General features: G+C 54.5%; 50 protein-coding genes and 2 tRNA genes (1 of these 52 only partly in view). 24 read left to right on the plus strand and 28 right to left on the minus strand.

The features are described from left to right. The 3 genes from G9Q73_RS13435 to G9Q73_RS13450 form a co-directional block, all read left to right on the plus strand. The coding region (locus tag G9Q73_RS13435) for a PKD domain-containing protein (RefSeq protein WP_218649962.1) at positions 1–425 on the plus strand (425 nt) is incomplete at its 5' end. A 275-nt stretch (positions 426–700) separates the two neighbouring features. Next, a complete protein-coding gene (locus tag G9Q73_RS13445; RefSeq protein ID WP_177420228.1) occupies positions 701–1,114 on the plus strand; it encodes a hypothetical protein in 414 nt (137 codons plus the stop codon). Between the two features lie 125 nt (positions 1,115–1,239). Next, positions 1,240–1,830: a hypothetical protein gene (locus G9Q73_RS13450; protein ID WP_177420229.1), complete on the plus strand. Its 591-nt coding sequence runs from the start codon at positions 1,240–1,242 to the stop codon at positions 1,828–1,830. A 73-nt stretch (positions 1,831–1,903) separates the two neighbouring features. Here G9Q73_RS13450 and G9Q73_RS13455 read toward each other — a convergent pair whose 3' ends face one another. Beyond that, entirely contained in the window at positions 1,904–2,524 is a 621-nt protein-coding gene (locus G9Q73_RS13455; RefSeq protein ID WP_177420230.1) for a VTT domain-containing protein, read from the minus strand. Between the two features lie 98 nt (positions 2,525–2,622). On the opposite strand from G9Q73_RS13455, the gene G9Q73_RS13460 reads away from it, so the two are divergent. The 6 genes from G9Q73_RS13460 (at position 2,623) to G9Q73_RS13485 (ending at position 8,083) form a co-directional block, all read left to right on the plus strand. Continuing rightward, the gene (locus G9Q73_RS13460; RefSeq protein WP_177420231.1) at positions 2,623–3,642 is read left to right on the plus strand and encodes a methyltransferase; all 1,020 of its coding nucleotides are present in this window, start codon (positions 2,623–2,625) and stop codon (positions 3,640–3,642) included. An 11-nt stretch (positions 3,643–3,653) separates the two neighbouring features. After that, positions 3,654–4,424 (plus strand): YdjY domain-containing protein, encoded by a 771-nt coding sequence (locus G9Q73_RS13465; protein ID WP_177420232.1) that lies wholly within the window; start codon positions 3,654–3,656, stop codon positions 4,422–4,424. 51 nt (positions 4,425–4,475) lie between these two features. Next, positions 4,476–4,859 (plus strand): DUF6394 family protein, encoded by a 384-nt coding sequence (locus G9Q73_RS13470; RefSeq protein ID WP_177420233.1) that lies wholly within the window; start codon positions 4,476–4,478, stop codon positions 4,857–4,859. A 13-nt stretch (positions 4,860–4,872) separates the two neighbouring features. After that, entirely contained in the window at positions 4,873–6,576 is a 1,704-nt protein-coding gene (locus G9Q73_RS13475) for a potassium channel family protein (protein WP_177420234.1), read from the plus strand. After that, positions 6,573–7,124, plus strand: a complete 552-nt coding sequence (locus G9Q73_RS13480; RefSeq protein WP_177420235.1) for a hemerythrin domain-containing protein — start codon at positions 6,573–6,575, stop codon at positions 7,122–7,124. Before G9Q73_RS13475 ends, G9Q73_RS13480 begins: the two co-directional genes overlap by 4 nt. Before the next feature lie 122 nt (positions 7,125–7,246). Next, positions 7,247–8,083 (plus strand): MotY family protein, encoded by an 837-nt coding sequence (locus G9Q73_RS13485; protein ID WP_177420236.1) that lies wholly within the window; start codon positions 7,247–7,249, stop codon positions 8,081–8,083. A gap of 508 nt (positions 8,084–8,591) precedes the next feature. On the opposite strand, the gene G9Q73_RS13490 is transcribed toward G9Q73_RS13485, so the two are convergent. Further along, positions 8,592–9,584, minus strand: a complete 993-nt coding sequence (locus tag G9Q73_RS13490; RefSeq protein ID WP_177420237.1) for an amidohydrolase family protein — start codon at positions 9,582–9,584, stop codon at positions 8,592–8,594. Between the two features lie 370 nt (positions 9,585–9,954). Here G9Q73_RS13490 and purL point away from each other — a divergent pair, with 370 nt between their 5' ends. Beyond that, positions 9,955–13,842 (plus strand): phosphoribosylformylglycinamidine synthase, encoded by a 3,888-nt coding sequence (gene purL, locus G9Q73_RS13495; RefSeq protein ID WP_177420238.1) that lies wholly within the window; start codon positions 9,955–9,957, stop codon positions 13,840–13,842. Positions 13,843–14,087: 245 nt separating this feature from the next. Here the strand turns inward: purL and G9Q73_RS13500 are convergent, their stop codons facing one another. The 13 genes from G9Q73_RS13500 to G9Q73_RS13560 all read right to left on the minus strand — a co-directional run bounded on the left by G9Q73_RS13500 (position 14,088) and on the right by G9Q73_RS13560 (position 24,971). Next, positions 14,088–14,483 (minus strand): hypothetical protein, encoded by a 396-nt coding sequence (locus G9Q73_RS13500; protein WP_177420239.1) that lies wholly within the window; start codon positions 14,481–14,483, stop codon positions 14,088–14,090. Positions 14,484–14,544: 61 nt separating this feature from the next. Continuing rightward, positions 14,545–15,306 carry a glycosyltransferase family 2 protein gene (locus G9Q73_RS13505; RefSeq protein WP_177420240.1) on the minus strand — a complete coding sequence of 254 codons (762 nt, stop codon included), beginning with the start codon at positions 15,304–15,306 and terminating at the stop codon, positions 14,545–14,547. Between the two features lie 12 nt (positions 15,307–15,318). Further along, complete coding sequence (gene fabG / locus G9Q73_RS13510; RefSeq protein ID WP_369408958.1) at positions 15,319–16,041, minus strand: 3-oxoacyl-ACP reductase FabG; 723 nt, start codon at positions 16,039–16,041, stop codon at positions 15,319–15,321. Beyond that, positions 16,035–16,472 (minus strand): hotdog family protein, encoded by a 438-nt coding sequence (locus tag G9Q73_RS13515; RefSeq protein ID WP_177420242.1) that lies wholly within the window; start codon positions 16,470–16,472, stop codon positions 16,035–16,037. The genes fabG and G9Q73_RS13515 overlap by 7 nt, the downstream gene beginning before the upstream one ends. Then, positions 16,466–17,266 carry a beta-ketoacyl synthase chain length factor gene (locus G9Q73_RS13520; protein WP_177420243.1) on the minus strand — a complete coding sequence of 267 codons (801 nt, stop codon included), beginning with the start codon at positions 17,264–17,266 and terminating at the stop codon, positions 16,466–16,468. Before G9Q73_RS13520 ends, G9Q73_RS13515 begins: the two co-directional genes overlap by 7 nt. Continuing rightward, positions 17,260–18,447 carry a beta-ketoacyl-[acyl-carrier-protein] synthase family protein gene (locus tag G9Q73_RS13525; RefSeq protein WP_177420244.1) on the minus strand — a complete coding sequence of 396 codons (1,188 nt, stop codon included), beginning with the start codon at positions 18,445–18,447 and terminating at the stop codon, positions 17,260–17,262. The genes G9Q73_RS13520 and G9Q73_RS13525 overlap by 7 nt, the downstream gene beginning before the upstream one ends. Positions 18,448–18,479: 32 nt before the next feature. Then, complete coding sequence (locus G9Q73_RS13530) at positions 18,480–20,792, minus strand: MMPL family transporter (protein WP_177420245.1); 2,313 nt, start codon at positions 20,790–20,792, stop codon at positions 18,480–18,482. Next, positions 20,789–21,697, minus strand: a complete 909-nt coding sequence (locus tag G9Q73_RS13535) for a lysophospholipid acyltransferase family protein (RefSeq protein WP_177420246.1) — start codon at positions 21,695–21,697, stop codon at positions 20,789–20,791. Before G9Q73_RS13535 ends, G9Q73_RS13530 begins: the two co-directional genes overlap by 4 nt. Beyond that, the gene (locus G9Q73_RS13540; protein ID WP_177420247.1) at positions 21,694–21,972 is read right to left on the minus strand and encodes an ApeI family dehydratase; all 279 of its coding nucleotides are present in this window, start codon (positions 21,970–21,972) and stop codon (positions 21,694–21,696) included. The genes G9Q73_RS13535 and G9Q73_RS13540 overlap by 4 nt, the downstream gene beginning before the upstream one ends. Further along, entirely contained in the window at positions 21,969–23,303 is a 1,335-nt protein-coding gene (locus G9Q73_RS13545; protein WP_177420248.1) for an AMP-binding protein, read from the minus strand. Before G9Q73_RS13545 ends, G9Q73_RS13540 begins: the two co-directional genes overlap by 4 nt. Then, positions 23,300–23,938, minus strand: coding sequence for a COG4648 family protein (locus G9Q73_RS13550; RefSeq protein WP_177420249.1), 639 nt, complete (start codon positions 23,936–23,938; stop codon positions 23,300–23,302). Before G9Q73_RS13550 ends, G9Q73_RS13545 begins: the two co-directional genes overlap by 4 nt. Next, positions 23,935–24,183: a phosphopantetheine-binding protein gene (locus G9Q73_RS13555; RefSeq protein ID WP_304956663.1), complete on the minus strand. Its 249-nt coding sequence runs from the start codon at positions 24,181–24,183 to the stop codon at positions 23,935–23,937. Before G9Q73_RS13555 ends, G9Q73_RS13550 begins: the two co-directional genes overlap by 4 nt. Before the next feature lie 110 nt (positions 24,184–24,293). Further along, positions 24,294–24,971 (minus strand): YdcF family protein, encoded by a 678-nt coding sequence (locus G9Q73_RS13560; protein WP_177420251.1) that lies wholly within the window; start codon positions 24,969–24,971, stop codon positions 24,294–24,296. 231 nt (positions 24,972–25,202) lie between these two features. On the opposite strand from G9Q73_RS13560, the gene G9Q73_RS19710 reads away from it, so the two are divergent. The 5 genes from G9Q73_RS19710 to G9Q73_RS13575 all read left to right on the plus strand — a co-directional run bounded on the left by G9Q73_RS19710 (position 25,203) and on the right by G9Q73_RS13575 (position 29,706). Next, on the plus strand, positions 25,203–25,739 hold the full coding sequence (locus G9Q73_RS19710) for a hypothetical protein (RefSeq protein ID WP_246345251.1): 537 nt from the start codon (positions 25,203–25,205) through the stop codon (positions 25,737–25,739). Further along, positions 25,732–27,126 (plus strand): hypothetical protein, encoded by a 1,395-nt coding sequence (locus G9Q73_RS19715; RefSeq protein WP_246345253.1) that lies wholly within the window; start codon positions 25,732–25,734, stop codon positions 27,124–27,126. The genes G9Q73_RS19710 and G9Q73_RS19715 overlap by 8 nt, the downstream gene beginning before the upstream one ends. Positions 27,127–27,136: 10 nt before the next feature. Continuing rightward, entirely contained in the window at positions 27,137–27,682 is a 546-nt protein-coding gene (locus tag G9Q73_RS19720) for a hypothetical protein (RefSeq protein ID WP_246345255.1), read from the plus strand. Positions 27,683–27,870: 188 nt separating this feature from the next. Next, positions 27,871–29,154, plus strand: a complete 1,284-nt coding sequence (locus G9Q73_RS13570; protein WP_177420252.1) for a peptidylprolyl isomerase — start codon at positions 27,871–27,873, stop codon at positions 29,152–29,154. A gap of 3 nt (positions 29,155–29,157) precedes the next feature. Then, a complete protein-coding gene (locus G9Q73_RS13575) occupies positions 29,158–29,706 on the plus strand; it encodes a TlpA family protein disulfide reductase (RefSeq protein ID WP_177420253.1) in 549 nt (182 codons plus the stop codon). A gap of 51 nt (positions 29,707–29,757) precedes the next feature. On the opposite strand, the gene G9Q73_RS13580 is transcribed toward G9Q73_RS13575, so the two are convergent. Continuing rightward, the gene (locus G9Q73_RS13580; RefSeq protein WP_177420254.1) at positions 29,758–31,965 is read right to left on the minus strand and encodes a M1 family metallopeptidase; all 2,208 of its coding nucleotides are present in this window, start codon (positions 31,963–31,965) and stop codon (positions 29,758–29,760) included. A 60-nt stretch (positions 31,966–32,025) separates the two neighbouring features. Here G9Q73_RS13580 and G9Q73_RS13585 point away from each other — a divergent pair, with 60 nt between their 5' ends. The 8 genes from G9Q73_RS13585 to G9Q73_RS13620 all read left to right on the plus strand — a co-directional run bounded on the left by G9Q73_RS13585 (position 32,026) and on the right by G9Q73_RS13620 (position 40,825). After that, positions 32,026–33,180, plus strand: coding sequence for a ChaN family lipoprotein (locus G9Q73_RS13585; RefSeq protein ID WP_246345257.1), 1,155 nt, complete (start codon positions 32,026–32,028; stop codon positions 33,178–33,180). A 107-nt stretch (positions 33,181–33,287) separates the two neighbouring features. Then, positions 33,288–34,586: a prephenate-dependent tRNA uridine(34) hydroxylase TrhP gene (trhP, locus tag G9Q73_RS13590; protein WP_177420255.1), complete on the plus strand. Its 1,299-nt coding sequence runs from the start codon at positions 33,288–33,290 to the stop codon at positions 34,584–34,586. 116 nt (positions 34,587–34,702) lie between these two features. Continuing rightward, entirely contained in the window at positions 34,703–36,346 is a 1,644-nt protein-coding gene (locus G9Q73_RS13595) for a glycosyltransferase family 39 protein (protein WP_177420256.1), read from the plus strand. Then, positions 36,343–36,714, plus strand: a complete 372-nt coding sequence (locus G9Q73_RS13600; protein ID WP_177420257.1) for a DMT family transporter — start codon at positions 36,343–36,345, stop codon at positions 36,712–36,714. Before G9Q73_RS13595 ends, G9Q73_RS13600 begins: the two co-directional genes overlap by 4 nt. A gap of 2 nt (positions 36,715–36,716) precedes the next feature. Then, positions 36,717–37,841, plus strand: a complete 1,125-nt coding sequence (locus tag G9Q73_RS13605; RefSeq protein ID WP_177420258.1) for a DegT/DnrJ/EryC1/StrS family aminotransferase — start codon at positions 36,717–36,719, stop codon at positions 37,839–37,841. Then, positions 37,838–38,818: a glycosyltransferase gene (locus G9Q73_RS13610; protein WP_177420259.1), complete on the plus strand. Its 981-nt coding sequence runs from the start codon at positions 37,838–37,840 to the stop codon at positions 38,816–38,818. The genes G9Q73_RS13605 and G9Q73_RS13610 overlap by 4 nt, the downstream gene beginning before the upstream one ends. Continuing rightward, positions 38,818–39,747 carry a formyltransferase gene (locus G9Q73_RS13615; protein WP_369408897.1) on the plus strand — a complete coding sequence of 310 codons (930 nt, stop codon included), beginning with the start codon at positions 38,818–38,820 and terminating at the stop codon, positions 39,745–39,747. The genes G9Q73_RS13610 and G9Q73_RS13615 overlap by 1 nt, the downstream gene beginning before the upstream one ends. 34 nt (positions 39,748–39,781) lie before the next feature. Continuing rightward, complete coding sequence (locus G9Q73_RS13620) at positions 39,782–40,825, plus strand: bifunctional UDP-4-keto-pentose/UDP-xylose synthase (protein ID WP_177420260.1); 1,044 nt, start codon at positions 39,782–39,784, stop codon at positions 40,823–40,825. Between the two features lie 283 nt (positions 40,826–41,108). Here G9Q73_RS13620 and G9Q73_RS13625 read toward each other — a convergent pair whose 3' ends face one another. The 3 genes from G9Q73_RS13625 to G9Q73_RS13635 form a co-directional block, all read right to left on the minus strand. Further along, positions 41,109–42,899, minus strand: a complete 1,791-nt coding sequence (locus tag G9Q73_RS13625; protein ID WP_177420261.1) for a VIT domain-containing protein — start codon at positions 42,897–42,899, stop codon at positions 41,109–41,111. A 2-nt stretch (positions 42,900–42,901) separates the two neighbouring features. Next, positions 42,902–43,348, minus strand: coding sequence for a MerR family transcriptional regulator (locus G9Q73_RS13630; protein WP_369408898.1), 447 nt, complete (start codon positions 43,346–43,348; stop codon positions 42,902–42,904). A 349-nt stretch (positions 43,349–43,697) separates the two neighbouring features. After that, complete coding sequence (locus G9Q73_RS13635; protein WP_177420262.1) at positions 43,698–47,186, minus strand: tetratricopeptide repeat protein; 3,489 nt, start codon at positions 47,184–47,186, stop codon at positions 43,698–43,700. A gap of 1,369 nt (positions 47,187–48,555) precedes the next feature. Between G9Q73_RS13635 and G9Q73_RS13640 the strand changes: the two genes are divergently transcribed. Further along, the gene (locus tag G9Q73_RS13640) at positions 48,556–48,939 is read left to right on the plus strand and encodes a hypothetical protein (RefSeq protein WP_177420263.1); all 384 of its coding nucleotides are present in this window, start codon (positions 48,556–48,558) and stop codon (positions 48,937–48,939) included. Between the two features lie 355 nt (positions 48,940–49,294). Here G9Q73_RS13640 and G9Q73_RS13645 read toward each other — a convergent pair whose 3' ends face one another. From G9Q73_RS13645 to G9Q73_RS13685, 9 genes are all read right to left on the minus strand, one after another. Next, positions 49,295–50,617 carry a DUF1302 family protein gene (locus G9Q73_RS13645; protein ID WP_177420264.1) on the minus strand — a complete coding sequence of 441 codons (1,323 nt, stop codon included), beginning with the start codon at positions 50,615–50,617 and terminating at the stop codon, positions 49,295–49,297. 17 nt (positions 50,618–50,634) lie between these two features. Beyond that, positions 50,635–51,459 carry an outer membrane lipoprotein-sorting protein gene (locus G9Q73_RS13650; RefSeq protein ID WP_177420265.1) on the minus strand — a complete coding sequence of 275 codons (825 nt, stop codon included), beginning with the start codon at positions 51,457–51,459 and terminating at the stop codon, positions 50,635–50,637. A 102-nt stretch (positions 51,460–51,561) separates the two neighbouring features. Next, a complete protein-coding gene (locus G9Q73_RS13655; protein WP_177420266.1) occupies positions 51,562–52,392 on the minus strand; it encodes an SDR family NAD(P)-dependent oxidoreductase in 831 nt (276 codons plus the stop codon). A gap of 17 nt (positions 52,393–52,409) precedes the next feature. Beyond that, the gene (locus tag G9Q73_RS13660) at positions 52,410–54,809 is read right to left on the minus strand and encodes an efflux RND transporter permease subunit (RefSeq protein WP_177420267.1); all 2,400 of its coding nucleotides are present in this window, start codon (positions 54,807–54,809) and stop codon (positions 52,410–52,412) included. Positions 54,810–54,952: 143 nt separating this feature from the next. Next, entirely contained in the window at positions 54,953–55,324 is a 372-nt protein-coding gene (locus G9Q73_RS13665) for a MarR family winged helix-turn-helix transcriptional regulator (RefSeq protein WP_246345259.1), read from the minus strand. Between the two features lie 723 nt (positions 55,325–56,047). Next, positions 56,048–56,124: transfer RNA gene (locus tag G9Q73_RS13670), tRNA-Arg, on the minus strand. Positions 56,125–56,206: 82 nt separating this feature from the next. Beyond that, positions 56,207–56,299: transfer RNA gene (locus G9Q73_RS13675), tRNA-Ser, on the minus strand. Between the two features lie 194 nt (positions 56,300–56,493). Beyond that, positions 56,494–56,685, minus strand: coding sequence for a carbon storage regulator CsrA (gene csrA / locus G9Q73_RS13680; protein ID WP_177420268.1), 192 nt, complete (start codon positions 56,683–56,685; stop codon positions 56,494–56,496). Between the two features lie 196 nt (positions 56,686–56,881). After that, a protein-coding gene (locus tag G9Q73_RS13685; protein WP_177420269.1) for an aspartate kinase crosses the window boundary here: on the minus strand, positions 56,882–57,671 show its 3' portion. Its footprint extends 440 nt past the window's final position; the window shows 790 of its 1,230 coding nt (coding positions 441–1,230); its start codon lies off the right edge, out of view; it ends in the stop codon at positions 56,882–56,884.

The following is a 57,671-nucleotide window of genomic DNA, read 5'->3' on the forward strand; positions in this document are numbered from 1 at the left end:
TCAACAGCCGTCAGTTTACGTCTGCCACCTATAAGGGCAGTTACTTCCGTGGTATCTACAACTGGTTCAACACGGACTTCGACACCTATGTCGCCCTGGCAATCCTGGCGCCTGAAGTAGCCAGTCTGCCGCCGGTTGCACAGGCCGGTCCTGACCAGTCTGTACTGCCTGGTACTGTTGTGAACTTTGACGGTTCCGCTTCAGTACACACTGACCCGACCAAGGCGTTGTTTGTCTACAGATGGGACTTCAATGCCAGCGACGGTCTCTGGTGGGAAGCAGGACCTTTCCCTGCAGCGGGTGAAGGCGCGGTTGGTGTGACAGCCAGCAATGTCTATCCTGATACGGGTGCAACTGCAAACTACACGGTGACCCTGCAGGTGACGGATAATGGCGGTACCCTGCCAATCCCGATCCGGCCATGACCGACAGTGATTCACTGAACGTTGAAGTGGGTACCTTCCAGGTGCCACCGGTTCCGGTAACCAACGGTCCTTGGGCTGCGATTCCTGGCGTTCCGGTAACCTTCGACGGCTCGGCATCCCTTCGATCCGAACCCTGGTGACACTATCGTCTCCTTGACTGGGATCTGGATGGTGATGGCGTCTTCAACAGCAGAAAGTGCCTGACGACAGTCCCGTAGCTCCAGGTGTGGTGACCAAGACCTTCCAGCACCTACCTCTGGTGTGGCTACATTGAGGTGACCATTAACCACGGTGCCTCTGCTGCCTCCGATGCCGAGTTCATCGCGATCGGTCTGGCCTATGTAACCAACTATGAGAACTGTTGGGTTACCCGCACGGGTCGTTTCACCTACCACTACGGCATGATCATCACGGTTGAGAATATCGGTGACGCAGAACTCCAGAACCTGGAGATGACGCTGACCGGTGTACCGGACAATCGTACGATCGTTGACGATACGTCGCTCTTGGGTACCCTGGCTCCCGCTGCGCAAGCAGTGACTGCCTGTGATCCTGGCGCCAAGACTGCCGATATATCGACTATTCTCAACCGCCGTGTTCCCTTCGGTGGAGTCTGGGAATGGAAGGCTGAGTTCGACTCAGACGGCACTCACTATGTTATTCCAAACCTGCCGCCACTGGCGCCGTAAGTCTGGATAACCAGGGGCCAGGGAGGCCCTTGAAGTGAGAAACAACAAACCCACTTCGGCTGGAGCCGGGGTGGGTTTTTTATTGGCAAAGCGGAAGAGATTGGCGCATTATCCTGCTTATGAACATGCAAAATATCATAACGGTTGGGGTAGCGTTTGTGGCTGTTCTGATGCTCCTTGATCTCTTCTCCGGGGATGATGAATCTGCTGATGGTTCGGATGGCCTGGAGGATAGTCAGCGGGTGCAGTTGCAGGCAGACGACACGTCGAAACCTGGCCCGTTCCCTGTTGCTGATGGGCGACAGGTCATAGAGATGTCGCCGTTGGAGGTGGAGCCTCCTGCCCCGGTCGAAACACCCGATGTCACGGACCAGGAAGAGACATCTCAGCAGGTAATTGACCAGGCAACTGAGCAGGTCAAGGGTGGCGAGTCAGACGAGGCCTCCTTCGAGACTTACCTGGGCAAGGTGCAGGCTGATGCCGAGATCAAGGAGATCGCCGAAGAAGCTATTGAACGCTACAAAGGTGAGATATCGGAATTGACAGACCGTTTTTTGCAAAGTGGCGGTTATTTCAATGCTGATGAAGAATTGGTCTATCCAGAAGGTCTGCCTGAAGAGGCCGTTCATAAGTTGGAACTCATCCAGCAGGAGATGTTCAATATCCGTGAGTCGATGAAAGTTCGGCAGGAACACTTGCGCGGAATTAAATATTAGCCGGCATTCAATCTGTCTAGGATCTGTTTTTACTTTCTGTAGGGTTCGCGACGCACACCATTGCGGCTGAGCTTCAGCTTGTTGAAGATGCGCCGCTATCATCGCTCCGTTTCCGATAGCGTCGCCAGACAAGCCAGGTTACCACCGGTAGACCCAATGGAATCAGCAGGCCGGGGCCGAGAAATGAATCTGGCAGAAGGGTGGCGCCGTTACCTGCCAGAACCAGGGAGATCAGTCCGTTTGCGATGAGCGTGACCAGAAAGAAGTGTCGCAGTGACATGCCTCCCGCACCGGCGGCGAAGGCGACCGCTTCTGCCAGCACTGGCACCGGTCGGCTGATGGCGAGTATGACCAGCGTTGGTGCCTCGGGCAGATCCCTGTCGGGTCTGGAAAACAGCATACGCCCGGCCAGCCAACCGAATAGATTTCCCAACATCAGTCCAAGCCAGCACCAGAGCCAGCCGGGGATAATACCGAGACGGGCACCGAGCATGGTGCCTACGATGCTCGAAGGAATCGGCAGCAGGATATCACTGGCCAACAGGCCAGCCCCGGTCAATCCGAAGTAGAGCGCGTTGTCATCGGTGGCGGAGAGCCACTGCTCCCCTGGAAGTTCCCCGATTACCGCGAAGGGGATGATGGGAATCAGCAGTGCCAGGGTGATGACAAGGATCTGTTGTTTATGCAGTCGCATGGATTTGTGAATGGTTGAAAATTACTTCAGTCTAGCGGATTGGGTTAGAATCTGACAGATGGAAAAATCCTGTAAACGCCACTACAAAGGAGAATGGAGTGAGTCAGTCCAACAAAAACATGCAGGGTTTGAGTCCCGCGCCGCTGATGCGGTTGTCGACCGCCTATTGGGATTCACAGACCCTGCTTACCGCCAATCGAATGGGGCTGTTCGATCTACTCTCGGATGGTGCGAAAACGCTACAGGAGATCACTGTCGCGCTGGGTACTCAGCCGAGGCCGACTCGGCTGTTCCTCAAAGCCTGCATCGGATTGGATCTCGTTGATGAGCGGGAAAACAGTTTTACCAATACGCCCTTGAGTCAAACCTTCCTTACCTCCGGAAACCAGGCCTATCTGGGCAATGCACTCCGTTACAGCGACAATCTCTATACTACCTGGGGCAACCTGGAACAGGCGTTGAAAGAGGGCAGGCCACAAATGTCCCCTGAGACCTATACCGGTAACGACAAGGCGCAGACCCGTGACTTTGTCTACGGCATGCACGATCGGGCGTTGGGTATCGGACAGGTTATGGTCGAATTGGTCGATCTCTCCGGGAGAACCCGCATGATCGATGTGGGCGGTGGACCGGGCACCTATTCGGCGCTGTTTGCGCAAAAAAATCCGGCGCTGCAATCCCTCGTATTGGACTTGCCTGATGTGGTGGCGATAGCGGTCGAGATCGTTGAATCCATGGGTATGTCCGAGCAAGTCAAAACCGAGCCGTTGGATTACATGCAGGATGCTTTTCCAGTGGGTAACGACGTTGTATTGATCTCTGGTGTTTTTCATCGTGAGAGTGAACAGACCTGTCGTGGCTTCATCCAGAGGGCCTTTGATGCCCTTGATCCAGGCGGCATGCTGGTGGTAAATGATGTGTTTACCGATGCAGGCGGGAACAGTCCCCTGTTTGCCACTCTGTTCGGCCTCAACATGCTGCTGACCGCAGAGGACGGTGGTGTGCATGCGGATGCCGACGTGGCGGATTGGATGAAGCAGCAGGGTTTTACTAATATAGAGAAGAGTCCCTTTCCACCACCTATGCCTCATCGGATCGTAACGGGAACCAAGCCATGAAGGGAGAGAATATGTCTGAGAGTCGAATCAAAATCACGGCAATGGCCTTTATTGTGCTTGGCCTGTTTGCCTTTTCAGGCACGGTTTTGGCGGAAGTCAAAGCGCCTGATGCGGGACAGGCCGTGATGCCTCCTCAAATCGGTGAAATGGATGACGGTTTGATGAAAGAGAAACCCCGGGTCGAGGATCTTGGTGGGGGCAAGTACCGTATCGGCAACATTCAGTTGGACAAGAAAGCGGGGCGTTTCAGCCTCCCGGGTGCCATGCTCTATTATGAAGAGGGTGGACCGATAGAATATATGGCAGTGATGAAGGGCGGCTTCAAATCCTATGAGAGCGTGCTTGAGTTGGATGCCAATGCCTTTGAATTTAATCTGGCATGTATCCTGATTGGTCTGGATGCCAAAGGTGTCCGACTACCTGAGTATCACTTCGATACCAAACCGGTAGAGGGTGATGCTGTGGATATTCTCGTCAGTTGGGAAGAGAAGGGTAAGCGGGTCGAGGTCGATCTGCTCGATCTCGTCAAGTTGCGCGGTGAAGCGCCCAAGGACGATAAAAAGCAGGTATGGAGCTACACCGGTTCCACCTTCATCGAAGGAGACCGTTATTTTGCTCAGATGAACGGTACACTGATCGGTGTGGTGCATGATCCCGCAAGTATTATCGAGCACCGCTTGGGTCTTGGATTGGAGCAGTGGGGTTTCGTCTTTATCGACGCTGAGCGTGCGCCACCCATCGGGACAAAGCTCGAACTGACGGTGCAACGAATCAATCAATAAGCATTGGGCTCATTGCGGCATGAAATACCCAGATGACAAAGGAGACATTGCGTGAACCCTGAAAAAGTCCTTTTCGGTTTCTTCATTGTTTTGGCATTGACCCTTAACTTTGGTTTTTTTGTCGGCGACCTGGATAATCCGGATCACCATCATGTGTACGAGTTGTTTGCGGTGATCGTTGTTAACCTGGTTGCCACGGTGCTGAAATTCGGTGACCGGACGCAGATGGGGGCGGTGCTGCTTGCCACCAGCCTGGTGGCGCTGCTGCAGCTTTTTGCCGCCGCCCTGGTCTGGACCGTGGCGGAACAGGTTACAACAACCGGACTTACGCCGGTGGTAACCGCCAGTATTGTCTCCCTTTCCGGTGGCGCCATGTTGGCCAATGTGGTCTCTGTTGTGCTGCTGGTGATCGAAACGGTCATGTTGCGACGCTGACGGCTAATCCGTCATGCAAAACATCATCTTTCTGATCTTTCGGCGCATGCGGGCGCCGCTGCTGGCCCTGATCCTCACCTATGCAATCGCAGTACTGGGTCTGGTGCTGATCCCTGGGCAGGATGCAGAGGGTAATCCCTGGCGCATGGATTTTTTTCATGCCTTCTACTTCGTCAGCTTCATGGCCAGCACCATCGGCTTTGGGGAGATTCCATTTGCGTTCACCAATGCCCAGCGCCTTTGGGTGACCTTCTCCATCTTTTTTACCGTTGTTGTCTGGCTCTACTCTATTGGCACCCTGCTGACGCTGTTTCAGGATCCCACTTTCCAACGGGCTTTGACTGAACGTCGTTTTACGGGACAGATCAAACGAATCCGCGAAAAATTCTATTTGATCTGTGGTTATGGTGAGACCGGCAGTGCATTGATCCAGGCGCTCACCGACCGCGATCAGCATGCTGTGGCCATCGATATACGTCAGGATCGGGTCAATCTGCTTAAACTGGAAAATCTGCGACAGTATGTGCCGGCTTTGTGTGCCGATGTCCGCATGCCGATACATCTAATGGAAGCGGGTTTGAAGCATGCGCTCTGCTCCGGGGTGGTTGCACTGACCGATTCCAACGATGCTAATCTGAAGGTGGCCATCACCGCCAAACTGTTACACCCGGATATAAAAGTGATTTGCCGCGCGGATTCCCACGATATTGAAGCCAACATGGCCTCTTTTGGTACCGACTACATCATCGATCCCTTCGATACCTTTGCTGTTCATCTCGCCACCGCACTGCAGGCGCCTTGTCTCAACCTGTTGCAGGAGTGGTTGACAGGCCGGGAAGAGAGTGAGCTCAGAGATCCTATCTATCCTCCAAGTGATGGCTTGTGGGTGATATGCGGATATGGTCGTTTTGGCAAGGCTGTGTATGACCAGTTGCGCAAGGAGGGACTGGAACTCGTTATTGTTGAGGCGGATCCGGAGAAAACCGGACTGCCGAAAGAACACTGTGTCAAGGGACGTGGTACTGAAGCAGAGACCTTGCAGGAGGCCGATATTCAGCGCGCTGTGGGACTGATAGCTGGTACGGATCATGATGCCAACAATCTCTCGATTATCATGACGGCACGTAAGCTCAACCCGGATCTGTTCGTGATTATGCGGCAGAACCGGCAGGATAACGACTCAATCATCGAAGCGCTGCATGCCGATATGGTGATGCATCCCAGTGCCATAGTGGCGAACCGCATCCGTGTCTTGCTTGGAACCCCAATGCTGCATGAGTTTCTGCAGCTTGTCCTGTACCAGGATGATGAGTGGGCCTGTGAACTGGTGAGTCGCATTTCGGCACTGGTGAACTCTCATGCACCGGATATATGGGAAGTGGCGTTTTCTGAGGAGACCTCCCACGCCGTCTGCCAGTCTGTCTTGGAGGGGAAGGCGGTAAGGCTTCGGGATGTGGTGACGGATCCTCGGAATCGCTCTAAATTACTTCACTGTATCCCTTTGATGATGTTGAGAAATAATGAGCGGGTGTTGCTCCCGGAAATGGATGAAATGCTGCATCGGAATGATCGGGTTCTGTTCTGCGGATCACACTCTGCCGCTAATCGGATGGAGTGGACCCTGCAAAACGAACACGCATTGAGCTATATACTGACAGGAGAGGCCCGTCCTCAGGGTCTATTGTGGCGCTGGTTGATGAGAAAGGAGAGGGCATGAGTACGCTTCTGGAACGATTGCATCGCGATCACATCATATTGAGACGTCTGCTTGATCTATTGACCAGTCAGCTGGACGCATTTTTTGCCGGCCGTGAATCGAATTTTGATCTCAAGATCGAACTGCTGGACTTCATTGAACACTATGCCGAGCAGATCCATCATCCCACTGAAGACCTGATATTTCAGGTTGCAAAGAACAGGTTTTCTGAAGATGGGGGACTGTTTGAGCGGATTGGTAATCAGCACCGTGATCTGGAGGCATTGACTCACCGTTTCAGGGAGACCCTGGAGGGGGTGGTCCAGGGCGAGGTCATGCCACGGGAAGAGGTGGAAGTCCGCGGACGTGAGTTTGTTGCTCTTCAGCGGCAACATATCGACCAGGAAGAGCAGGAGATCTTCCCGCTGTTGGAGAAGTGTTTGGTTGCAGAGGATTGGGAAAGCCTTTTGGCCGAGGCTCCTCTTGGTGAAGATGAGTTGTTCAGTCGGGAGGATTTTGCGCGGTTTCGTGGACTTATTGATTTTCTTTCAGATCATGGCAATGAGTGACTTCTGCTGATTGGAGTAAAGAATTCTGGATATTAGCCGATATGCTTGACGCTTGTGAATATCGTGCAATATGAGGTGCCTAAACCCAAATGAGATGTTGGCCGGGAATTCTGATCCTACTATTGGCGTGGCCGATAATCGCTGCTGCATTGCCATTCAGCGATGAAACCTACGTTGCCGACGAACATAACTCTGAATGGCATTTCAGCGGTACCAAGGTTAAATGTGAGCTGCGCCATGAGATTCCCGGATTTGGCACCGCTTATTTTCTGCGGCGCGCGGGTCAGACGCTTTCCTTTCATATCGATAGTTTTCAGCCGACACCATCCGCTGTTGACGCTGAATTGCGGGAAGCCTCGCCAACCTGGGTCTACGATGAACCGGATCTGCTGGTCGAATCTGTAACGCTGAAAAAAGGGTTGCGCCCACTCCTGCTCGAACGTAAACAGGCAACCAGAATATTGGCCTCACTTGATCGAGGCATGCTTTCCAGTATTGATTTTTCCGACTGGGATGATGCGCGCAAACGCGTGCATCTACAGCTTTCACCGGTCTATTTTCAGGCACCATATCAGGATTTCAGGAAGTGCCTGAAGCAACTGCCCGTAAAAGGTTTTGCCGATTATCGATTCACTGAAATCCTTTTTCCTCTGGATGTTCATGAACTGAATGAGGATTCCCGTATGGTCATTAGAAATCTCGCAGAGTTTGTGAAGGCAGACGGGGAGATAAAACGCATAAAGATCTCCGGTCATGCGGATGATCAAGGGTCGCGAAAATATAATCTGAAACTGTCGGAGCGCCGTTCGAAAAGTGTTTCCGATTACCTGCTGGCGAGTGGTGTGGAGAGTAATTTGCTTATGAAATATCACTATGGCGAATCAAGGCCCAAAGTGCGCGGCCGTACAGAGCAGGCAAGAGCTGCAAACAGACGGGCTGCTATCGAATTGGATAAATGAGGTTGGGAAAAGCTGGCTGTCAGTCAGCTTTTTAGAACATCCAATATGGCGTTTAACGAACAGGATATTAATTACTGAACTCTCTTCCCGGCTCAAGTCGGTACACACCCGGCCGATAAACTCTATACAAAACCTGTTTTCGATCAATTTTGTACTAAAAAGTGGTATTGTTGTTGACTTATAAATAAGTAGATACTAATATACTTACATATAATTCGTGTCATGAGAGGTAGCAGACATGTCGATATTTTCATGTGGAACGTTGCGCGCTGGGGTAGTTGTTTCGATAGGCCTGTTGTTGCTGGGCATAGTATTCGTTTCGCCAACAGTGATTTTTTCAGCTCCGCTGGAACTCCCTGTTCTCTTTTTCCACTTTGCGGGGTTTGCAGCAATATTAGCAAGCCCAGTGGTTCTGCTTGTCACACTGCTCCTGTCACTGTTTCCGTCGGTGAACGACAGACTCAATGAGTGCCAGCATTAATGATCTCAATGATCCATTGTGATCGAGTCATGTGATGCCAAGCACCTTTTGGTAATTACTATAGATTGCGCTGCCTACCGGGAAATACTCAAACAAAGCTTCAATGTAGCGGTCGAAGGGGTTCTGCGTAGCATTGATTCTGAGTCTTGTGGAAATGTCCAGATCGTAGGTATTGAAGACGATTGGAAAAGGCACTGGAAAGTCTGTGCCAAAAAGAATCTTTTCATGTGCCTCTGTTTGCTGCGACAGGTGCCTGAGGGCTCTGGCCTTGAATGGCGTCAAAATGGCAGATATGTCGGCATAGAGATTGTCGTGACTGGTCAGCTTGTCCAGTAGTGTGTAGTAGTCCTGGTCAAAGAAATCAGGGTTCCTTGAAAGGTTTCGCCAGAATCTCAATTTATAATTTGGCCGTCCCAACCCCATATGCGCGGCGATGACCGTCACACCGGCTTTCAACGGTAGCTCAATCATGTTGATCCGCTCATAGTCAGGGTCAGACTGAACAGTGTATTCGCAGCCGATGTGTATGATCAGCGGGATATCTTTTGATTTAAGCTTTTCGTAGTAGGGAAGAAAGCGTTCGTTATTGAGGTCGATTCCCCAGTAGTTCTGTAGAAACTTTGCGCCTTTGCAGCCTCGTTCGACATACTCGTCGATAAGATCCAATGCATTCGGACGATCAGGATTAACCGATAGGAAAGGGATGAAGCTATCCGGGTATTGCGCAGTTGCAGTGAGCACATCTTCAGTTGAGGCGCAGACTGTCTTGTCACGATGAATATCGTGGCCTTTTTTATCGACCCGGCTGTCGACGCCAAAAAGACAGGTTTTTTCAAGGTGCTGTGATTCACTGATAGCGTGTGCCATCGACTCCAAATAAACTGAATAGGGATTTGCTTTCAGACGTTTGGCTTCGACGCCTAACTTTTTTGCGAAAAATTGGACGATAAATCGATCAATTGGGCGATCAAAGCGAACGCTTGGATTGAGAAGATGAGTATGGATATCGACGGTTTTCATTATCGGGAAATAATGCGCCGGAAGGCTGTTTTAGTCCAGAAACATAAAGCAACAGGAGCCAGGTGCTGGGCACGACCGGTGTCGTAACCCTTGCAGATGGCAGCGAGCTGGTCTTTGATGGGATCGAACGGATCGAACGGATCGAACGGATCGAGTGGTGAAAAAAGGTGACAGGCGAAAGGCAAAAGGTGAAAGGCGAAAAACGTAGGCCGGTTCAAGCGTAGCGGAACCGGCAGCCGGAGGCACAGATGCCTGATCCGCTACGCTTGATCAGGCCTACACAGCTGGAACCTGAAACCTCTACTCTGCCACCTGTCCCTTTTTCGAGTATCATTGTCTCTTCTCCCAACAAGCAGGAAAAGGCCCGACGATGCTCATTCTCCGTGGTGCACCCGCGCTCTCCGAATCTCGTCTGAAAAAACTGACTCAGCGGCTGGAAAACAGCCTTGGCAAGCCTCTCTCCGTGTATGCGGAATACATGCATTTTGCTGAGGTGGATCAGTCGCTTGCAGAGGATGAGCAGGGGGTTCTCGAACGTGTCCTGCGCTATGGTCCCCATTTGACGGAACACGATTCTGAAGGGAGTCTGTTGCTGGTGGTGCCGCGCCCCGGCACACTCTCCCCATGGTCGACCAAAGCGACGGATATCGCGCACCACTGTGGATTGGAGAAGGTTGCCCGGATCGAGCGCGGTATCGCCTACTATCTGGGGGCCGGGGAGAACACCCTTGGCGATGATGAACTCAACACGGTGATGCCTCTACTGCATGACCGTATGACCGAGGTGGTGCTGCTGGAGATGGGGGATGCAGATTGCCTTTTCAACCACGCAGAGCCCAAACCTTTCATCAGTGTCGATGTGATCGGGGGTGGTTGTCCGGCACTGGAGCAGGCCAACGTGGAACTTGGGTTGGCGTTGTCGGATGATGAGATCGACTATCTGGTGGAGAGTTTTCAGGGCTTGGGTCGCAATCCCACCGATGTTGAGCTGATGATGTTTGCCCAGGCCAACTCCGAGCATTGTCGTCACAAGATCTTCAATGCCGACTGGATCATCGACGGCAAACCGCAGGCTCTTTCGCTGTTCAAGATGATCCGCAATACCACAGAGAAAGCGCCGGAAGATATTCTCTCTGCTTACAAGGACAACGCGGCAGTGATCAGCGGCCCGAGGGCCGAACGCTTCATTCCTGATGCCGAGAGTCATGTTTACGGCTTCGGCGAAGAGGATATTCATATCCTCATGAAGGTGGAGACCCACAACCACCCCACTGCGATCTCGCCGGATCCGGGTGCAGCGACAGGATCGGGCGGAGAGATCCGCGACGAGGGGGCTACCGGCAAGGGTTCCAAACCCAAGGCCGGACTCTGTGGTTTCTCGGTTTCCAATCTGCGAATCCCTGGCGCCGGGCAGCCTTGGGAGACTGACCACGGCAAGCCGGCTCGCATCGTCTCCGCGCTCGATATTATGCTGGAAGGCCCCATCGGTGCGGCCTCTTTCAATAATGAGTTTGGCCGCCCCAATATCTGCGGCTATTTCAGAACCTTCGAGGAGTGGGTGTCGGGACCGGATGGCGATGAGTTACGGGGCTACCATAAACCGATCATGCTGGCTGGCGGATTGGGAAATATTCGTGGCGAGCATATTGAAAAGACCACCTTTCCCGGTGGCTCCCCACTGGTGGTGCTGGGTGGGCCGGCGATGTTGATCGGCTTGGGTGGTGGCGCCGCTTCATCCATGGCCAGCGGCACCTCGGCAGAAGATCTGGATTTCGCCTCAGTGCAGCGCTCCAATCCTGAGATGGAGCGCCGTTGTCAGGAGGTGATCGATGCCTGTTGGTCCAGAGGCAGCGATAATCCCATCCTCTTTATCCATGACGTAGGGGCGGGTGGTCTCTCCAATGCATTGCCGGAACTGGTCCATGATGCCGGGCGGGGTGGCAGGTTCGAGTTGCGCACTGTACCCAACGATGATCCCGGCATGTCTCCCATGGAAATTTGGTGTAACGAGTCCCAGGAACGTTATGTGATGGCGGTGGATGTCGACCGCCTCGATGAGTTCAAGGCGATCTGCGAGCGGGAGCGCTGTCCCTATGCCGTGGTGGGCGAGGCGATCGATGAGGAACACCTGATCCTGGGCGATGCTCACTTCGATAACAACCCTATCGATATTCCCATGCCTTTGTTGTTCGGGAAAGCGCCGCGCATGCTGCGGGATGTGCATCATCGCACTTTCCACAAGCCGGAGCTTGACTTCAGTGATGTCGACCTGAAAGAGGCGGCCCTGCGGGTGCTGTCCCTGCCGGCAGTCGCAAACAAGACCTTTCTCATATCCATCGGGGATCGCACGATCACCGGTATGGTGACGCGGGATCAGATGGTGGGTCCCTGGCAGGCGCCGGTTGCCGATCTGGCGGTGACGGCTTCAGGTCTCATGGGGCATACCGGCGAGGCGATGGCGCTGGGTGAGCGAACCCCCATCGCGTTGATCGACGCTCCCGCTTCCGGGCGCATGGCCGTCGGCGAGGCGATCACCAATATCGCCGCTGCCTCCATCGATAAAATCAGCGATATCAAACTCTCCGCTAACTGGATGGCCCCTGCCGGCCATGTTGGCGAGGATGCCAAACTTTATGCGACGGTGAAGGCGGTGGGTATGGCGCTCTGTCCCGCACTGGGTATCGCGGTGCCGGTGGGCAAGGACTCCATGTCGATGAAGACGGTCTGGGATGAGGGGGGAGAGAGGCGTGAGGTTACCGCGCCGCTCTCTCTGATTATCACTGCCTTCTCACCGGTCAACGATGTGCGGCGCACCCTGACACCCCAGTTGCGCACGGACTTGGGCGACAGCGATCTGATTCTGATTGATCTGGGCAAGGGCATGAACCGTTTGGGGGCATCTGCCCTGGCGCAAGTCTATAAGCAGATAGGACATCGTGGCGCGGATCTCAATGATCCCAATGCACTGAAACGCTTCTTTTTGCAGATTCAGGAGTTGAATCGGGACGGCCTGCTGTTGGCTTATCATGACCGTTCCGATGGTGGGCTGTTCGCTACCCTGAGTGAAATGGCCTTTGCCGGGCGCTGCGGTATCAGCATCGAGTTGAATGATCTGGGCGATGATGATTTCGCCATCCTCTTCAGCGAGGAGCTGGGGGCTGTGATTCAGGTTCGGCATAATGATACGGATGATGTCCTGAAGCGGCTGCATGATGCGGGTCTGGGGCATCACAGTCACGTCATCGGTAGCATCAACGAGTCAGATCGTATTGTATTTCGGCGTAACAGCAAGCCGATGCTGGAGGGGGCTCGAAAAGAGTTTCAGCAGGCTTGGTCTGAGACCACCCGGCAGATGCAGACATTACGTGACAATCCAGAGTGCGCCCAAGAGGAGTTCGAGCGGATTTCTGCGGATGACCCCGGTATGCAGGTGCAACTCTCATTCGATATGAAAGAGGATGTGGCGGCGCCCATGATCGCCACCGGTGTTCGTCCACCAATGGCGATCCTCCGCGAGCAGGGAGTCAATGGTCAGCTGGAGATGGCGGCCGCTTTCCATCGTACCGGTTTTGAGTGTGTGGACGTGCATATGTCCGATGTCATCGAAGGGCGTGTATCACTGGAGCAGTTCAAGGGGCTGGTGGCCTGTGGCGGTTTCTCATACGGCGATGTGTTGGGTGCAGGTGAGGGTTGGGCCAAGTCGATCCTGTTCAACGGACGTGCCAGAGAGCAGTTTCAGACCTTTTTCAACCGGGAGGATACCTTTACGCTGGGCGTCTGCAACGGCTGTCAAATGCTCTCCAATCTGCATGAACTGATCCCTGGTGCAACGCATTGGCCCCACTTTGTGCGTAACCGCTCCGAGCAGTTTGAGGCCCGTTTTGTCACAGTGGAGGTCGTGGATTCTCCATCCATCATGCTGCAGGGCATGAGTGGTTCCCGATTGCCGATTGCGGTGGCGCATGGTGAAGGCAGGGCTGAGTTTCGTGATGCGGGACATCTGTCAAAGGCAGGTGAACTGATGACAATCCGTTATGTTGAAAACAGTGGCGAAGTGGCAACCGCCTATCCGGCAAACCCCAATGGCTCACCGGAGGGCATGGGCGGGTTGACCACGACCGATGGCAGGGTCACGATCATGATGCCGCATCCCGAGCGGGTAGTCCGTACAGTGCAACACTCCTGGCATCCGGATGGCTGGGGTGAAGATGCGCCTTGGTTGCGCCTTTTTAGAAACGCCCGCGCCTGGGTGGGATAGATAGAAAAACGTAGGTTGGGTTAGATGCGTAATAACACCCTACTTTCCGTTTATCGACTATGTCAGCGCGCATCGTAACCCAACGGTTGAGTTAGAAGATTGCGGAAATGTTGGGTTACGGTGCACACCTGCCTTTAGTGGACATAATTGATCTTATCGGCGATGTGCACCTAACCTACAAGGTAGCTGGTTGAATTCCCCGCAGCTTGTGGCGGGGTGGTTTATCGTTCCAGAAACAACTGGTATCAGAGCGTACTCAACTGCGCCTTGATTGCCCGGTCGAGGTTCTGGATCCAGCCATTGTAGTTGCTGTGGATCTTTTCGCCGTCGTACTTGAGGTTGTCGCTGTTTTTGTACTTGATGCTGTAGGTCTGGGCATCATACGGAATATCGACCTGCGCCATGTGGGAGCGAAGATGAATGGTGCCTTCAACCAGGCCTGAACCCTTATCATTCATGTTCCAGCCGAGCGTGGCGCCAGCACGGATGATGGCCTTGCGGACATCGTCCATGGTGACCCCATCCTTGTTGGCGACAACGGATGCGTCCTCGACGTTGTAGACCATTGCCTGATGCGGGCATCCCGCCAGGAATAGTGTGACCATACTGACGATCAGAACGCCCAATAATTTCTGCTTCATCACTAACTCTCCTTAAGTTGATAAAGGCTTATACATAACCTGCAGTTGAAAGTTTACTCGCTTATTTCTCATGAGGAAACCTGTCGGGTTCGTTATTCTCTCTGAATAAAACCCGATAGAGTCCCATGGGATACATGCCGCTGGCGATGAGTTTTCCCGCCACCATCAGGACGATACGGGTAATATCCGCCACTGGGCGAAAGTGGCTAGCCCGCGCCTGTTGTGGATAGCGGGACTCGACGGGAACCGTGCTGAATCCAAAACCCTTTTTTGCCGCTTCGATCAGGTACTCGCTCTCAAAAACGAACCCCCGTTCTCTGCTGTGTGAAACGAACACTGTCTGAATCGCATCGGCAGGATAGAGTCGGAGCCCTGATTGGCTGTCGTGGATACGGCAGCCCGCAGCCCAGGATATCCAGAAGTCGGCAAAGTTATTGGCGCGGCGCCGTGCATTGGGGGCCTGTTCACGATTTTGCAGGCGTGCGCCTATGATCAGGTGTTGCGGATTGGCCTCCCAGCTTGCATAGAGTTTGGGAATATCCTCTGGCACATGCTGGCCGTCGCCATCGAGGGTGATCACACATTTGGCGCCCTGTTTCACCGCTGCCTGCAAACCATCGTGCAGACTGGCTGCCTTACCTCTGTTTTCCTGATGTCTGATCAGTGTCAGCGGCAGATCGGCAAGCTGCTCAGATGTGCCGTCACTGGAACCGTCATCCACCACGATGAGTTGGGATGTATGCTGCAAGACGCGTTTCGCCAGATCACGAATGGTGGCCGCCTCATTGTAGGCGGGTATGACCACTGTTACTGGAATCGACATCTTGTCCCTGACTCAGGCCATTGCGCCGTTGATGGAGATGATCTGCCCTGAGATATAGGCGGCGCTTTCAGAGGCGAGGAAAGAGACCAGATCCGCCACCTCTTCAGGTCTGCCCGCACGTTTCATCGGCACCAACCGGTTGATGACTTCCGGTGTAAAGTGCTCTCCAAGCATCGGGGATTCGATAACGCCTGGGGCAACCACATTCACGGTTATGCCACGGGAGGCCAGTTCAATGGCCAGGGACTTGCTGGCGCCGTGCAGTCCTGCCTTGGCTGCAGCGTAGTTGGTCTGTCCCCGGTTCCCCATGATGCCTGCCACGGATGAGAGTGAGATGATACGTCCCCAGCGAGTGGACATCATCGGTAGCAGCAGGGGTTGGGTGACGTTGAAAAAACCGTTCAGTGAAACGTCGATGACATTCTGCCATTGATTTGCTTCCATGCCTGCCATCGGCATGTCATCGTGGATGCCGGCATTGTTGACCAGAACCTGCACCGGTCCCCCGTGTAGCAGGTGTTCGATGGCCTCCTTGCAGTGTCTGTTGTCCCGCACATCAAAACAGACCGCTTCGGCAAATCCCCCCTGGTTGTTGATCTCCTCAGCCAGTTGCCGGGCCCGCTCCGGTTTGCTGTTGGCATGGATCAGTACAAACAGGCCATCGGCAGCAAGTTTTCTGCAGATTGTGCCGCCGATGGCGCCACTCCCTCCTGTTACCAGTGCGCGTTTCAATATTCTATCCCTCTGTTCTGATAGATTACCGTGGCCCGTCCTTTCAACAAGGATTCTGAGTTGGCCTCCATATGGAAATCATAGATGGCGCCACCCTCATCAGCAGCCAGTTTGTGAGCGGAAATAACCAGTTTTCCTTGCAGATTATGCAGCCATTCTGTTTTAAGTTCGAGATCCCGCAGTGCGGCAAGAAAACCCATGCGGGGCGAGTCGTCATCTGCAAGCAGACTGCCGTGAACTGCCATGGCTTGTGCGGCGTACTCGACGCCGCTGATTGTGGGCAATCCCTCAGGGTTGCGTAGTGGGTTTGAAGGCTCTCTGTGGTTGATTGCGATGCATTGGATGCTGTCGTTATCCCAGTGCTCCACGCTGTCGAGCAGGCACATGCTGCCTGAGTGGGGAAGCCGCTCGCAGATCTGCCGTCTATTCAACATGGTTTGCACTTCAATTGCAGTTGGCAGTCGGGCAGATAATCAAAAGTGAGGGTTTCTTCATCAGTCGGGAAGGACAGCTGTTGTAATAACGGCAGGGCGCGGGCTGCAGGGTTGCCGACACGCAGCTGCTCCAATTCGGCATCAGCCATGCGGGAAGCCGGAGCAGGGATGGCGTTAATTTCCAGTGTGCAGTGCAGCTGGGTCTGCCTGGTGGCGGAGGGCGTCACTACCATCGAAGTGGCAAATGGAGCGGAGAGCGGGCGGGTTGCATCCATTGGTGCTTCGAATGGCAGATCATAGGCGACTAGCAGAAGTGAGCGTGATTCGGCCCGGCATTGAACGGCTGCCGACAAAAGACCCGCAGCGAAACTGGCATCGCCGGCCGCCAGGCTGCTGGTGCTCTCCAGTGAATCGATGGCGATACTCCAATAGCCGGCGGGGGCATTGTGAACCGAGTTGTGGAATTGGATAGGCGAGACCATCGGTTGCGGATCCGCCAATGCAGAGCAGAGCCGATCGACGATCTCCGGATCACCAATGGAGGAGGCGAAGATCGAGGCCAGTTCCGTTGGGGCGATCTCTGTCGTTCCCAGTGATTCCTGGGCGGCCTGGATGGCCAGCAGGGTACTTATACTGCCTCTGCGTTGGGCGGTTGGCGGCAGTATTTGTGGTACATAATCGGGCAGGGGGGTCTGTCGATAGGCAGTCTCTTGCGCCAGCACAGGCTTGGCGTTTGCCCAGCCATCCAGTCCAGGGGCTGCAACGGCAGGTGCCTCCAGATAGAAGCTCAACATGAGGTTCGTCCAAAGAGAAGACTGCAGTTACTGCCGCCAAAGCCGAAGGAGTTACTCAATACCCGGGTTACCGACTGTTTTACAGTAGCGCGCTGTACATTGAGCCCAAGCGTTGGGTCCGGTGATTGGGTGTTGAGGGTGCCGGGTATGAAGCCTGCTTCAATCGCCAGACAGGCGATGATCGATTCGGTGATTCCCGCCGCACCAAGCGTGTGTCCGGTCCAGCCTTTGGTGGAACTGCATGGGGTTGATGACGGAAAGAGCCGATTGATCGAGTTGGCCTCAGCCCGGTCATTGCTGGGTGTTGCGGTGCCATGCAGATTGATATAGTCGATCTCATCAACCGTCAGATCTGCCCGGTTCAGGGCTTGCTCCATGGCGAGTCTGGCGCCGGCGCCATCCGGTCTTGGGGTGGAGATATGGTAGGCGTCGCTGCTTTCACCATAGCCGAGCAGTGCGACGCCTGAGTGGGTCGTGCTGTTTTTTTCCAGAATCATAAAACCTGCTGCCTCACCGATGGAGATCCCGTCGCGCTTCTGGTCGAAGGGGCGGCAGGGTTGCCTGGAGACCAGTTCCAGCGAGTTGAATCCGAAAAGTGTAGTGAGACAAAGCGTGTCGACACCGCCGACGATGGCGGCATCACTGAGTCCGGTGGAGATAAACCGGTGGGCGTCACAGAAGACCTTGGCACTGGATGAACAAGCGGTGGAGATTGAGAATGCAGGGCCTTTCAGACCCAGCTTCTGCCGCACAAATTGGGTTGCCGAGAAGAGATCGTGGCTGCCTTTGAAGTGATATCCAGCAGGCCAGCGTCCACGCTTGCGCAGCTCCAGGTAGGCCTGCTCAGTGCTGAGGATACCTGAGGTGCTGGTGCCGAGAAAAAGCCCGATGCGGGTTGGATCGACGCGGGATTTGAGGGACTCGACCGCAGTAAGAAAGCCGTCCTGCCGGAGCGCCATCAGGGCCAGACGGTTGTTGCGGCACTCGAACTGCCGCTCGCCCTCATCCAATGGCTGGTTTTCCAGATCAGCCACGCGCCCGATCCAGGTGTCGAGAGGGGCGTGGCCGAAGTCGTTGGGCTGGAGTCCCCCTTTGCCTTCGAGCAGTGCGCTTTGCAGTGCCTCTTTTCCATCTCCAGCGGCACTGACGGTGGTGTATGCAGTTATCTGGAGTGGGTCCATCAACGATTCAAATGGCGCTTATTGGCATTGGGCTATGGATGCGTCTCATTATGCACCATCGATAGACTGAAAATAAGGCTGAAAACCGCGCCTGTGAGGACCGTGAGACCAATGGCGCTCAGAACGGGTACGTTGGTTGCTGCCAGTAATCCAAAAACCAGCAGGGTGGACAGATTGCAGATCAGCAGTGAACTCAGAGTGGCGGAAAAAACCGGGTCGGAAGTCGGCGTGTACGCCACGAAGAGCGCATAGTCGAGACCGATTCCCAAGACCAGCAACAGGGCGGCGATGTGAAAGAGGGAGAGCTGCTCTCCCAGTAACGCCAGCAGGGCGGCAGTGGTGAGAACTGCAGCGGCCACCGGGAGTGTCACCCGGACAAGCTGAGACAGATTGCGCAGCGCGAAGAGCAGCACAAACAGGATAACCCCCCCACCCATGCCTGCGAGGCGCAGGGCTTCGTCCCGGTAGCTGCCCACCAGATCCGATGTGTCCCGGTACAGGTTGAGATAGGCGATAGAGATGTCTGCCTGCTGTACCAATAGTTCCAGAGCGGGTTCGTCACTCACACCGGTCAGCGGGACAAGCCCCCGCCATTTGCCATCCGGTTTCCGTTGTAGTTGGGCGGAGAGACGCAGGCCCAGTGGAGAGGACTCCAGTTGTTCGAAGCTGAGGGGAGCACGTTTGCGCGCCTCGGCCACGTCATCCAGAAAGGGGGTAAAAAGCCCGGCTTTGAAGGGCATGCCCGCTGCTGCCTGGATCAGATCTTTTTGCAGTGAGCTGCGATCCGGTAGTAGATTTCGGTTTTTAAGCTGGATGCGATGGCTCGGAAGCAATCTGGAGGGCAAATCGAATCGGCTCAATAGCCCCTTTTCGACGGCATGCTCCAGCAAACCCTCCAACTGCTCACTCTGCTGCAGGACATCTTCTGCGGATGTGCCGGAAATGATCAGCAGACGGCCGGCATCCGCTTCTCCCAATTGCTGCCGCAATTGTTGGTCCAGTCCCCGTGTCTCGGCTGAAATTGGGCTGAGCCGCCTCAGGTCATGTTCCCAGAGTTGTTCGTCGGAGAGGAAAAGCGTGAGGCCGGACAATACCAGTAAAACCAGTGGGATGGCCGGCCTGCGGCGGGTGGGTGATTGGGTAGAAAAGAGCCATCTGACAGGTCGTTCAAATGGATTGGGCTGTACACTTTCCGGCGTCAGTGTGGGCAGCAGAAATCGGGTCGCCAGGGCCGCCGCAAATAGACCGGCCACTGCAAAGGCGCCGAGTTGAGCCAGTCCGCCGAAATCGGTCAGCAGCAGGGCACTGAATCCCAATGCGGTGGTGATCAGTCCGAGTCTGAGGATGGGCCAGATTCTTCGCATGGCTTCCTCTCCACGTTCGCCAGCGCGCAGATGGGTGAAGAGGTGAATCGGGTAGTCCACCGCTACACCGATCAAGGTGATGCCGAAGGCCAGGGTGATGGCGTGCATGCTGTTGAACGCGAGTAAAACCGTTGCGGTTCCGGCCAGCACACCACTGGCGAGTGGCAGTGCCGCCAGCAGCAGCAGCCGCAATGAACGAAAGGAGAAGAGCAACAGCAGGGCGACGCCGATAGAGGCGTAGAGTGACATCGACCGCGCTTCCTGGCGGATGATGCGGCGCGATTCCACTCCAAAATATGGCGGGCCGGTGATGGTCAAGTTTAGCCTTTCATGGTTGGGCAGGGCGCCGAATGCAGCCCTGATACTTTCGATGGCAGCCGCCTGCTGATCGAGCGCCGTCGCAGGATAGTGACTCTGCAGCATCAGCAAAATCTGAGAATTGTCCGGTGAACGCCAGATTCCCCGGGTCTGTACAGTCCCATTGCTTGATGCCCATCGAGTCAATATCTCCCGGGCAGTGGCAGTGGGATCATTGGGTAGATAACGTCTGCCGGGCATACCTACTGGAGAGGTGAGTTCACGCAGTCGTTTCTGCAGGGCGTTGTGCAGGGTTTCCTGGGTGATCTCTGTTTTTATCAGCAGATAGCGATAGTCAAAGAGTAGTTGGCGGGTTTTTTCGTCGATCAGGGATTCGCCGTTCAAAACTTGTTGGAAATGGCTGGTTTTTGACAGTCTCTGTTTCAGTATGCGGCTTGTTTCGTCCAGATGAGCCGGTTCCCCACCTGAGACTGCCAGCAGGAAAAGACGTGATCCTGTCCCCTGGCTGATCTCATCCAGCAGCAGTGCCTGTTGCGGCGTTACCGCACTGGGCAGAAACTGACCCATATCGTTTTCGAGCGGGGGGGCAGTGACAATGATCCAGACCGAGGCGATCACCAGCAGCAGCCAGATCAGGCCGTTTTTTTTCGCCGCCGGATTCACTTTGGTGAATTCCCTGTTTCATCCCAGAAATCGTAGAAATTGAACCAGTTGTAGGGTGCTTGCCGGGTGTGGTATTCCAGCCGGTTTGCGTAACGCTGCGTCCATTCGGTGATCTGTTGCCAACGCGCTTCCCGGTCGAGATGAAAGCCCTCCGTGAGCAGTTCAAAGTGAATCGTATAGTCTCGGCCGCCTTGGTGGATGCCGAAAAACAGCACCACAGGAATCTTCAACAGTCCGGCAATCAGCATGGGTCCGGCGGGAAATCGGCATGTCTGATCGAAGAAACGAACCTTGACCTGTTTGTCGTCCAGGGCGATACGGTCGCCGAGGATACCGATGATATCGCCCCGCTCGACTGCCTCCTGAACCTCAAACAGGCTGTCCGGCCTGCCGATAGGGATGATCATATCGGCGATCTCCGGGTTCAGTGTCTGTATGACCTGATTGATCTTCTCCGCATTCTCTTCATACATCAGCGCCTTTACTGAAATATCCGGATGAGTTGCCGCCAGACTGCGGAGCAATTCGAAACTGCCCAGATGGGAGCCCAGCAGCATACAGCCCCGGCCATCTTTCAACTGCTCCAGAAGCCGGGTCTCACCCCTGATATCGATGTTGAAATAGTCCTGCCTGCCGGAGAGCAGATAGATCCGGTCGAGGAGGGTGGCGGCAAAGGTGTGGTAGTGACGGAAGATGTGACGCAAACCGACCGGTTGTGGCAACACCCGTTTAAGGTAATGCCGGGAAGCGTTACGCGCCTTGCCGGAGAAGAGAACGAAGTAGAGCGTGATGGGGTAGAGCAACAGGCGGCCCGTCGGGCGACCAAGGAGCAGGGTGATGTTTGTTATCAAACGGATCAGAAACAGGCTGCCGCGTTCGGATTGTTTCAGCCAGTGGCGACTCATGAAAAGTGATCCGGACAGTTCAGTGTGCCGTGAGCGAGGGTGTCGCCCATAGCCAGAACACGAAACTCACAGCCCTGTTTCAACAGGGTGATCTCAATCACAAAGGGGGTATCAGCCCGCAAGGGGGCGATGAATTTTGTACGGCTGATACCGGTTACTTTCAGCCCCTTTTCCCTGGCCTTCTGCAATACAAGATCCAGCATCACCACGCCGGGAACCAGGGGGTTATCCGGGAAGTGGCCGGTCAGGGCAGGGTGGTTTGCAGGGATGATCATTGCTTTGCCCCGCACTGTCTGAACAGGGTAACCAATGCACTCTGAGGGAGTTTGCCGGTTGTGTTTCTTGGCAATCGCTCGACTTTAAACAACGGGCGGGGCAGGAACGCCGGGTCAAGCTGTTCACGCAACGCCTGGGAAATCTCCTGCTCGTCCCAAATATTTGAGACAACAAAAGCGGTGAGCCGGGGGACCGAAGCTGATCTCTGCTCGGGAAGGAAAAAGACGCCATCCTCTACACCATCGAGAGATTGAAGCCGCAGGTTGAGATCCTCGAGGGAGGCACGTTTGCCTGCGATTTTTACCATGTCGCTATCCCGGCCAAGCAGGATGAAGTGGTGGTCCGACGTCTTTTTCAGCCGGTCGCTGAGCAGTATCGATTCCGCGAGATGGGCTGCTGCCACCCGCCACCCTTTGGTCTCCTGATCCAGGGTTATGCCCGGTAGGAGTGACCAGTCCGCTTCCACAGCTGGACGGCGGGTGGCGATTGCGCCGGTTTCAGTGGAACCGTAGATTTCGAGTACCTGGGTATCGAACTGTTTTTCAGCGCGAGCTGCCAGTGTAGGAGAAAGGGTAGATGTGGCCGACAGAATGAAGGTGGTTTGCGGTAGCTTGATCCCTTCCTCAACACAGTTACGCAGATGGAGTGGAGTGGTGACGAGGATGCGTGGTGTGGGCAGTTTTTCCAGCGATGTAACGATGTCAGCGGCAAAGAGGGGCTGTTCGGATGAGACTGAGAGTCCCCATCGCAACGGCAGCAGGATGGATGCCTCCAGTCCGAACATATGCTGCGGCGGGACGGTGGCGAGCACGGCCGCTTGGGCCAGATTGTCGAGTCCCAGCCGTTCACCGGTCAGCCGGGCACCTTCCCAGAGGGTACCCCAGCTTTTTTGCTGGGGCGTGGCTTTGCCGGTGCTGCCGGATGTGAAGAGTTCGATGAGTGGTTTGGCTGAGGGTACCTCGGGTATCGCCTGTTCGATTGGGTCACTACAGACGGGATCGACGTAGCGGTGAATCTCTATGTCACCCAGCCGTGTATCTGTGTCGATCAGGCAATAGATCGAGTCGTAACGCTGCTGCAGGCGTTTGAGATCTTCATTTGCCCGCCCTGGTGGCAGCACGATTTTCTGTCCCTGCAGAATACCGGCAATCAGGCCGACGAGAAATCGATAGCGGTTTTCGCAGAGGTTGATCAGGCAGGATAGATCTGGCAACTGTCCGGCTAGGGTGTCTGCATCCATCAGCAGTCGCGACAGGCTGCGAGGTTCACTATTCTGCCAGGCGACGGTTCTTTCCGGATCGGCTGAAGTTGTCAGAGGCAGATGGTTCAATCTCGCACTATCCGTTGCAGGTTTCTCTCTCGCAGTATGCGTCTGACCGCGTCGAGAGAGGGTGGTCGGCGGAAATAGATGACCCGGAAGACCAGATAATCCAGCAGGAATAGTACCAGGATCAACAGGTAGTTGATGAAATTGGTGAAGAGGGACCAGACTTCGATGGTCGCGAACAGGGCCAGTAGGACGGACTCGATGAGAATGCCTGCAAAGAAGAGCGTCCAGACCCAGGTAAGTACCTGTGTGTAGCGGCGGTGAGGCAGATCATTGTCGCCCATTCTGCGGGCGATGCGGGTGATGAGGGGTTCCTGCCCGGGCAACAGGGTCTTGCCAAAAAGATAGAACAGTAGACTGGAAATCAGCACCGGCGGCAGATAGAGGGCGGTCTCGACCTTCAACAGCAGACAGATGACTGCCAACGCCGCAACGAATGGGGGGAACAGGTCGGTCAGTTTGTGTTTCGGTGAATTCAATATAAGAAGAGAGTGTGCCACTGCAATCGCCAGCAGTATCCAGACGGCCAGTTGCAGAAAACCATTGATGATAGCGAGGTGTAGCGTTACCGGATAACTGAAGGTGATCACCATGACGAGTGGCCGCAGGCCCCGGACATGGGAGGTGTCGACGCTCACGTTGTGCGGCAGGATTCGATGTGTCTGCTCAGGGAACTGAGTGAGGCGAAGATGTTGGCGTTCTTCTCGTCATTGGAACGGAGTTGAAAGCCGTATTTTTTCGAGATCGACATGGCGAGTTCAAGCGCATCGATAGAGTCCAGCCCGAGTCCTTCGTTGAACAGGGGGGCCTGAGGGTCGATGGATGAAGGATCGACCCGCAGGTTGAGGGTCTCGATAATCAGCGTAGCGACTTCGTTTTCCAGCATTTCGGGTATGGCTCAATAGCAAAAAAGTAACGGGATGGGTGACATCCCCATTGAATGGGCGGATATTCTCTTTTCTGGGGTGGTGACTGTCAACAAAAGATCTGGTCTCAGCTGATCCGTTCCAGGCTTTTTCTGTTTTGGGTCAATCTGGACCAGAATTTCCCCACCTGGTACCAATGCAGATAGAAGGCCTCCATCAGACATAAAAAAATGAGTGAGGGTCTAAATACCAGCTTCTCCTCCGCCGCACAGAGCTGGTGTGACAACCCCAGGCCATTGGCCATGGCTGCGCATCTGGCCAGATGGAAACGGCTTGTGATGAAAACGGGAACCCGCTGGCTTTGATCTATCAGGTCGCGGGCATGCTGCAGATTTTCCAGGGTATTGCGTGAGCGCATCTCCATTTGTATATCATCCCCACTGACTCCTTCAGACTCCAGCCAGTCGCGTCCTCGTTCTGCCTCACTGAAATGGTTTTTGCCGGTAGTGCCGCCCAGGATCAATATCGGCCCGTGTGGCGCCTGCTTGTACAGCTTCAATGCCCGCTGCAGCCGTGAAATAAAACGCGCAGAGACGGCATCTTGCTCAAGGCGCGCACCCAGCACGATCAGCAGTGCTTTGTCGGGAGCGGTTGAGGGCGTCTTTCTTGCGGTCAGGCAGACTGTGCGGAGTGATGGTATCAGGCTCAATCCCAACGATAGCAGGACAATCAGCGTTGAGAGAAAGAAGGTTGTCAGCCCGTCCCGGCCCATCATCCTCATTCTGAAAATTAATTCTGACGGCATGTTGGTCTCTCTACGGTTTGTTGCAGGCTACAGTCAGTCGGTCATGAAAATCATGATATTCTAAATTAATAACCAATTGATTTCATACATAAAATTGTGGTTTTCCCTTGTGATTGCTACAGTTTCCTGGCTCCAGTTAATAATAAGTAGTATTCGGGGTTTTTTCATTAAATGCCACCCTATTAAATTGGGTTTTCCTAAGTAGAAAACAGAAACCAAAAGGGGTTCCTAATGGGTAGAAATACCTTTGTGCTCACAGCGCTCACTGTCGCGGTGGCTGTGGGTTGTACCACTCAGCAGCCTGCTGAAGACGCTGCGAAAGCCAAGGAACAGGCCGCGATGGCACACGAGACCGCAGCGCCCAGCGCAATAAAGCGCTATGCGGGTCCATTGGTTGCTGCAGATCCCAACAAACCGAAGAACGATTACAACATCACCATCAACTATGAGCTGGGCATGCACTGTACCGGCTTCGATTTTACCTACTGCTGCGTGTTGCCGCCATACAACTCGATTCAGTCTCAGGTTATCAAGACGGCAACCGCTAGAAAGAAATATCCGGAGATGCTGAAAGCGGATGAAAATGATCCGACCGTGGTTGTTGACGGCAAAAAACGCTTTAAGCTCAATTATGGTCATGTCGATAACAGCTATTCAGAAGGCAACAAGCTGAAGTATTGGGATGTACCTTATGACGTCAATGGTGATGGCAAGTACGGTCCCAACGAGAACGTTGCCAATGCCTACTGGCCCCATCTTTATGTCTAAGGATTTGAAAGGGACTAACCCCAAGGGCACCAGTAAAGACAGCGAGAAGCTGCGCGTAGGACTACAAGTGCCTGTGCCCAAGGACAATGGTCCTGCCGGTGCGGCAGTACCCAGTCCGATGCAGGGTGGACATCTGCACTATACGGGAGAGGTGGGCCCCATCGTCTACACTCAGTCTCCCGTGCTGGAGAATGTGCCGATCATGCTGACCCATCCGGGTATCTGGGATGCTCTTGGTCTGGCTCTGACCCCATTTACCGATAGTGTGGCGGCAAAAGATCCGCTGACCCTGGTGGAGTCTGATATTCAGCCATTCCAGGAAGCCTGGGTAAGCATGGTTGATGCAGATACCGGTGAACCGGTGCTGGATAGCCACAGCGGCAAGCCGATCACCTTCGTGGGTGCCAACCCTGTTGATGTTCCCAACTGCTCCAACTGCCACTCGAATGAGACAGGTAATGGTGACAAGTACACCCTCTACAAGCAGGAGAAGGCCTTCTGGAAGGCACTGGGTGCATCTGACTGGATTGCCAATCTGAAGGCGACATCTGTCTCCATCCTGGAGATGCATGACGACAACAACGGCACTGACTTCCTGAAGAACTACAAGCCGGGGGGTCGTGACACCATGAACCGTATCGGTCGTGATCCCATACTCTGTCAGAAGTGTCACGCGGATAATGTCATCGGCGTTCTCCAGTCCAAGTCGTTCAAAGACCCCAAGACAGGCAAAGAGAAGGTGATCATGCCTCTGACCCAGGCTATTCATGGCGTTCATCTGAAAGCCACACCAATGCCTGATTCCCAGGGTCGTACTGGCGCTTGCCAGGGCTGTCACCCTGTCCATCGTCAGGACGGCAGCATGGAAGGGTATCCGATTACGCAGGATGGCAAGAATGCCTATGCGGCTTCCGATAACCGCGATGCGGCCGGCGGCTGTTTCGTCGGTCGTGACGTTCACTCCAATCCCGGCAAGGATACCGACGGGGTAGAGACACCTGAGCATCTGAATGCGATCGGTGAATGGCTGCAGGAGAACGTCTCCCAGATCGGTAATGGCGGTAACGGCAAGGGCCTCTGGTGTACCAACTGTCACACCCAGCTCTCTCGCGAGCTGTATCAGCGTGATGCACTGACCAATGCGTTCAAACAGGAAGGCAAGACACTGCGTAACAAGTCTCTGACTGAGATCGCCAAGGGTATTGGTGTCAGCATGAAAGAGTTGGAAGAGATGATGGATCCAAAGGTCATTCTCGATGGCAAGGGTCATGACACCCCCGGCAAGTCCCGCATCCTGGAGATCTGGGAGCAGGATCGTCTGGTGCCTGATATCGCTGTCATTGCTTTGAAGGGCGATGATCCGATGATCAACAAGGACGAAGATTGATGACATCAGCGTGGTTCTGCTATCTGCGAATCCTACCGTTGATATCGCCTCTCTGAAGCTGCCTGAAGGCGCAACGGGCGCCACTGCGGTACCTTACGACGCGGCAACCCACGGCCGTGACTACTGGCTGGCGCCTGGCGTTCCACACTGTGCGAACTGCCACGCGGCGCCTTATGTCGAAGGTCAGGGCGGCGTGGCCTTCCCGATCACCCAGCCGGGGAAGTACGCCAACATGCGATACTCCAAGGGTCATGCGGGTCTCGCTTGCCAGGCATGTCATCAGTCTATCCACGGTCTCTATCCGGTTACTCCGCGTACCGATCTGACAACCTACCGTCAGGCGCCCCAGTACAACCCGGATGGTTCCCACGGTCCTTTCAAGTGTGCCGCTTGTCACGAGGTCAACGAAGAGGGTGTTCCCTTCCTCTCTGACGATGAAGACGACTACAATTGGAATGGCAAGGGCATCATGAATGATTTTGATGCGGCTGTTTCCTGGATGCATGCCAATGCCCTGGATCAGGGTGGCATGATCCCGGATGAAGACGAGGAGTGATAGCCATCACTTGATCTGCCGCGACAGGGATGTCCGGGGGGGCACCTTGTTTTTTTCGGCCAGTTAAATCCATTTTTACTCTGCTGTTTTTCAGCAGCGCATTGGTGTAAAAAGCGAGTGTGTTTTTGAAAAAGAGTGGGCATAAACCTGCCGAACCAAATAAATCTCCTGCCACCAGGAAATGATCTATGAAGTCGCTGTCTGTTATTAAGCGCAGTCTGTTGCTCGCCACCATCCTCACTGCGCCGCAAAGCTATGCCGTCGCAGAGTCCCAGGTTCTTGCTACTGCAGGTGAAATGAGCGTCACTGCCGATGATCTCAAGTCAGCCATGGCCAGCTCTCCGTTTGCAACCCAGTTCCCGTCAATGGATCGGGAAGACCAGGCGTTACTTCGAGGTTCGTTGTTGCAGCGATTGGTCGCCTCAAAACTGCTCTACCAGGAGGCGAAGCGGCTTGAGTTGGATAAAACCGAGGCATTCCAACAGGACGTTGAGGCGTTTCGCCTTGGTCTGCTCTACAGGCACTTCATGGATAAGCTGCGTGAAGGCATCAGTGTGCCGGAGGATGTGACGGCAAGTATCCAGCAACAGTATCCGAATGATGCAGATGGGGCAGTCGCTGCAAGGGCTGCCTACCTGTCTGATCGCTATCGCGCCATGCGTTATCTCACCATCAAGAACCTGCGCAACAAATATAACGTCAAAGTCTATGAGTCGCGGATTCAACCACATCGGATGAGCGATGATACCGTATTGCTTGAGGGTGACGGGATTCACATTACCTATAAACATGTAGTGGGTAATCAGGTCAATCCACAGAACAAGACCTGGCTCATGGAGCGGCTCTACAAACGTGCTGAGTTGTTGGTGATTGCCAAGGCGGTTGACGACGAAGGTGTCGATTTGAGTGACAGACTCAACAGTTACAGTGATGAGCGTCTTCCGGCAATGATGATTGAACAGAAACAGAGAGAGTGGACCTCAGGAAAAGAGACTCTGAAAAAATACTACGATGCTCACCCCGAGTTTAGCCGCACTCTGGAACGTTGGCACATCGGCCAGATCGTACTACCAACCCAAGAAGAGGCTGAGGCTGTGCGCAAACGTATCGAAGCGGGTGAGAGCCTGTTTCTCCTTGCCGGCGAATTGAGCGTTGATCCCTATGGTAAACGGATGCGAGGCGATATGGGTTGGGTCAAAGAGGGGTCAGGTCACCCTGATATTGAGAAGGCCGTCAGCGGTCTTGAAGATGATCAGCTGAGTGAAATCGTGCAGACGCCAGCAGGTTTTCACCTTGTAATGATTCTCGAACGCAGTCCCAGCCTCAAACGCAGTTTTGCGAGTATGCGTGACAAGGTTGCACAGAGCCTGATTACCGAAAAGTCTGCTGAATATATCAATGAACTCAGTGAACGCTACAAGGTGGTCTGGAATCTGATTGGAGAGAAGCAGGCGCAGAATGGGAAACATTAGTCCATGAATAGACAGAAATGGGTCTCGCTGCTGGGGGCGGTATTGATTGCTGCTGCTTCCAGCAGTTTTGCCGGGTCAGGTTTGGCGACGGGCAGTGGAGCGGAGCCAAAGGAAAAGCAGGCTCCCGGCCTGCCCGATTACAGTTATAAAGGGCTGGACGGAGAAATGCACTCACTAACCGAATGGAATGGGAAGGTTGTAATGCTCAATTTCTGGGCCAGTTGGTGTTCGCCCTGTCTGAATGAAATCAAGGAGTTTGTTCACTACCAGGAACAGTATGGAAAGCGAGGTTTACAGATTATCGGCTTGGGTCTGGATGAAGCGCGTAAACTGAAAAATGTTGCACGCACTCTTAGAATCAACTATCCGGTGCTGGTGGCGGAACCCGGTAGCAACCGCAAACTGCTTGCCAAGTGGGGTAACTCCAGTGGTTTGATCCCCTACACGGTTTTCTTTGACAAATCCGGAAAACTGTCTGGATCACATAAGGGGGTCATTGATGACCAGACCTTTGAACAGAAGATCCTGCCTCTACTGGATGATCCCGGTTAGCCGATGGGATTGTAGGCCTGATCAAGCGTAGCGGATCAGGCACGTACAGCATTACATCTTCAACCTTTTCAAGGTCGACTCCGTCCCCTCGGTACTTGGATGTGGAAGGTTGTCCAGGGCTTCCAATAGTGGTGCCGGAGGGGCGATGCGATTGGCGGCCTGTTTGCTGTGGATCTGCCGCTGCAGCGGAGACCGGCTCACCTCCCACTGGCCTTTGGCGCGGTTATCGGGTCGCTTCCCTTCAAACACCAGGTAGCTGTACTTCCCATAGTGGGGCAGTTTGCGCGCAAGTCCCGGCAGGCTTGCCGGGTCGTCGCTGGTCAGCCAGGCGATGGTGTTTCCTGACTCGGACCTCCCGGCAAAGGCAAAGCTGTGATCGAATCGGGGAAAGGTTTTCTGTTTGATAAAAACAGTCTCACCTGATTCATAATAATCATTGTTATTCAAAGTGTTACTGAATATATCTAGAAAATGGTTCTCCCGCCCCATCAGCCAGATCTGCCGATCTTGCGGGAGCTGGCTCAAGTCCCTGTCGAGTCTGATCTCTATATTGCTACTCCCGGATGCCCACTGGTTTGCGAGCCGCCTGTAACCTTCGAGCAGCGCTTTTGGGGCGTCGGAGGGCAGTAGGATGAGTAACCGCTCCGCGCCGAACAGTTTGCTGAAGACTGGGGGAACCTCGTCCGGGTGCAGTTCACGAAAGAGATCGAACCAGGGATCGATTTCAAAACGCAGGGGTTTCCCCGGCAGGGTGAAGTCGAGGTCCAACGAATGTTCTCGCATCGCCAAAGTCCTCCGCAGCGGGGGTGCATCTGCCAGATAGATGATAATGGGGATGTCGAGTTCAAAGGGGGCTGCCGCCTGAGTCTGACGTAGCTTGCCGGATAGCCGGTAACCACCGGCTTGTGCTGTCACTTTGAGTTTACTGAGTTCCAGCCTGGGTGCACCGTTTCGTTCCGTCCATTGCTGGAAAAAGGGCCTCAAATCGCTGCCACTGATCTGCTCGAATGCGCTGCGCAGCTCGGCGTAACCGGCCTGCTTAAACAGGTTGATGCGGTAGAAGCGGCGCAGTCCCTGGATGAACAGTTCGTCACCGAGTTTGCGGCGCAGCATGTGAAACATCATCAATGCTTTGTCATAACCCACAGCCTGGCTGGCGCTGGTGTGGCGACTGCGGAAGTCGGTGAGGGGAAAGTCGTTGCTGTCGCGGACGAAATCTCCGTAGCGTTGCAGAGCGGAACGCCGGTACGCCATCCCCTGGCCCCGCTGTTCTTTCAGAAGGTGATCCGCCAGATAGCTGGTCAGCCCTTCGCTCCAGTTGCCCTGCGCATAATCGACATAGACACCGTTGCCCCACCAGTTGTGTAGGATTTCATGAGGATAGGAGGTGTATATGATGAAAGGCAGGCGGATCACCCGTGAGCCCAGAAGGGTGAATGAAGGCATGCCGTAGCCGGTCTCCCAGAAGTTCTCCACCAGTGCGAACTTGGCGTAGGGGTAGGGACCGATCAGTTTTTCATAGAGTGTCAGATAGCGGTTGGTGGCCTGCAGGTACCGGTCTGCCAGCTTCGGATCCTTCTGCCGCAGAAAAACCTGTGCCTCGGTGTTTCCCTGTTGTTTCGAGTAGAAGTGGAAAGGTGCTGAGATGAGGTAGATGTCGTCCTGGGGTAGATTGGCGGACCAAACCGTTGCGCCACTGCCTTGCGCTTTTGCGGGACCACTACCCTGACTGACCACCAGCCAGCCGTCGGGCAGATCGACACTGAGAGAAAAGGTTTTCAGGGCGTCGCCGAACCGGGGATACCAGGCAACACCGGCATCGAGAAACACCCCTTCTGACGAGATGGTGCCTGCGAGTCTCTGTCGGCTGCGGCCGGTACTTTCGTGGGTGGTGGTGAAGCCGTGCTCGATCTTCCCTGCATACTCCAGGGTGAATTGTTTCACGCCTTGGGGCAGGCTGACGCGATAGCCTTGCAGCGGAATCTCCCGGTTGGCGCGATTCGTTTGGGAGAGTTGCACGCCGGGGGTTAGAATGCGTGCTTTGAGTCCGGCATGAAGGGTAAACTCGGTGTTGCCGTTGCCGTTGCCGTTGTCGGGCAGGGTGACGGTGTCCTTGACGCTGAGACTCCCGGCCTCGGGATCGATGCTCACCTCGATCCGGTGATCGACTACAGACTGCGCCAAGAGGGTGCGGGAGGCCAGTAGTAAGATCATTGACAGGATGAAACGTATTAGACGATTGTTGGTCGTATTGTTCATGGATTTCTATTCTACGGCATCACAACCTGATCGGAAGCGGTTTAATAAAAGGGGAATAAATTGGCGAAGTCACTCATCAATAGCGTTTTATTGCTGGTTTTTGGCGTGGTTGGCTTGTTTGGCGCCACGGTTGTTATGGCAGATGAGAAACCGGCTCATGGATCGCAGCAACAGGCTACCGTTGTGGCGCTCTCTGAACTGATGAATGTTGAACGGTTGCTGGAGCAGATTGAAGATCGGCAGGCGGTCTTTGTCGGCGAGACCCATGATCGTTACGAACATCACCTGAACCAGTTGGCGATCATCCAGGGAATGTACAAAAGGCATCCGGGTATGGTGATCGGTCTGGAATTTTTTCAGCAACCGTTTCAGTCGGTGCTGGATCGTTACATCAGTGGTGAGATCGACGAAAACAGACTGCTCCGGGAGTCGGAATATTTCGATCGCTGGCGCTATGATTACCGACTCTACCGGCCGATCTTTCGCTACGCCAGGGAAAACGGCATCCCCCTGATCGCCCTGAATCTTGAAACGGAGATTACGAACCAGGCATCCGCCGGGGGTATAGATAGCATTGAAAAAACGCTGAAGCTGCGTATCCCGAAAGAGATAGATCGCAGTGATACAGCTTACCGGCAGCGGCTGGAATCAGTCTTTCAGATGCATCCTCATCCGGAGAAGCGAAATTTCGATCACTTCATGGATGTGCAGCTGCTTTGGGACGAAGGTATGGCGGAGCGGGCAGCGGCCTGGTTTCGTGAAAACCCGCAAGGGCATATGGTGATTCTCGCCGGTGGCGGCCACATCGTCTATGGTTCTGGAATCCCCAATCGGCTCAAGCGCCGGGTGCCGGTTACCACCGCGATTGTAATCAACGCCTCCACAGCCAGCGAACTCGACCCTGCAATGGGTGATTTCGTGATGATGACCAAACCCAACCGACTGCATCCCACCGGTAAGCTGGGTGTCTTTCTGGATGTTGAGGAATCACCTATTAAGGTGAGCGGTTTCAGTCCTCATAGTGGCGCCGAGAAGGTGGGTATACGCAAGGGCGACAGAATTCTCCGAGTCGGCGAACATGAAATCAAAAGCTACGCAGATGTGCGTATTGCGCTGATGGATAGCCTGCCTGGCGAAAAGGTGGATGTGGTAGTGCGGCGGACCTGGCCGTTCCTCGGCAGTGCAAATCACACAATAGAGGTTGAACTGCGGTAGCTAATTGCCAGGGGTCGGAGTCAAACCGCTCCAACCCCACCGTAATATCATCGCCATTGTTTGTGCGCTTTGACTCCGACCCCTCAATCTCATATCTATCATCGACAATGAAAAAACCCGAACTGCTCTCACCCGCCGGTACCCTGAGGAACGCCCGCTACGCCTTCGCCTATGGTGCAGATGCCGTCTATGCCGGTCTGCCCCGTTACAGTCTGCGGGTGCGCAATAATGACTTTCTCCCGGAAAATCTGGCAATTGGTATCGATGAGGCGCATCGGCAGGGCAAGCACTTCTATCTGGCCACCAACATCATGCCCCATGGGGCCAAGTTGAAGACCTTTATTGAAGATATGGCGCCGGTGGTGGAGATGGGACCGGACGCGCTGATCATGTCCGATCCCGGCCTGATCATGATAGTGCGGGAGCGCTGGCCCGATATGCCGGTGCATCTCTCGGTACAGGCGAACACCACGAATGCAGCCGCAGTGCGCTTCTGGCAGCAGCAGGGGTTGACACGGGTGATACTCTCCCGTGAGCTCTCCCTGGATGAGGTCGAGGCCATCCGCCAGGCCTGTCCCGATATGGAATTGGAGGTCTTCGTGCATGGGGCGCTCTGCATCGCCTATTCCGGGCGCTGCCTGCTCTCGGGTTATTTCAACCACCGGGATGCCAACCAGGGGAGCTGTACCAATGCCTGTCGCTGGGAGTACAAGGTCAGTCAGCCGGTGGCGGGGCCGGATGAACCCCTCGATGTGGCTGAGATGACCCACCAGCCGGGAGCCGATGCGATTCACTATCTGGAGGAGAAGGGCCGTCCCGGTGAGCTGATGCCGATCTTTGAGGATGAACACGGAACCTACATCATGAACTCACGGGATCTGCGTGCGGTGGAACATGTGCAGCGGCTGGTGGAGATCGGTGTCGACTGCCTGAAGATCGAAGGGCGCACCAAGTCCCACTACTATACCGCCCGTACCACTCAGGTCTATCGTCAGGCCATCGACGATGCGGTGGCGGGCCGTGCCTTCCAGCCGGAATTGATGGCCGATCTCGAAGGGCTTGCCAACCGGGGCTATACCGACGGTTTCTACCAGCGCCACGAATCGAGCGAGTTACAGAACTATCGCATCGGCGCCTCCAGTGCCGACAGGCAGATCTTTGTCGCTGAAGTGACAGGGGTCGATGAAGGGAGCGGGCTGGTCGATCTGGATATCAAAAACAAGCTGCGGGTGGGGGACCGCCTGGAGTTGATGACCCAGGCCGGCAACACCACTTTTATCCTCGAAGAGATGCAGGACAGGCAGGGCAACCCGATCTTAGAGGCCCTGGGTGGCGGCTATCAGGTGCGGGTGAAACTGCCGGTGGATGAGGCGAATCTGGGGCTGATCTGCCGCTACCTGGATTAATGTTTCAATCCGCATCTGTTGTTTGTCAGTTCATAATCTACTGAATTTCTGGTTTTATTACGGAACAACCGCTATCATGCCCGGTTTTTTCACCTCCAGGTTTCCCGGCTCGATTCATGTCTGAACTCTCCATTACCTCCAGCACCAAATGGATGATCGTGGCCATCGCCGCGGTGATCTGGTTCTCCCTGCTCGGATACCGCGACCTGATGGAGCCTGACGAGGGGCGTTACGCGGAGATACCCCGGGAGATGGTGGCGACCGGCGACTGGACCACGCCCCGGCTCAACGACCTCAAATATTTTGAAAAGCCCGTTTTCCAGTACTGGATGACGGCAGTCAGTTTCTCCCTGTTTGGCGAGAGCAACGCGACAGCCCGGCTCTGGGTGGCGCTGATCTCTTTTCTGGGCGCGCTCTGGGTGATGTTTGTGGCGGGCAGGCTCTGGGGAGAGGCGGCGGGTTTCTACGCTTTTCTGGTGTCGATAAGTGGACTGCTCTATGTGGCAATGGGGCATATCATCACGCTGGACATGACCGTCAGTGTGTTTCTCGGCATTGGCGTGGGAGGGCTGCTGATCGCCCAGTCGGATCGGGATAATCCGACCCAGGTGCGTAACTGGATGCTGCTGGGTTGGGCTGCCCTGGGCATCGCTACCCTGACGAAGGGGTTGATCGGTCTGGTGCTGCCGGGTGCGGCAATTGTGCTCTACTCGCTGTGGATGCGGGACTGGGCGCTCTGGAAGCATCTTCATCTTGGCAAGGGGCTGTTGCTCTTTCTGCTGGTGACGGCCCCCTGGTTTATCGCCGTCAGTCTGGCGAATCCGGAATTTCCGGAGTTCTTCTTTATCCACGAACACTTCGACCGTTATACCTCCACGGTTCACATGCGGGACAAGCCCTGGTGGTATTTCATCGCCATTCTGCTGCTGGGCGCAGTGCCCTGGATCAGCGCGGTGACGAAAAATCTGTTTAAACCGGATTTTTCCTGGTTGCCCGCCAAAACAGCTATTTTTGATCCCATCCGCTTTCTCTGGGTCTTCGCAGTATTTATTTTTGTCTTTTTTTCCATGGGCAGTTCCCAGCTACCCGCCTATCTGCTGCCGATGTTTCCTGCGCTGTCGCTGATGATCGGAAAAACGCTGGCGGAGAATCCCCGTCTTGGTCCGGAGATCTGGCTGATGCCGGTTGTGGGCCTGGTGTTTCTGGGCGCTGCCTGGCAGATCGATCTGGTAGCGACCAGTGCACTGCCGTCCGAATTGCTCCATACTTATCGCCCCTGGTGGTTGGCTGCAACAGGGCTGATGTTTGGTGGTTTCTGGCTTGTGAGGCATTTTGGCGCTGCCGGACCAAAGGCCATAACTGCGCTGGCGTTGACCGCATTACTTTCAGTACAACTGCTCTCCTGGGGCTATCAGACCCTGAGCATTTCCCGTTCCAGTAGGGCGCTGGCTGAGCAGATTCGTCCTTATGTCGATGCCGGTGCTCCGGTTTATACTGTGGAGACCTATCCTCAGTCATTGCCCTTCTATCTCGGAAAACCTGTGCAACTGGCCATTATGCGCAGTGAACTGGATATGGGCATTCGTCAGGAACCCGAGAAATGGATTCCAAGTTTCGCCGCGTTCAAATCGCGCTGGCTGCAGGACGAGCAGGCCATAGCTGTTTTCGATGCAGAGAGTTTTTCGAGATTCAATTTTGATGAGATGCCGATGCAGATTATCTACAGAGATCCACGCAAAATAGCGGTGATACGCCGATGAACCTGGTAAGTTTTGCCCTGATTTTGACCGGCGTACTGCTCAACGCCGTCGCCCAACTGGCACTAAAGGCGAGTGTGAACAGCATGGGGGCCATCGAACTGAAAATGGCTGACTCCGGCGCTGTGGCCCTGCGGCTGATGGGAGAGCCCTGGCTCTGGGTCGGACTCTTCTGTTACGGCATCAGCGTCGTCGTATGGATTCTGGCGCTCTCACGGGTGGATGTCTCGATTGCCTATCCGATGCTATCCATCGGTTATGTGGTGAATGCGTTTGCCGCCTGGGCGCTGTTTGGTGAAGTACTGAGCATTGCGCGCCTCTCTGGTATCGGGGTCATTATCCTCGGTGTGCTTATCCTGGCCAGGAGTTGAATATGTTGCCATTTACCCGTCCTACCATTGGTGAAGAGGAGCAGCAGGCCATAAAGGAGGTGCTGGCGTCCGGCTGGATTACCACCGGTCCCAAGGTGAAGGCTTTTGAAGTGGCGCTGGAGGCCTATATCGGCGGCGGCGTTTTGGTCCGCGCCTTCAACTCAGGGACCAGCGCCCTGGAAGCCGCGCTCATCGCTTCCGGCGTCGGGTCCGGGGATGAGGTGATCCTCCCCGCCATGAGTTTTACCGCCAGCGCCAATGTCATCGTTCGGGTGGGCGCCATTCCGGTCTTCGTGGATGTGGATCTGGTGAGTCGCAATCTTACGGTGAAGGCTGTTGAAGCTGCGCTGACGCCTCGTACCCGCGCCATCATGCCGGTCCATTTTGCTGGACTGGCGGTGGAGATGCATGCCATCTACGATCTGGCAGAGCGGAACAATCTGGTGGTAGTTGAGGATGCCGCTCAGGCCATCGGCACCGGTATCGGCGGCCACAAAGTCGGCGCCTCCGGTAATCCGGTCTGTTTCAGTTTCCATCCGAACAAGAATATCACCACTATTGAAGGGGGTGCGCTGGCCAGTAGCGACCCCCAATTTATCCGCCGCGTCGAGCGTATCCGCTTCCACGGAATCGAACGGGATGACGCGGGTGGGATAGATGTGCCGGAGTGGGGCGGCAAGATGAATATGCCGGATGTGGGGGCTGCCATGGGTTTGGTTCAGCTACCCAAGCTGGAGGGTTTCAACCACCGTCGCCGTGAATTGGCGCTGCGCTATATCGAGCGACTGCCCAAACATTCGGCGATGGTGATTTCCAAAGATGTGCCGGGACACAGCTGGCATATGTTCGCCGTCTGTATCGACTTTCTCTCCCTCGGCACCTCCAGGAAGGCCTTTCAGGAACAACTGCAGGCGATGGGTGTCGGAACCGGTATCCACTATCCTGCGATGCATCTGTTTTCCCTCTATCGGCACTACGGTTATGGACCGGGTGATTTTCCGGTTGCAGAACGGATCGGTGAACAGACGCTGACCCTGCCCCTGTTCCCCGCGATGGCCGATGAGGATGTGGATCAGGTGTGCGATGCGCTGAACAAACTACTACTTAGCGGAGAAGTCACTCCATGACGGAGCAAGCTTTGGAAGGGAGTCCCGATCTGTCGGTTGTGATCCCGGTCTATAACGAAGAGGCGGTACTGCCGTCGCTTTTTTCCCGGCTCTATCCGGCACTGGATGCGTTGGGGCGTAGCTATGAAATCATCTTTGTCGATGACGGCAGCCGCGATCGTTCAATCGCGCTGTTGCGCAAGCAGTATCAGGTGCGCCCCGAAGAGACCCGGGTGGTCTGCCTGCGCGCCAACGCCGGTCAGCATGCGGCCATCATAGCGGGGTTCGAGCATTGCCGTGGCCGCTTTGTGGTGACCCTGGATGCCGATCTGCAGAATCCGCCGGAAGAGATTGGCAAGCTGCTGGCCGAACTGGATAAGGGGCACGACTATGTCGGCTCCATTCGCCGCAACCGGCAGGACAGCGCTTGGCGGGATATCGCCTCCAAGGCGATGAACCGGTTGCGCGAGCGTATCACCAACATCCATATGACCGACCAGGGTTGCATGCTGCGGGGTTATGACCGGGACATTGTCAGCGCCATCATCGACTCCAAAGAGTCGAACACCTTTATTCCCGCACTGGCCTACCTCTACTCCGGCAATCCGGTTGAGGTGGTGGTGGAGCACGAAGAGCGGGCGGCCGGGGAGTCGAAATATCCGCTCTACAAGCTGATCCATCTCAACTTCGATCTGATGACCGGTTTCTCTCTGATGCCGTTGCAGGTCTTCTCCCTGATGGGAATGGGTATCTCTATCATCTCTTTTGCCTTTGTGCTCTTTCTGGTGCTGCGGCGTCTTATCGTGGGGCCGGAAGTGGAGGGTGTGTTCACCCTGTTCGCCATTGTCTTCTTTCTGATCGGTATTCTGCTCTTCGGTATCGGCCTGCTGGGTGAGTATGTGGGACGCATCTATGTGCAGGCTCGTGGGCGCCCCCGCTACCTGGTGCGCATGGTGCTTGAGAAAAACGGCCAGACTGAAACCGGGGAAGAGGCTTAGTGACGGTGGTTACTGCGCACAGTGCGGTGGTCTTCGCCTACCACCAGGTGGGTGTGCGTTGCCTCTCGGTACTGTTGGCTCAGGGGGTGGATGTACGACTGGTGGTGACACATCAGGATAATCCCAACGAGAATGTCTGGTGGGAATCCGTCGCCGAGCTGGCCGGGCGAGCGGGCATTCCAGTGATAACGCCGGATGATCCCAACATGCCGGAAGTGGTTGAGCAGATAGGTGCCTGTGAGCCGGATCTCTTCTTCTCCTTCTACTACCGGCACATGCTCAAAGGGGATCTGCTGTCGATCCCTGCTCAGGGTGCCTACAACATGCATGGTTCCCTGCTGCCCCGCTACCGGGGGCGTGTACCGGTGAACTGGGCGATAATTCATGGTGAAACTCAGAGTGGCGCCAGCCTGCACCGCATGGAGATCAAACCCGACGCGGGTAATCTGGCCGGTCAACAGGCGGTGACCATTTTACCCAACGATACGGCGCAGGACGTGTTCTTGAAGCTGGTCTGCGCGGCCGAGACGCTCCTGTTTCGGTTACTGCCCGGCCTGCTGGAGGGTTCACCTGAAGGGACCCCGATGGATCTTCAGGCAGGCAGTTACTTTGGTGGCCGCAGACCGGAAGATGGCCGGGTGGACTGGAGCCGGAGCGCCTGGCAGATCCACAATCTGATCCGGGCCGTGGCGCCGCCCTACCCAGGGGCTTTCACCCATGCGGATGGAAAAAAACTGTTGTTGATGGGCAGTTACTGGCGCAATGAGACAGGAAAAGGCGATAATACCCGGCTTTACTGGGCGGGTGGCCGCTGTTACGCGGACTGCGCCGATGGAAAACGAATCGAATTGACCCGTTTGGAGCTTGATGGTGAGGTGCTGGACGAATCCGCATTTAGCCAACAGTTCGGTAAAGAACTGAAGCTCTGACCTTGAATAAAGTGAAACTGGAGAAGCATCTGCTATGAATATCCTGATTTTGGGCGTGAACGGCTTTATCGGACACCATCTGTCTCGCCGTATCCTCGAAACCACCGACTGGAATGTCTACGGCATGGATATGCATTCCGAACGGGTGCTGGAGTTCGTTGATCACGAACGTTTCAACTTCTTCGAGGGTGATATCACCATCAACCACGAATGGATTGAGTACCACGTCAAAAAGTGTGATGTGATCCTGCCGCTGGTGGCGATCGCTACACCCGCCACCTATGTCACCAATCCACTGTCGGTTTTTGAACTCGATTTCGAGGCCAATCTGCCGATCGTACGGGCCTGTGTCGAATACGGCAAGCGGGTGCTGTTCCCGTCGACCTCTGAGGTCTACGGCATGTCGGCGGACAGTGAATTCCATCCCTATGAGTCCAATCTGGTGCTGGGTCCGCTCAACAAACCACGCTGGATCTACTCCTGCGCCAAGCAGTTGATGGATCGGGTGATCAGTGCCTACGGCCAGCAGGAAGGACTTGAGTACACCCTGTTCCGCCCCTTCAACTGGATTGGTCCCGGCCTCGACAGCATCCACACACCGAAAGAGGGCAGCTCGCGGGTGGTTACCCAGTTCCTGGGCCACATTGCGCGCGGTGAGCCGATTCAGCTGGTGGATGGCGGCAGTCAGCGCCGCAGTTTTACCGACTTCAGCGATGGCATCAGCGCGCTGATGAAGATCATCGAAAACAAGGACGACTGTGCCCTTGGCAATATTTATAATATTGGTAATCCATCCAACGATCTGTCGGTGCGTGAACTGGCGGAGATGATGGTTGAGATCGCCAAGGAGTTCCCGGAGTATGCCCCCGGCGCCGAAAAAGTGGAACTCATGGAGGTCTCTTCAGGAAAATATTACGGCGAGGGTTATCAGGACATTCAGACCCGCGTGCCCTTTATTGGTAATACCAAAGAGGAGCTCGACTGGGCGCCCAAGGTTGAGGTGCGTGACGCGCTGCGCAAGATCTTCGAAGCCTATCGTCACGAGGTCGCCGAGGCCAGCGCGCTGCTCGACGATTGAACTGGGCTTTGTAACCTTGATCTGTAGGCCTGATCAAGCGCAGCGGATCAGGCAAATGGCCAGGCACAACAGCCGGTGTCTGCCGGTTCCGCAAGCTTGAACCGGCCTACGGTTTGTCGCCTGCTCAAGGAACCTGGATCTGTAGGTCTGATCAAGCGCAGCGGATCAGGCAAAAGACCAAACATCAAATGGCACTCATGACAGTCGCACTCAAGGTTGATGTAGACACCTATCGCGGCACCCTGGAAGGGGTGCCGGCGTTGTTGCGTCTGTTCGATGAGTATCAAGTGCGCGCCACCTTCTTCAGTCTGACCGGACCACACTGGCCGTACCGGTGGCGCATCTTTCCGCCTGGGATTCCTGCAAAAAGTGTGGTGTACCAGCGGCCAGCAACTACGGCCTCAAAACCCTGATAATGGCGTGGACAGACCAGCACACAACTGGTCTGTTCAGTGACCAACTGGTAACTGACCGCCAGTTCTTTTGATTCTTCCGGCAATTCAGGGTCAATCTGGGCGCTAGCCGCAACCCGTGGCAGGGCAGCACGAATCGCCTCATCGGTCTCGTTGGCCCTCGCTATCCTCAACCGCTGCCGCAGTGTCTGACCATCATCAGCATCGATGACCAGCATTGTCTCACCTGTGGGTGGCGCATCGAACCAGGCGAAGAGGTGTAGCGTATCGCCAGCAAAGACTTGCCCGATCTCTGCCGGGAACTGGCGGGTTGGTGAACTCGGCCACACTACCTTGACCGCTGCCGCAGAGGGTTGATCGATGCGTTTAAAATGGCGCACGATGTGCTCTGCCATCCCTTCACGGGGGGATACCAGCTCACATGCACCGCCGGTCTGTTCCGCCAATTGGCGCAGAAATGCTTCGGAGACGGCGCTGCCGACACCTACTGTAAAGATACGATGCCTTGAATGGTGGGCGGCTTTCACCACCGCATCATGCTGCCAGACCTCACCATCGGTGATCAGCAGCAGATCCTGGCTTAACCCTTCACGCACACCACTCTCATAGGCAGCATCCAGGGCACCACCAATCTTCGTACCACCCATATCTGCATCAAGTTCAGCAACGAAGCGGGCAGCCATCGCCAGACTGTTCTCCGATACCGGCAAGAGCTGCTCTGAGAGCATCCGGTAGTTGGAGCCGAAAGCGACAATGTTGAACCAATCGCGGGGTTCCAACAGGGCCAGGATCTCGTGCAGTGCGGCTCTTGCCTGGGCAATGGAGTCTCCGCTCATGGAGCCGGAACAGTCGATCACCAATTTAATGCAGCGCGGCGGGGTTTGTTCACCTGCGGGAAGGTGTGGATGAAATGAAGCGAGCACCAAGTGCTGATCGCCATCTGGGACAACGAGGGTTTCACCCCCCTGCCCCTCTGGCTCGCGCAACATCAGGACGAAATCCCGGTCCATCTGTGCACTGCCACCGTTCAGGGTGAAACTTCTGCTCTCCTGTGTGTCCACCACGGAGACCTGATGGGTCGGGCATTCGTAGACGGCCCGTGAAAGATCGCCCAACACCTGAAGCTGCAGAGAAAAACCATGATCAGCATTGAGGCAGTATTCAGGGATCTGGTGGGGCTGCATGCCAACGGCAGACGGATCGCCGTAGCGGGGGGCAATGGTGGTCGGCAGCTGAAAACGTAGCGTATCGCCCTGCCAACGATGGAGCTGGCTGAAACGGAAACGTACCAGCGCCCGCTCCCCCGCCTGCAGGTTTCCAAGATTGACTGTGAACAGTCCGGGGCCGCTCTTTTCCAGCAGCACCGCCGTGTCCCCCTCCTCCATCGCCTCCTCGTAGACCTCAACTGCTTCGGCCCGGGGTTGGACCACACCGGTCAGGGTCTCGCCGTTGAGTTCCAGTGTCAGTTCGAGCAACACAGCATCCAGCGGCAGGGGAAAAGTATAGACCGCCTCGATATTGACCGACTCCAGATTACGGTAGACCTGAGTCATCGTCACTTCGGAGAAGAGACCCTGCAGTGTCGCCTTCACATCCACCGATTCCAAGGCAATCTGTTCACCACCAACGGATTCCATAACAGCTGCGGCAACGTTTAACATGATCATGACTCCTCTTGTGATCGAATTTCTGTATAGAGCGCCATCACACCTTCGGCCAGCGCCCTTACCTGCTCCGGCGTCAAACCGGCTCTGCCAGGCTCCAGTATCAGTTCAACACCGTCATCCACCATCAGATGACTCCAAACCTCAACACTACCGCGTCGACGCGGTAGTGGCGGTGGAACCGGGCCATCCAGCCCATCAGCGGTGTGGAGCAGCTCTCGGATACGCTCCAGCGACAACCCGGCCTGCTGCCACTTGCGGATCTCAAGCAGTTGTTCCAGGTGTTGCTGCACATAGTGAGCACCACGTCCAAGCCCTTCTGGCTTGTCCACCAGCCCGATCTGGATGTAGTAGCGAATGGTTCGCCGGGGCAGATCCACCAATCCGGCCAGCTCATCCAGGGTGAAACGGTGTTTTTGCTCTTTCATGACAGTTAATATAGACACTCATTGTGTTTCATTCAAGTGTCACATTTTAACGCAGATGAAATATCACTTATCTGGGAATAATCTTCAGGGAATCGAAATCTTCACCGCCGCCAATAACTCTCTGAGCGAAAGGCGTTACAGTGTTAAATTGCATCCAAAAATGGCAGTGGTTTCTTGTGCCATTTTTCAGATTTCTTCAGGTTAATTTATATTGGAGAGCAACTGACCGGTATGACAAAGCTTTCACACCCGCCGCTTATCTGCTGGGAATGTGCTGACAATAGTATTGTCAGCAATAATTACGCTAACCCCGCGCAACCGACTCAGTAGTCAAGGTAAAGCATCCCGGATGCCTAAAAAAACCGGCTCAACCCGACCCACCAAGATTTTCTTCCAGTTGCGCCTTAAGCAGGCTGCTTCGTTCATCGGATGGATCGAGCTTCACCGCACGTCGAATATCCTCCAATGCCTCCTCTGCCCTGCCTGCAACAGAACGTGCGGCACCACGAAAAAACCAGGTCTCTCCTACATCAGGATCGATATCGATGGCCCGGCTGGCAGCTGCGTCTGCTTCTTCATATCGCTGCAGGTTGTATAGACAGAATGCGACCATGTGATGCGCGTGAAAACTCTCGGGTTCTAAATCAGCGGCGCGCTGCAAACTGGGCAGGGCCTGGTCGAAGTCATGGCGCCTGGAGAGCAGTTGACCGTGCCGATAAAAGGCGTCTGGAAAATCATCGCTTTGTGTGATCACGGCAGAAAAGTCCGATAAGGCTCCATCCGGATCTCCCCTATCCATTCTTAGCAGGCCTCGATAATAGTAAGCATGGATAAAATCCGGATCCTCTTCGATGACACGGGTGTAGTCTTCCAATGCCCCTGTAGTATCCCCCTGTATTTCCCGGGCTTGGCCACGCCAGTAGTAGGCATCAATGAAATCCGGCATCTGCTCGATAACACGGGTGACATCCATCAAGGCAGCCGCAGAGTCTCCCAATGCCTGACGGGCCTGGCCCCGCCACCAGTAGCCATTGATAAACTCAGGGTCATGCTCGATGACCCGGCTGGCCAGCAACTGCATAGCTTCATAGGCCTGCTGATCAAGAAATCTGTGCGCCGCATCCGCCAGCGCCTGATTACCGGCATTGGTGCGCATGAGTCCTTTAACCGCTATGTGACCCAGACGATCATCTTCGGCTGTCACCACTTCGATGAAGGGCCCATAGACGCCTTCCGGAAGAAGCTCTGCCTGGCTCCCCAAATCGATCTCCATACGCATGCCCCCTTCATCCATAATCTCCTGCTGGAGTATCTTCGGCGGAGCGGGTCGTTGCGTGCCGAAAAGATAGTCGCCCATGACGGACAGAATCCTGGCTCGCTGGTCGTCACCGGCTGCAACTGAGAATTCATTTATGAGTTTTTCGTAGGCGTCCTTGTCGAAGTAGACGGATGCTGCAGTAACAGCTGCATCCACCACATCGGGAGAGTCGTCTTCGCAGGCTACCCGCAATAATCCACCCACCAGGTGACGGCTTGTAAAACCACCGGCTTGAAGATTGGACCCATTTTGTTGCAAGGCGCGACCCAGTAATGCAGCAGAGCGCTCCCTTTCCTTGGCATTGCCTTCGTTGAGATAGCGTACAAGATGAGAGAGTATCGTGGTCAGTTCCGGACAGTCGTTGTGCAGGTAAATGCCATACCAGACATCTGCGTGCTCCATGCTCGTATGCAATATGGCTTCCAGCATTGGAAGTACCAAGACCAGATCTGCGAGTGCCCCTGCATGGACGATTGCCTGGTAGGTAACCAGGGAACGTTTGTCCTTTAACAGTCTGGCCATGAGGTTCACCGCTTTCCCACTGCCACGAAGGGCCTGCAGGGCATGAGGTATCGCCGCTGCAATTTTACTGTCACCGGTATCGTAGAGCCGTTCGAGACGCTCTGCCACTTCATCGCCGGCTCCCAGCATATTGGCCAGTTTGGCCGCCAGGTATCGAAAACCATGGGTTTCTGAATCAGTAGGATTGCCGGCAGCTTGTACAGCAAAATCACGCGCGATCTTTACGACAGATGAACTGTTGGGCAAGGTAGCGAGCAGTTTGGTGAACCTCCTCTGGATTACCATCAAGTGGTAATCCAGGGCGCGATTCTCTGTATCAGCAAGGCTTGCCCGGGTAGCGCGCCCGAGCCATGAGAAGAGTTCACTGAAAAGGAGGTCAGGATCTGGCATTCGGGACCGAAGAAAGCTGGCAGGAATACGATGCATGACATAGTGGCGCCTGGTACGGTTTGACCCCTTCGCCGAACTGACCTGCAGCCAGCTTCGCTTCGCCAGTTTGCCTGTCAGAGGTGCACTGATCAGGCCTGAGAGCAGGTGATCTGCCAGTGGGTATGGTGCCAGGCAGGCTACCAGGTGCGCTGCATGCTGTAGTGCCGGATCGTGCGCGAGCGCCCTGTAGGAAAAATCAAAGGCCTCCGTCACGCCCCGCAGACGTTCATCTTCCACCTCTCCACGCAAGGCATCCATTTCCCTGTCCAGCATCAGGGAAGGCTCATGACTTTGTGCCAATTGCAAAGCCTGAGTCGTGGTATAACCATCCATGAGACTGGTTCGCAGCAATGCAATGGCCATTGGCAATGAGCCGACCCAGCGGGCGAGGTCTTCCCACTCGCTATCTTTAAGCCACTGGCGATCGACTTCTGGCCGGGTAAGCCAGTCAACGGCGTCACTGAGCGCCAGCCCACCAAGGTTGATGTAGACATCCAGGTGCCCTACCCCCATCCTTCTAGAAGTGGTAAGCACATTGACGTGACGCGACACCGGACACCAGTAATCGAGCTTTTGGCTTTTTTCACCGGATGCAGGCTCAGGCACACCGTCAATCACCCACAGCATTTGCCGGCTGTTCGGCCAAGCTTTGCAGTGCTCCGCCAATGCCAGTGCCAGCCTATCCCGCTGCTGCTCAGGTTCAACAATTCCCGTGGATGGATCGGCTTTATCTGGCGCCAAACAGGAAAAGACTCTGCGATATTGGCTGATCAGTGTCTGCAGGTCACCGTCTGCATTAATCCAGACCATACCGCCCGGGAAGAAACGTGCCCCGTAGCGCGCCACGAATTCTGCGGCAAGCTGGGATTTGCCACTTCCCCCAGCGCCTTGAATGCCACAGCTGCGTACTGATGTATATGCCCGACAGGTGACCAGGTTGTGAAATATTCGCCATAGATCAGCGGCCCGACCGATAAATTCCTCCGCCCTGGTTTCGGGGGCCAAGTCGATAGATAGCAGCCTAACCCACGGCTCAACCGACGAATCTGCAGAATCTGATGCAGCCCATGCAAGCGGTATATCACCACCACTACGCAACCTATCGAGGGAGTCATCATTCACAGCACTGAGCCGTGTTCTCAAACTATCGGTGCATTCACTTATTTGTTTCTGAACAAGCTCAACCACAGACTCAGCCTGATCTGCAGATGGCCAGGAAGCCTTTGCGAGTGGAGGCGGAAGATGTGGCATGAGGGCAGCAATATCCCCTTCGCCTGGTAATACTACTATTACATGCTCCAATAGCGTGTCATCGGTTACCTTGGCTGCACGGTATGGTGCAGTGACAGCCTGAAACTCATAGACACACCATGGCCGGGTGAAATAGGCACTATCTATAAAGATCACAACCTGCCGGGATTCGAGCAGAGCTTCGGAAATGTCATGTGGGAAGGGACTACCGAAGGGGATTTCACGTTCGTCGAGAAAAACGTTCAGACCCGCCTTGGACAGTAGGCGTTCGAGTTTACGGACCGATTCTTTCGCACCGCCGGCGTGCGCGTAGGAGATAAAAACATCCGTAGTCATGGTGACGATTCCTTTATGATGGTTATTCCCATGAATTCCTTCAATGAAATCACGCTACCTTCCAGGGCTGTAAATGGCTATAAAAAAGCGCGCCTATCTGGTGAAGATTTAATTGCCGCAAAAACTGTTGTCTGATGCCATCTGAAACCGCTACGATCTGCAACTGATTGAGCTGATGAAGGAGGAGAGAATCACCGCCTTCGAGGAAGACAACGACGATGTGGCGTTCTGAATGATGAGTGAAGCAGAGTGTCCTGACTGACGTTACTGACTTGGAGGATGGTCGCCTGAATATCGATAACAATCCGGCAGAGAATCCAGAAAGAAGAAAGCCCGCACCAATCCCTGGGCGGGCTTTCGAGATGTCGACACCTTCCCTGGCGTCTGGCTCCCCATCATCCTTGAGGGCAGCCTTGATACAAGGGGGTACATCCCTGCGCCCATCCGATTCTCATCGGTCGTCCTTGCTGGGAATTAATATACCATCCTGCATTGGGATGGTGAATCAGAAAAATCCACTAATGGTGTAGGAATTGTCTGAAAGGCCATCACCACATGCAGCAGGATGTTCCTTAACATCGACTCGACTTGGTCAGAACGAGGGTCGCTGTAAGGTAACCCCCTTCGCCATTTATGCGCGGTTTTAGGCAGCCATTAACAGAATTTTATGGCGCGCCCGGAAGGATTCGAACTTCCGACCACCTAGTTCGTAGTGTTCCAACCTAAGCGCCCTATCCTACTGTAATCCAATGCTTTTATATGACCTACACTGTCCAATAAAATTGACTGCGGACCTATTTGGCCCTATTTGGCCCTATTTGACGATATTTAGGGTTATTTGGTGCCATCTATTGGACAATTATTTGCCGACATCCGGGCAGTTAACAGCCGTCTATTGGACAGCCTGCGTACCTTAGTATCCCAGTTCCACCAGTAGTCGGTCGTATATTTGAACTATTGGAAACGGGCGTCACGGTCTGTGAAAATGTCGTCCGCACTTACCCGGGTCTTCCATTTGTCCTGCCGTTCTCTTGAACAAGCTTTGGACGTAACGGTCCATCATATTCATATTTCATGACGATCCACAGCACCTCGGCCTTACCCAGGGTGTCATTGTGATAGTCACGCCGTGCAAGGAAGGTCAGGTTAGTCAGTTCATCACACCAACGGTCGGTGTACGCTACGTATTGCTTTATTCCCATGAATTCTCCACAGAAATCACGCTACCTTCCAGGTCCGTAAACGGCCGTAAAGCGCCAAATCATGAGACACCGCCCAGGATACTTGACTACGTAACCCCGCGAGAGAAGCCTGGTCCAGTTCCACGAGTTCACTGAAGAAATCCGTGATGCCAATCTGGGAAACCTACATGATCCGTAAACTGATTGAGCTTGATGAAGGAGGAGAGAATCACCGCCTTCACGATAAAGACAACGACGGATGGCGTCCTGAAATGATGAGTAGCCAGAGTGTCCTGACTGACGCCATTGACTCTGGAGGATGGCCGCCCATCGATAACAACCATGAGAATCCAGAGAAGAAGAAAGCCCGCACCAATCCCCAGCGGGCTTCGAGATGTCGACACCTTCCCTGGCGTCTGGCCCCCATCATCCCGGAAGCGCAGCCCGATAAGGAAACATCCCCTGCGCCCATCCGATTCCTCATCGGTCGTCCCTTGCTGGGAATCAATACTCATCCCGTGCATCGGGATGGTGAATCAGAAAAATCCACTAATGGTGTAGGAATTGTCTGAAAGGCCATCACCACATGCAGCAGGATGTTCCTTAACATCGACTCGACTTGGTCAGAACGAGGGTCGCAGAAGGGTAACTCCCTTCGCCATTTATACGCGGTTTTAGGCAGCCGTTAACAGAATTTTATGGCGCGCCCGGAAGGATTCGAACCTCCAACCACCTGGTTCGTAGTGTTCCAACCTAAGCGCCCTATCCTACTGTAATTCAATGCTTTTATATGACCTACACTGGCCAATAAAATTGATCTATTTGGTCCTATTTGACGATATTTAGGGTTATTTGGCGCCATCTATTGGACAATTATTTGCCGACATCCGGGCAGTTAACAGCCGTCTATTGAACAGCCTGCGTACCTTAGTATCCCAGTTCCACACCAATGACAATCCGGTCATTATCGCTGAACTGGCCAAACAGGCCGTCACGGTCACCGTAGAAAATATCCGCACCCACCCAGGTCTTCACATTGTCCTGCCATTCATAGACAAGCTTTGGACGTAACAGTCCATCGCCATGGTTCATACTGACGATCCACAGCACCTCGGCCTGCAGGGTGTCATTGTGATAGTCACGCCGTGCAAGGAAGGTCAGGTTAGTGTCCAGTTCATCACGCACCAACCCGGTCGGTGAATCGGTGACCCGGCTCTGGAACAGCTGTGCACTCAGGAAGGTATCCTCAATTCCTGTCCAGTCAAACCCAAGGACATAGGACAATTCGGGGCTTTCCACAATACCATCAGCATCAGATGCGTTGTCTGTGAGAAAGAATTGATCGGAAAAATAGCCCAACTCACCTCGCACCACCCATTCGCCAAAGGCATTGCTGAAGGTGCCGCCAATCACATGTGTGCGCTCATAACGTGGCTCGATCACTGCAACCGGACCGGTCGGACTCATAACCAGACGCTGAAACAGGACCGGGAAATTGCTGTATTGATACAGATAATTCAGCGTGATGTCCCAGCCTTTATAAAAGGTGGACAACCGGATCCCGGCGTCGGAATCGGCAAAGAATCGCTGCGGGCGTTCTATGTCACGAACATCGACCGTAACGCCTGGCGGCGCCGATGGCACCCGCTGTGGCGAGCTGAAGGCATAGGTCGCATCGCGTTTTGGGAGCGCGTGGTAGGTCTGGTCCGGTATCCAGATAAACTGGGCATCCCAGTTGCCAAGCGGGTGTTCGACATTGACCATCCACAACGGGATTCGCGAGTTATCAAAATCTTCCAGGATAAATTCCCGGAAGGACTGCGGATTAACCACATCCAGTACCTTGAGGCCATCGGCCTTGCCCCAGACCACCTGCTGTTTGCCGAGCGTAAGATAGTGCTCACCAAGATCGCCTTCCAGGTAGAACTCCCGCAATTCTGCTTCCAGTTCCTGTCCGACAAGCCCCGGCTGGCTTGCCTGACTGTAGCTGTCCCGATTCACGTCCCCGGGTCTGAGCCCGTCAACCGTCTCAGCACGCAACCGGCCGATGGCGGTCAGTTTCCAGCCATTATCGAATCGACTGACAAGCTCCGGCTCCAGCGCCAGCTCAAAAGCCTGGCTACTGCCATCTTCAGTATTGACGGCCCATTGCCCACGTGCAATGCCTGAGAAATCGAACTCCGCTGACTGGACTGGGCCGGACAACACCCCTCCCAGTAACAGCAACGCAGCCTTCTTCCTGGTCAGCATTGGTTCAAGTAATCTCGCTATAACCCACGCCTAATCGCCTTCTGGGTAAATACACCATCATGGACGCCTTTCACATAATCAACCTCGCTGAAAGTAAAGACGGTACGGTGACTGGTCTTGTGGTTTTCTACTTCAAGATGATGTTGGGTCCAGATACCCTGCACCTGGCGGATACCCCTGGTGTGGATCGTTTTTAACAACTTCCCCCGGGTATCCCAAAACCGGCTGCGGCGCACCATCCAGATTGCGTCATCCACACATTGCTCGACACGGCTGTAGCCAAGCTCCTTTGCGGTTTCATCATCGACGGGAAGCGCCTCGACGACATAGCAATGGTGGCCGTCCACCTCGTCCTCACCCGTAGTCTTACGAGTATAGTCTGCAATGGAGACCTTGGACTCAAGTTTGATATCCTCGTAAGTGAAATCGGTACCGAGAAAGTAGTCCCCGCGATCCGAGGCCGAAATGCGTCTGACCTTGCGCATCGCCGGCAGATACAGCCACTGGTCATCGTCCACGTCAGCTTGCGGATAATCGTAGGTCATAAACGCTGTATCTTTTACATTTTTTGGTTGCTGGTAAAAGATCACACTGCGTTTTTCATCGCCATAATATTTTCGAAAACCGCGGGTTTCACGCACACGTTTCTTGCCGCGACGGTCGATCATCTCCATGGTGAGATTGCGCGAGACCGCCTCACCTTCGTCCCGGGCATTAATACGTTGTGCAATCTCATCACCCGTTGGCCAGTCTGCTGCTTGCAGTGTGTTGGTTGCAGGTGAAATTGCCAGGATCAGCACTGTAATTAATCCCTTTCGTGTATGTCTGGTTAAGGTTTTCATACTATCCTCCTCGACAGCCAGTCGCGGTCTGTTTGGGTAAGTGTCGGTCAGTCAACAGCAAGACTTCCGACAGAGACTGGTACCCGGAGCCCTTGAAGTGTTTCATCGGGGAACTCCAGCATTGGTACGTTGTAAATCGGGATTGCTTGTCCTGCGAGACAGGAATGCGAACACGGCCATGGCAATACCGCGCGGCTGCAATTCACCCAGGAAGGCAAGCACCTTGTTGATGCCGCCCGGTATCATGGTTGTGTGCCCTGCCATCGTGGCGCGGTAGGCCACACTGGCGACACGCCGGATGGAAACCCTGGGTAGCCAGCGATAGGTACGGGTATCGGCGACACGGGCATCTGTGACGAAGTTTGTGGTCGATGCACCCGGAGATAGTGCCGTTGCCGTCACATTGGTACCGCGCAACTCCGCTGCCAGGCCACGAGTGAATGAAAGTACATAGGCCTTTGAAGCTACATAGGCGATCCAATTGGGGCCACCGGCAAAATAGCCCACCAACGAGGCCACATTAAGGACGCGCCCACTGCCACGCTCCACCATTGGCTGCAGAAAATGATGCGTCAACCGGGTCAGGCTCAGCATGTTGAGCTGCAACATGGCCATCAGACGCTCCGGGTCACTTTCTGCAAAAGGACCGTAATCACCGATGCCGGCGTTATTGACCAGTACATCGACCCGAGTCATTGCCAGTTGTTTGAACAACTCATCCACCGCAGCATCCTGAGTCAGATCCAGGGCATGGGTGGTGACCCTAGCACCAGTTTCATCCTCAATGCCGGTAGCCGCCTGTTTCAGGTCATGTTCATCGCGCGCCACCAGCACCAGGTCGTGGTCGTGGCGGGCAAATTCCCGGGCCAGTTCCAGGCCAATGCATCTTGAGCCGCCGGTTATTAATGCTACAGGTCTGTCTTTGGTAGTCATCTCTATCTCCTCGATTATCAGTTCGTCGTTTGCGTCTGTGGAATGGCAGTGCTCGTAGCCGCATTTTCCTGCCACAGGAACCCGGGTTTGAACACCTTCACCAGGGCCGGTAACACCGTCATGCTGGAAAGAAAGCTGGTCGCTATCGCCACGGCGACCAGCACACCGAACTCGTGCAGCACCACTACTTTGCTGGTTGTCAGCACCCCGAAACCCAGCGCCAGTGCAGCGAAGTTAAACAACAGGGCGCGACCGGTGGACGGATAAAGTTTCAGGATCGCTTCATCCACGGAAAGCCGTGTATCGCGCAGCAGGCTTTGCAGGCGTTCGATGGTGTGGATGGAGAAATCCACACCCAGGCCAATCGAGATGGCTGCGAACATTGAAGTACCAATAGATAACCAGATGCCACTGAAGCCCATCACTGCATAGATCGTCAGGATCGTCGTCACGACCGGTAACAATGCAATCGTGCCGGCAACGGCTGAACGGAAACTGACTGTCGCCATCAGCCAGACCAGTAACAGGGATATGGCGACACTCACCACATGGCTCTCGCCGAGGCGCTTGATCCAGTGGTAGTCGACATTTACGCGTCCACTGAGATACGCCTTGATGCCCGGCGCATTAAACTCGTCGTCGATATACTGCTGCGCGGCTTCGATAACGACCTTCTCGACCGAGTAGCGACCGTCATCCAGACGGGCGCGCACGTTGGCCAACTGGTAGTCGTAATCAACCTCCTCCTGGAAGTCAGTCGGGTCGCCACTGGCGGAATACAGCAGAAAATACTGCGCAACCAGGTCGGGATCTTCAGGCAGTCGATATGCCTCCTTGCTATCCTCATGCAGCGCCTTGTTCATCTGCTTCAGGTAATCCACGATCGATGTAGTCCCGTTCACGTGTGGTTGTATTTCCAGCCAGCGCTGCAGGGCCTCGATACGTTGCAGGTGTTCAGGCTTGAACAGATCCTCGGGTTCCGGCGTCTCGATCATAATGTCCAGGTAATGGGTCCCGTCGAACACCCGGTTTAGTGTACTGTCCGCGATATGCAGTGGCTCTTCATGGTGAAACACCCGGATCAGGGTTTCATCCAGCTGAATTTTCGAGGCGCCGATGCCACCGATTACGATGAGGGTGACTGCCACCAATAAAATTCTACGCGGCGCGCGCACCACGGCACGACCCAGTACGTCGAGCACGCGTCCGAACCCGTCGACGCGAGATGAATTTTCACCTGCCTGAATCGAGTAGGCGCGGCTCGGCTTGAGTCGCAACAGACTCAGTACCGCGGGCACGACCGTCAGGGAGTACACCCAGGCCACGCCCACACCGATCATGGCGAACAGACCGAAGTACTGCATCGGCGGCATCATGGAGGCGAAATACAGGCCCAGGAATCCGGCCATGGTGGTTAATGATGTCAGCGTCACCGGACGCCACATGTGCAGCATGGTCCGTACCGTGACATCCCGTGGCGTATCATCAGGATGCAGGGCGACCTCTTCATAGTACTGGCTGAGAATGTGAATCGAATCGGCCACCGCGATGCCAATCAACACGACGGGCAGTGCGTTGGTAATCACAAAGAAGCTGACACCCGCTGCTGCCATCAGACCCAGTGCACTGACGGCCGTTGCAGCGACCACCAGGTTAGGTATCAAAGTTCCTCTCAAAGTGCGAAAGGCGACAAAACATACCAGGGTAATGACCAATCCGGCGATGGGATTGAGCCGAAAAGCATCGGCATCAATATAGGCGCCCATATAACCGGCGACGGCGCCCTCTCCCGCCACGTACAACTGTTCACCTTCCTGTACCGGCGCCTGCTCTACAATCTGCAATAGTTCCTCGTAGACCTGCTGTGCATTTGTTTGATCGTCCAACTCGGCCACAATCAGGGTACCCGTGCCGTCTCTTGATACCAGACTGCCGACGTACAAGGGAAAGTCCATCACCGCCGTGCGTACCGCATTGGCGGCCGCTTGCGTTCGCGGCGGGGTCTCGAAAAAGGGCTCGACCAGCATCCCGTCTTCAGTGCCGATAATATCGTTTTCTGTCGCCAGGCTGGTGATGCGCTCGGGATCGATATTATCCACCGTCTCAAGACGCCGGGTCAGCCATTCCACTACCTCCAACGAGTGCGGATTGAAGATACCGGCCTCCCCTTCGTTGACGAGAGCAATCACCATCGGGTCCTGCAGACCGAAGATGTCTTCAACCTTGTCACGAAATAACAGCGCAGGATGATCCGGCGGAATGAAGGCATCGGCCCGGGTATCCTTCTCAAGTGTTGGTATAAAACTGGCGAATCCGATGATGAGTATCAGGCCGATAGCAATTATGGTCTTTGGCCAGGCCGTCACACCCAGGAAAAAATACCTGGCCTGTGTTTGATTCAATTCACTGCTATTCATGAGAACCTCCTATTGTGTGTATATACACCTATTACCCTGTAAAAATATCAACTTGTTCCCGTTGCATCCACCACTGCCGTCAGATCACCCAGCATGCGATCAAGCCGGCTGGCACCCAGCGCACGTTTGACCCGGCGCTGCGCCTACTGCCACAACGGGAGTGCCTGTTCCAGTCGCTTAAGGCCCTTACCTGTCAGGCTCACTTCACGCGAACGCTGGTCTTCCTTGCCAGGCACCGCCGACAGTAAACCCTCTCTCTCCAGGGGTTTCAGATTGCGGGTCAGCGTGGTCCGGTCCATAACCAGCACCTCGGCCATTTTGGAAATCGCAATCGGCCCCAGAGCCCGGGTTGCCACCAGCAAGGTGAGCTGGGTTGGCAGCACTCCGCTGGGTTTCATGATCTCCTCATACAGCTGCGTCACAACCCGGGAAGCCTTGCGCAGATTGAACACTGCACAGGTCTGCTCGATTTCCCGGCATTGTTTGAGATCACAGCTTGTGTTTTGTTTAGCCATAGTATGTGTATATACACCTTTCGATAATTTGTCAATATCTTCTTTCAGTGAATAGGGTATCGTTGAACTGAAGCAACGCAACCCGCGTTTTGGCTGCCGCCGAATTGCTCAGCAAATCGCCAAGTCATTCGGAATCGACATTGATAAAGATGTGGTGCGACGCATCCTCGCCACACATTACAGGCCAGGTCCTGGTGACGGTGGACCATCATGGCTTACATTTGTCGAACATGCCAAAGACAGCCTCTGGAGCATTGACGTGGTTCAATAGATTGGCACAACCCAGTTAAGATAGATTTACTTAACTGAGGTAGAAGAAATGACACACCCGGACTATGTGTTCACATACCAGGGAAGCCCCGTAAGGAAGCCACATACAAACGCATGGAGGCGAGCATGGAAAGCCACTGGGCTGCCGATGGAAAATGGAATCCTGAAGGGTGCGCATAAACCTTCGGGCGACGTCTCAGGGGCGTAGGAGTACCGCTAGAGACACGTAAAGCCCTCCTGGGGCACGCCAATGAGGATATCACAACCCATTACTCAGCAGCGGAGCTGAGCGAGCTGCTGGATGCTGTCGAAAAGATCGTTGATCGCGGCATCGCTCAAACCCCGACCCTGACAGTGGTTAGACGGAAAAAGGAGCTTGTCGGAAAACTGTCGGAAAAAGAAAAAGGGTCAGCAGTTGTTTAACTGCTAACCCTTTGATTTCCCCAAGGAATATGGCGCGCCCGGAAGGATTCGAACCTCCGACACCCTAGTTCGTAGCCAGGTACTCTATCCAGCTGAGCTACGGGCGCGTAGCTTTTTGGAGCGCGAATTCTGCTGAATTCGCGCTCTTTTGTCAACACAAAACCGACTTTTCAGTCAGCATTGGCTATATGGCGGAGAGAGAGGGATTTGAACCCTCGATGGAGCTATAAACCCCATACTCCCTTAGCAGGGGAGCGCCTTCAGCCGCTCGGCCATCTCTCCAAATTCCGTGCACTTAACCTATTGGCCCTACGGACCATATTGGGTAGCACGTTGTTTTGGGGTCAGTGCCATTTAGACATCCCGCAAAACCGAAACGAATTGTACCGATTTCTCTTCCTACAAACAAAAAAAACTTCGGCAACTGCCGAAGTTTTTTTTGTGCGATATTAAAACCGCACCGCGAACCAACTTTGCTATTCTTCTGTACCCTGCTGTTCAGCCTGCTCGCGTTTGATCCGTTCGTAAATCTCTTCACGATGCACAGTCACATCACGCGGAGCATTTACACCAATACGAACCTGGTTACCTTTTACACCCAACACGGTAACCGTTACTTCATCGCCAATCATAAGAGTTTCGCCGACACGGCGAGTCAAGATCAACATAATCCAATCTCCCTGTTTCCTTCTTACCTGCTGTCAGAGCATAAGCCGAGAGTGTCCGAAACTACCGACAGCGTTCACCAACCAAGCCAGAGACTATGATGTAACTGGCACGCCTATACTAACAATAGGTTGGACCAGAAAAAAGTCCAATAAATCCTTATAGTTGGAGATCAGTAAGATTTTAGGAATGTAGTGATTATGCCACGTCCTCAGATTCCAATCCGAATGCCTCATGCAACGTTCTTACCCCAAGTTCGAGGTATTTCTCATCTATTACAACTGAAATCTTGATTTCGGATGTAGAGATCATTCGTATGTTGATACCCTCTTTAGCCAGTGCCTCAAACATCTCACTGGCAATACCCGCGTGAGACCGCATGCCCACACCAACCAATGAAATCTTGACCACAGAGTCATCGTTCAACACGTCCTGCGCCTTCAAAGACTTCGCAACTTCCTGCAGGATCTCTTTGGCCTGGATGAAATCATTTCGGTGGACAGTGAATGTAAAATCAGTCGTCGCTTCATCCGCAGCAATATTCTGCACGATCATATCGACTTCGATGTTGGCATCTGCAATCGGACCCAGTATTTTGTGGGCCACACCGGGCTGATCGGGCACACCCAGAACCGTCAGTTTTGCCTCGTCGCGATTAAACGCAATACCGGAGATCTTTGCCGCTTCCACGTTATCTTCCTCAAAGGTTATCAGGGTACCTTCACCCTCTTCAAAGCTGGAAAGGACCCGCAAGGGTACATTGTATTTTCCAGCAAACTCAACCGCGCGGATCTGCAGTACCTTCGAGCCCAGACTGGCCATCTCCAGCATCTCTTCGAAAGTAATACGTCCCAATCGACGGGCCTTGGGTTCAATTCTTGGGTCAGTCGTATAGACGCCGTCAACATCGGTGTAGATCTGGCACTCATCGGCCTTAAGTGCAGCAGCCATCGCAACTGCAGTGGTGTCGGATCCGCCACGACCCAGC

It is taken from the genome of endosymbiont of Lamellibrachia barhami, from assembly GCF_011947365.2.
Taxonomy (GTDB): Bacteria; Pseudomonadota; Gammaproteobacteria; order Chromatiales; family Chromatiaceae; genus QGON01.

Bases quoted from the DNA above. Each gene is read 5' to 3' on its own strand.
- G9Q73_RS13595 (WP_177420256.1), top strand. From the start codon at position 34,703: ATGTCTGAACTCTCCATTACCTCCAGCACCAAATGGATGATCGTGGCC.
- G9Q73_RS13660 (WP_177420267.1), bottom strand. From the start codon at position 54,809: ATGAATAGCAGTGAATTGAATCAAACACAGGCCAGGTATTTTTTCCTG.
- G9Q73_RS13640 (WP_177420263.1), top strand. From the start codon at position 48,556: ATGATCCGTAAACTGATTGAGCTTGATGAAGGAGGAGAGAATCACCGC.
- G9Q73_RS13475 (WP_177420234.1), top strand. From the start codon at position 4,873: ATGCAAAACATCATCTTTCTGATCTTTCGGCGCATGCGGGCGCCGCTG.
- G9Q73_RS13455 (WP_177420230.1), bottom strand. From the start codon at position 2,524: ATGCGACTGCATAAACAACAGATCCTTGTCATCACCCTGGCACTGCTG.
- G9Q73_RS13520 (WP_177420243.1), bottom strand. From the start codon at position 17,266: ATGTTGAGCTTCTATCTGGAGGCACCTGCCGTTGCAGCCCCTGGACTG.
- G9Q73_RS13665 (WP_246345259.1), bottom strand. From the start codon at position 55,324: ATGGCTAAACAAAACACAAGCTGTGATCTCAAACAATGCCGGGAAATC.
- G9Q73_RS13465 (WP_177420232.1), top strand. From the start codon at position 3,654: ATGTCTGAGAGTCGAATCAAAATCACGGCAATGGCCTTTATTGTGCTT.
- G9Q73_RS13575 (WP_177420253.1), top strand. From the start codon at position 29,158: ATGAATAGACAGAAATGGGTCTCGCTGCTGGGGGCGGTATTGATTGCT.
- G9Q73_RS13515 (WP_177420242.1), bottom strand. From the start codon at position 16,472: ATGTTGAATAGACGGCAGATCTGCGAGCGGCTTCCCCACTCAGGCAGC.
- G9Q73_RS13570 (WP_177420252.1), top strand. From the start codon at position 27,871: ATGAAGTCGCTGTCTGTTATTAAGCGCAGTCTGTTGCTCGCCACCATC.
- G9Q73_RS13535 (WP_177420246.1), bottom strand. From the start codon at position 21,697: ATGAGTCGCCACTGGCTGAAACAATCCGAACGCGGCAGCCTGTTTCTG.
- G9Q73_RS13505 (WP_177420240.1), bottom strand. From the start codon at position 15,306: ATGTCGATTCCAGTAACAGTGGTCATACCCGCCTACAATGAGGCGGCC.
- G9Q73_RS13500 (WP_177420239.1), bottom strand. From the start codon at position 14,483: ATGAAGCAGAAATTATTGGGCGTTCTGATCGTCAGTATGGTCACACTA.
- G9Q73_RS19715 (WP_246345253.1), top strand. From the start codon at position 25,732: ATGTCTAAGGATTTGAAAGGGACTAACCCCAAGGGCACCAGTAAAGAC.
- purL (WP_177420238.1), top strand. From the start codon at position 9,955: ATGCTCATTCTCCGTGGTGCACCCGCGCTCTCCGAATCTCGTCTGAAA.
- G9Q73_RS13525 (WP_177420244.1), bottom strand. From the start codon at position 18,447: ATGGACCCACTCCAGATAACTGCATACACCACCGTCAGTGCCGCTGGA.
- G9Q73_RS13605 (WP_177420258.1), top strand. From the start codon at position 36,717: ATGTTGCCATTTACCCGTCCTACCATTGGTGAAGAGGAGCAGCAGGCC.
- G9Q73_RS13480 (WP_177420235.1), top strand. From the start codon at position 6,573: ATGAGTACGCTTCTGGAACGATTGCATCGCGATCACATCATATTGAGA.
- G9Q73_RS13645 (WP_177420264.1), bottom strand. From the start codon at position 50,617: ATGCTGACCAGGAAGAAGGCTGCGTTGCTGTTACTGGGAGGGGTGTTG.
- G9Q73_RS13560 (WP_177420251.1), bottom strand. From the start codon at position 24,971: ATGCCGTCAGAATTAATTTTCAGAATGAGGATGATGGGCCGGGACGGG.
- trhP (WP_177420255.1), top strand. From the start codon at position 33,288: ATGAAAAAACCCGAACTGCTCTCACCCGCCGGTACCCTGAGGAACGCC.
- G9Q73_RS13635 (WP_177420262.1), bottom strand. From the start codon at position 47,186: ATGACTACGGATGTTTTTATCTCCTACGCGCACGCCGGCGGTGCGAAA.
- csrA (WP_177420268.1), bottom strand. From the start codon at position 56,685: ATGTTGATCTTGACTCGCCGTGTCGGCGAAACTCTTATGATTGGCGAT.
- G9Q73_RS13650 (WP_177420265.1), bottom strand. From the start codon at position 51,459: ATGAAAACCTTAACCAGACATACACGAAAGGGATTAATTACAGTGCTG.
- G9Q73_RS13540 (WP_177420247.1), bottom strand. From the start codon at position 21,972: ATGATCATCCCTGCAAACCACCCTGCCCTGACCGGCCACTTCCCGGAT.
- G9Q73_RS13620 (WP_177420260.1), top strand. From the start codon at position 39,782: ATGAATATCCTGATTTTGGGCGTGAACGGCTTTATCGGACACCATCTG.
- G9Q73_RS13655 (WP_177420266.1), bottom strand. From the start codon at position 52,392: ATGACTACCAAAGACAGACCTGTAGCATTAATAACCGGCGGCTCAAGA.
- G9Q73_RS13450 (WP_177420229.1), top strand. From the start codon at position 1,240: ATGCAAAATATCATAACGGTTGGGGTAGCGTTTGTGGCTGTTCTGATG.
- G9Q73_RS13580 (WP_177420254.1), bottom strand. From the start codon at position 31,965: ATGAACAATACGACCAACAATCGTCTAATACGTTTCATCCTGTCAATG.
- G9Q73_RS13600 (WP_177420257.1), top strand. From the start codon at position 36,343: ATGAACCTGGTAAGTTTTGCCCTGATTTTGACCGGCGTACTGCTCAAC.
- G9Q73_RS13610 (WP_177420259.1), top strand. From the start codon at position 37,838: ATGACGGAGCAAGCTTTGGAAGGGAGTCCCGATCTGTCGGTTGTGATC.
- G9Q73_RS19710 (WP_246345251.1), top strand. From the start codon at position 25,203: ATGGGTAGAAATACCTTTGTGCTCACAGCGCTCACTGTCGCGGTGGCT.
- G9Q73_RS13490 (WP_177420237.1), bottom strand. From the start codon at position 9,584: ATGAAAACCGTCGATATCCATACTCATCTTCTCAATCCAAGCGTTCGC.
- G9Q73_RS13625 (WP_177420261.1), bottom strand. From the start codon at position 42,899: ATGTTAAACGTTGCCGCAGCTGTTATGGAATCCGTTGGTGGTGAACAG.